The sequence below is a fragment of the Halorubrum sp. Atlit-28R genome (assembly GCF_003665955.1).
In the GTDB taxonomy this organism is placed as follows: domain Archaea; phylum Halobacteriota; class Halobacteria; order Halobacteriales; family Haloferacaceae; genus Halorubrum; species Halorubrum tropicale.
This window is the reverse complement of record NZ_QPLS01000012.1, coordinates 57,672-103,118: the sequence shown is the minus strand read 5'-3', so window position 1 is coordinate 103,118 and position 45,447 is coordinate 57,672. Positions and strand designations below refer to the sequence as shown.

The following is a 45,447-nucleotide window of genomic DNA, read 5'->3' as shown; positions in this document are numbered from 1 at the left end:
CTCGAATCGCCGTCGAACAGCCGCACTACGGCGTCTGCCGCGTGGCGAACGTTCCTTCGGATGCTCGAGTACAAGTGCAAGCGAGAGGGGACGCACTTCGTGGCGGTCAACCCGAGAGGGACGACGAGAGAGTGCGCGGCGTGCGGCGTCTCGACGGAGAAGCCGTTGTGGGTCCGTGAACATTCCTGTCCTGCCTGCGGTTTCGAGACGGATAGAGATGCGAACGCGGCGTGGAACATTCTTTCTCGCGGTATCGAGCAAGTAGGAGCGGGACGCTCCGAATTAACGCCTGTAGAGACTGCGCTCCCTACGGGAACCACCACGGTTTCTGCAAAGCGCGTCGTGGAAGCAGGAAGCCCTACCCTCAAGGAACGAGCCGCGTCAGCGGCGAGTGAGTAGGGTAGGGTAGTTCACCGATGACGGGATCGCACCGAGTGCCGATCGAGTCTCTCGACGTGTTTATTAAGCTGACCGAGCAGACACAGACGTGCCTCGATACCCGCCGGTCCGACTGCTGAAGGCGGTGATCGCCGTGGCCAACGAGCGCAACGTCAAAACCACCGCTGCGAGCGTCGCGTTCTATATGTTCAACACGGCGATACCGTTTGCGCTGCTCGGGTTCGTCCTGCTCTCGTACTTCGGCCATATCGATCTGCTCCGGCAGGCGATCGAACTCGTCGTCGGCGACAATCTCCGGCAGTTCCAGGCGATCGTCGATCGGGTCAGCGACGACCCCGCCGGTCGCCGCCGCGCCGTCGTTATCGCGGCGGGTATCCTCGTGTGGAGCGCGTTTCAACTGTTCCAGACCGTCGATAGCGCCTTCGCCGAGGTGTACGACGAGCGCGCCGAGGCGTCGCTGTTGACGACGGTGTTCAATACGACGCTCGTGCTCGCAGTTGTGATCAGCGGCGTCGGCGGGGTCGGCGTCGTCGGCGCACTCCTCTCGTTCCGGGCGGAGAGTGCGGCCTGGGTCCCCTACACCACGGTCTTCATGTTTGTTCTCCTGCTCGCGGTGTTTCTGCCGATGTACTCGCTGTTCCCGCGGGTTGCCACCCCACTGGGGGAAGCGCTCCCCGGAACGGTGCTCGCGGCCGCTGGCTGGACGGTCTCGGCCGGGTTCTTCCGCGTATACCTGAACTTCTCCGCGACCCCCTACGGGCTGGCCGGCGCCGTGCTGCTACTGCTCACGTGGTTGTACGTCGGCGGGCTCTTGCTCCTGTTAGGCGGCGTACTGAACGCGGTCTTGGGCGGCCACGTCGAGGTCGATCTTGACTGGCTCCCCGGTCCGAGCGAGAAGTAGCGGGGGTCATCGCACCGACCCGACGGCAGTCCCGGGTGAGGGATGTCGCTCGGACGTCGGGTGACTCTCGCTCCGCCCTCGAACCGCTCGCAGTCGCCTCGGACCGCTGGCGGTCACCTCGAACCGGGTCACCCCGAGGGCGACGATTCGCTCGGGATTCAGATCATTATCGACGAGCGTGGTACACTTGCGGCGTACTTGGAGACGAGGCGGAAACGGGGTCGTTCTGGGAGAAGTGTGGGCCGGCCGGGAGTCGACGGGAAGCTCGCTCGCCGACTACTGCATGCGGCGATTCATCCCCTCCCTACTCGCTCCCGATAGTCGCTCCTTAAGGAAGGGGCATTCTCGCCTCAATTCTGGTAAAACGACGTTATAGCGCCCGTGAGTCGGGTTCGACGATGCTGGCAAACGCGACATTCTCTTTGACTTGCTCGATCTCGACCGACAACTCATCACCTGGTTGTCCGCCGGGAACGATCACGACGTAGCCGCGTTCAACCTTCACAATGCCGTCACCTTGATCACCAGTCGTCTCAATCGTCACGTCGCGGACTTCACCTTCATCTACGGGAGGACCGTCCAACGTCGAAGTTGGTTCTTGCCTAGCCGATTGAGGTTGCTCTGCCTGAGTCCTCTGGCTTGTCGAGGATTCTGATTTCAAGATCGCGACGCGATACGTTTCGTCGGCGGCAAGCGCGTCGTGTTCAACCTCACTCGCGGGGACATCCATAATATATGACCCGTCACGTTCTTCAATTTGAGCACTAAACACAGAGCGAAGCGAATCAGAAATTTTGACCATCAGCTATCACGGATCGTAGCTAGCCAACGTATCTAACTCTCACGTTTTGCGCTACGCGGAGGTGGTAATCTAGTGTATGCTGAAGAGAACAAGCAGATCCCGAACAGAAACTCCTCGAAAAGCTAGCAGGCCAGATTGGTCAGAACAGAGCGTGGGTCTGTCAGTTGGTTCTCGTCGCATCCTCAGCCCTCACATAGATATACATTCACAGTTGTATGAGTAACGGATATGTTCACACTTCGGTCTGTCCTTCTCAACTGGGACCTGAACCGAGTGACGAGAGCTGCCGTGAGCGGTGCTGCGGTTTTCCTCGCAATTCGAGTTACTGACGGGTTCCTGATGGGACTTGGAGTAGCAGTCGTACTGGCAGTGGTGCTTGATGTTCCGTGGTGGCTGTACGACCGCTCCGCGCAGTCCGACGAGTGATATACACGCAGCTCTCATCAACCGGCTGTTTCAGGTGAGAATATATCTGAAGAAGATGGCTGGCTCTGTTGAAATCCTTAGGAACTGATAGGACCGGCTTGACCGATACAGAGCGCGTGTGCAGCAAGAGATGTCGTCCAGATACGACGACAGAAGAGGCACATTGTTGCACAGCCGAGAACGAGGTGGAGTATGGTCTCTCAGGAGGTGAGACTAATCGCTGCTGCCCTTCTAGCCGCTATACCACTCAGAGCGGCTGGCTCGCAAGAGCCCCTTTCAGGATTCTGGTTCGTTCTTCTCTCTGGTAGTCTACTGGGGGTGATACTTCTGATCAGGGAGTACCGGCAGTACCAAGCTGGATGAAACCCGCACGCCCGATATTCGCCCTCGACTGAACGAGCTACCCAGTCACAACGCCGGTGGACTCGAAGCCCTTCGGTCTATCACGCGGTGATGAGGTCGGGTGCGAACAAGCCGATCACGAGGAGACTCACCAGTACGGTGAGCGCCGTGAGTCGCAGGACACCAGCTGCCCGTCGGCGGGGTTCGGGCAGGGACTCGGCAACTCCGGAGAGAGCCATCCCGACAATCACAAACAGTACAGCAAAGAACGGTGTCGCCCCCTCTACCATGACGTAGTACCCCTGCTGCCCGGCCAGCAGGAGTGCGCCACAGAGGAAGACCAGTCCAAGAGGACGACCAGAGGGTTCGCTGAACAGCGTCTGGTCGACGAGGGAGGGCATCGAATGCGTATCCACGCACGTGGGGTACATATGGACTGTGTTCGCCGGTCTGCTGCGGGGAGGTTCATAGCTGTGCCGAGCGAACGGTGCTGATGGCGCTGACCCCCTCGTGCCCTCCATGCAGCATGCCCTGGACGGGCTAGCCGGTTACGGTCAGTGGCTTCGTGACCGATACAGAGCGTGTATGCAGCATCATGAACCCGTGTAGGTAGACACGACGTTCAGATCCATCCGGTAAGAGCCTCCTGTGAATCCGAGAGCACTCGCCGAAAGCATATACACCGACACACGAAACTGAATGTATGCCCTCCCGCCGCAGCTATCTCACTGGACTCGCCACCGCTGGTGTAGTGGGTTTTGCCGGCTGTTCCGACGGATCCGACCGGGTGACGGGGACCGTATTCAGGAAAAGCGTTCACGCCGCCCATTCCACCCAACAGGAGGACACTGATTGGACGCTGATTGCGTTCATGGCCGGTGGTGTCCACGACCAAACGGTACTGATCAAGTACGACCCGACGTATCTGACCGTCGACACAGACGACGTCGAGATGACGCTCACGGACGAACAGCAGAAGCTATTGGAACGCGATTTCGGTGACGTCGAGCTTTCGTTCGCTGTCGTTCCGGAAGGTGCCGATGGGGGACCGGTTCGCCAGGCACGTCGACCCGGTTTCAACGAAGTGCGTGTCGGTGGTGAGGCCACGGTGAGCGCGTTCACCGGTGATGACGGAGCGCGGTATCACCGACTCCACGAAACCGGTCCACGGCCGGCGGAGCTTTCGATTTCGCAGCTCACTCGGATCCGGACCGACGAGGCTCCACAGTAGACCACGCTCTCCTGCGTTCACGTCGCTCGGGCGCCACGTGACGAACGACAATCGACCGACTCGCGCACTGTATTCAGCAGAGACGCCGGGATCTGTCACCTGTAGTGGATTTCAATAAAGCCGGAACCGAATATCCTCATCATTAACCAACACGAGGTGTTGGCTGACTTCGATTGTTGGTTAAGAACGATCGAGACTTCTCATCCTCACGTAGCTCTTCGGCCTTCCACTTGAGCCGGCGCAGGATTTGCGTTCGATTCTGGTAGGCGTTCTCGTAGGCAACACACTCTTGGAGGGTTTCCATATCCGAGATCGTCGCGATACCGGCCTTGATCAATCGGTAATTCGGTGCTTCAAGACGCTTCTCAGGTGGGAATTCGTCGTCACTCCCGTCACTAATCGTGGACTGTTCCATCTCTGTAGCCCTCCACCCCTCGAGGGCGAGAAAGACAGAACAGACGACTACATCACCGCCGCGGCGTCAGGCCATCGCCTATTTGAACCGCTCACGCAACGCGTCCTCACGTTCTTCGAACTGGTCGACTTTCTCCTGCAGGCCGTCGCTGACGCGCTCTGCCACCATTACGAGTCGGTGGATACCGACCGAGTCTGTCGTCCCACGATAGTTCGAGGCACGGTGACGTAGCCACGGTCGGTGAACACGGCGGGATGCCGTCGACGGTTCGGGGCCGCCTCACGTGTGTCTCGACGAGGAATGTCGAACTTCTACATCCACTTATGAACCGTCGGTTGTGTACAGTCGAGCTTATACAAAATCGAGGAGAATACCTGACCCTTTAGGGTCAGGATGAATCCGACAATACTCTACACCAACCACACTTCGATGGCAAGCCCAGATATTCCACGCTAATCGACACTATTAACAAAACAACGTTCATAACCAGTTATAAAGCCAGAAAATGAGTCGAACCGTCCGAACCTTCGAGGCTACGATTACGAACCAGCAACAGGTTCGTGACGACCTCGACCAACTCGGATGGGCCGCCTCAAAGCTCTGGAACGTCGGTCGCTACTACGCACAAGAGCAGTGGGACGAAACGGGTGAGATTCCCGATGACGGGGAACTCAAAGCCGAGCTCAAAAACCACGAACGCTACACGGACTTACATTCTCAATCCAGTCAGCGCGTTCTCGAAGAACTCGTTGAAGCGTTCAACGGCTGGTTCGGCAAGCGTCGGAACGGAGACGACCGTGCCCGACCGCCCGGCTACCGCAAACACGGCGACTCCCATCCACGTTCAACTGTGTCGTTCAAAACGGCTGGCTTCAAGCACGACGCACAGTTCACACGTGTCCGCCTCTCAAAAGGCCAGAACCTCAAAGAACACCGTTCGGACTTCATATTGTGCGAGTACCAGACTCGCCCAGACGTTGACCTGACCGAGTGGGACATTCAACAGGTTCGCGCTGTTTACAAGCGCGACGAGTGGCGGCTTCAATTCGTATGTCGAACCACCATCGACCCGGAACCGCCGGGTGACGAAGTGGCTGGTGTTGACCTCGGGATTTGCAACTTCGCCGCCATCTCGTTCGGCGGTGAATCAGTGTTGTATCCCGGCGGCGCACTCAAAGAGGACGAATACTACTTCACGAAGAAGAAAGCAAAGTGCGACGATTCCTCGTCCCGTGAGGCGACTCGTCTTGACTGGACGCGAACGGGTCGTCGGACGCACTTCTTGCACGCCCTCTCGAAAGCAATCGTAGCGGAGTGCGTGGAACGAGGTGTCGGGACGCTTGTCGTTGGCGACCTTGGTGGTATCCGAGAAGACGATGAGAACGGCGAACCTCGGAATTGGGGCGACCACGGCAATCTCGACTTACACGGGTGGGCGTTCGACCGCTTCACGACGCTACTCGACTACAAGGCGGAAGCCGAAGGCATCGACGTTGAGTTGGTGTCAGAACGCGATACGTCGAAGTCGTGTTCGGCGTGCGGCCACACAGATGACAACCAGCGAGTTGAACGTGGCCTGTACGTGTGTGAGAAGTGCGATACGGTTGCGAACGCGGACGTGAACGGTGCGGAGAACATTCGGCAAAAGGTACTCCCGAGTCTCGCCACGGATGGCGGTGATAGGGATAACGGCTGGTTGGCACAGCCAGCGGTTCACCTGTTCGACCGTAGTGAGGGTGTTTTCGCCCCACGAGAACAGGTTGCGAACCGCGAATCTTAATATCCCAACTCAGCGGTGCGGTGCCGTGGGATTCCCGCGTCTTCAGGCGCGGGAGGATGTCAATTGCGATCTCGTTCGTACTCAGCTCCTGTTCCCAGTAGAGTTCGTAGAGGAGCGATTCGTCTCGCCAGGGGTACTCTGAATCAGTCATGGCTCGGTAACGGGGAGGGGCTTCCCCCGCGCCCCTCTCGGGGGCAATAAACACTACCGAGCGGAATCGTACTTGAATCTCAGATCCAGTTCGTCACCGACCCGAGCAGGTCTGCAGACAGCGTGAGTTACGGTGGGAGGTGACGGTCGTAGATATTCCGCCGATGCCCGACCGCCTCGACGACCAGGACATCCTCGTCTCGGTCCCACGTGATGATCGCCCGGTAGTCGCCAGCACGAAGCTTGTAGTACGGGTAGCCGGTGAGCTTTTCGAGTCGGTGGGAGGTCCAGTCTTTTGCCTCATCGAGTTTCTTTATCAACCGCCCTTGCGCTTCCGATTCGAGTCCCTCCAGCAAATCGAGTGCTTTCGGTGTCCACTCGACCTCAGTCATCGATGCCCAGCCGGTCCTTCACGTCGTCCTGCGACACCGTCTCGCCCTGCTCCCGCTGCTCGCGGCTCTCGGCCAGATGCTCCAGCGCTTCCTCAGAGAGTTGCGTTGGCGGGTTGACAGCGTCCCGAAGCGCATCGCGGATGAACTCGGATTTGTTCGCGTAGCCACGCTCTTCCCAGACGTCGTCGACCTGTGCCAGCAGCGACTGTGGCACCCGGACGTTGATCTTCTCCATTTCACCGTCGCCGCCGGCGTCGCTATCAGTGCTCATATGCTGTGATACGTTTGTATCACGTAAGTAGCTTCGGTTGGATACGCGGACTGTGGTTGACGAGGTCGAGACTCTGCTCGAGTGAGAGTCGCTGATGCTCCGAGAGGTTCAGGACGACGGCTTGGCCGTCGACGCGGAAGCCGATGCCTCGCTCTAACGTCCCGATCGGAGCCCTCGTGACGAAAACCCGGCCACGAGCCCACCGATGAACACCATGTTGAGCGAAAACTCATCACCCATGCCGGACTGCCAGCGTGACTAGTGTGACCAGATCGTGAGTAGCAGTGAGACGGGTCCTCCGATGAGGGTGTACTTCCACGCGTCCGACACCGTGGGGAGGGGACCAGATCGGGCCATCGTGCTGACGTACTGTTGCCGATGTTGTCAAGGTATTGTTGACGCCGGCACTGTGTGCCACATGGTGTGTCAACTGTTCTGGGTTTACCCCGTGTCTGAGTGATCTGTGGGCAGACAGATGTCGGGGTCTGTGGGTGAGTGGTCCTCACAGTTGTCTAACAGAACGAACCCGACCTCGGTTTCATAGTAGGCCCTGACAGATGCACACGAGACGTCGTCCCACCAGTTCTCTTTCACCTCCGAAAGTGATTCTGAGACCCACTCGCCGCTGTCCACTCGGACGGAAACATCGTACGCACCTGGCGTCGTGTCCCACGTACAGTCAGCACTTGCGCCCGTTATGCGATCCGGTGTGCGACCGTCGACGTCGTGTGTCGACTCGTGGACCGTCTCGCCGTTCCGCTTGACACGGAGGTCGAACTGATGGGGGGCAGTGTCCATATTCGACACACTGAACCGAGCGAGTTGTATCTGTTCGGTTTCAACACCGGGTATCTGCCCGAGACAGCCAGCAGTCAAGGCTGTCGCCGAGAGCCCAGCCGCCATGAGGAATACACGACGTTCCATGAGGAGTGGTCCCTTGGCTGTTGTAAGTGCCTTCTGGCTTCACACTCGCTTGCTCTTCATTGACTAACAACTCTCGTCCCATCGTCGACGTCTCGGGTCCGCCTGACACAGAGATGCGTGTGTGAGTGGCTCTATTGAAATCCTTAAGAACTGATAGGATAGGCGTGCGAGATACAGAGGATACAGTCAGCAATGGAACTGCGTTATTTTCTCCATCTAAATTCTGAACTAACCGACAGAATGTGCCTGCGCATCTTGCTTCTCAACGGTCAAATTCGTTAGTCCCAACGAGATATGAGCCGTATAATAGGAGAGCAACTGGCAGTAAAAACCCAAATAATGTCGAGCCTGCGTAGAAGTTAGCTACCGCCAAGCCTAGTATTGATACTTGAAGACCGATGATGCTCTTGTTTGCGCTCACGTCAACTGTATTTTGTTCAATATAGATAATCTCCCGGCATCCTAGCTGACCTCATACGATATTGAGGTCGGGAGATCTGATCGGATAATGAGTTCCCTGTATTGACCGATTCGTGAGTTCCCTGTACTGACCACAACCAGGGAAGAATCTATCACTTTCTAAGGATTTCAACAGAGCCAGATGGCTCCAACAGAGCCTTCAGCTTACGGGTCTATCAGTGGCGATAATTTCACCAAAAATCAAATCACCCCTTCCAAGTGTCTCCCGATATGGCCACGGCCACAGACAACGACCAGCTTCAACAGAGTGGTTCCGGATCTGGCGGAGATTTCTGGCGGCACTCGTTCGAGCAGTTCATCGCAGACCTCCCTGAACCAGCATTCGTCGTCGACGCCGAAGGTGACATTACGCAGTGGAACACCGCTACAGCCGATCTGCTTGGCCTCCCAGCGCGCAAAGCTGTCGGGATGAACGCATACGACGTGTTTGGTACCGAGGGCAAAAACGAGACCCTCGCCGAAGAAGTCGTTCGCACTGGAACACCCATACGTGAAAACGAGTTCCGATCCGCCGAACGACCAGATGGAACGGAAGCGCATGCGCGCGCGATTGGAACCCCAATTCAGACACCAACCGGCGAGGTCGTTGGTGCTGTCGAGTTGCTCTTCGATGTCACCACCGTCGTCGAACAGCGGGAGACGCTCGCCGACCTCCAAGAAGAGCTCTCGGACAATGTCGAGACATCGATGGAGCAGCTGAGCGAGTCGACAACCGAAGTCGCGAACCGATCGAATGAGATCAGCACGCTCGTCGACGAGCAAGCAGCCGAGCTCAAGAGTACCCAAGGTGAGATCTCCGGATTCAGCGCCACTATCGAAGAGATTGCGTCCAGTGCTGAGGAAGTCAGCAACCAAAGTGCGGAATCGAGGGAACTCGCTGAAGAGTCCGTTGAGACCGCAGCCGACGTTATCGATCAAGTAGACGATACGGCCGAGAAGTCGGACACCGTCGCAGACGATGTCGCTGAGTTGAAAGACGAGATCGAGCAAGTTGAGGAGCTTGTTGGCGTGATCAACGATATTGCCGAACAGACAAACATGCTCGCGTTGAACGCCAACATCGAAGCGGCACGCAGCGACAGTGATGGGTTCGCGGTCGTCGCCGACGAGGTGAAGAACCTCGCTAATCGTTCACAAGATCAAGCTGACGAGATCGAAGAAATCGTCGCAAGGATCAAAGAGAAGGCTGCTACGGCAACTACCGAAGTAAGAGCAGGAAACGCCGAGATCCAGTCCGCAAGAGACGACATCCAAGGCCTCCTTGAAAACCAGAAACAAATCCTTACTGCGGTTGAGCAGACCGAAAGCGGGATCACAGAGATCGCGGACGCAACAGATGAGCAGGCGAGCGTGGCTGAAGGGATATCGAGTGCTGTTGACGACGTCTCTGAACGGGCTACCCTCGTGAGTGAAGAAATCACACAGATTGCGGACGAAAACGACAATCAGACAGAGATGGTCGCGGGGCTAACCCGGCAGGTTGAACAAATTGACCGCGAACTCGCTGAGGTCATGAACACGTCTGTTTAAATTCGCCTGTGTCTGTCCGTCCGTTTCTGGACGATACAGACACAACGGTGAAGCCTCGGGGCTTGTCCCCGTGGTACTTCACCTGCACAGATTGTGCCAAGCGACTCAAAAAAAGGTTCCAAGACTACTTCCGATTGCAACACCGGCAGCGATCTTCGCACAGGTTTGCCAAGACTGCGAACTGAAGCTATAGAGGAGGAATACAACAGGAACCGCTCCGATAGCCGCAGCAGTCCAGTCTGGGATATACTGAAATGGATTTATCCAAAGATAGAAAACAGTAATACTTACTCCAATTATAAAAGCAAAAATACGAATCCACTGAAACTCTGACCGGTCTGGCCCATTAGATGGATTTTCTTCTTCGAGAAGATCACGCTTGGAGGGCATACTTAGAGGTCTGCGCTCCCGCTAATATGTTTTTTTGTAGCGCATCAGTCGGTGCCGAATAGCAGACTCTCAATCCCTGAGGTGAACTACCCTACCCTACTCACTCGCCGCTGACGCGGCTCGTTCCTTGAGGGTAGGGCTTCCTGCTTCCACGGCGCGCTCTGCAGAAACCGTGGTGGTTCCCGTAGGGAGCGCAGTCTCCACGGGCGTTGATTCAGAGTGAACCACTCCTACGTATCCCATACCGCGAGAAAGAATTTCTCAGTGCGGTCGAGAATCCTCGCTTTCAGGGCGGTGAGGGTGTCAATTGCTCGTGCGGCTGTACAAATAAACCGACACGATCGCGAGGAAAGCCTCCGCAATTTTCGTAATGGTGACAATTGGGTTAATCGCCCCGTCCATGTAGAACGCTTCAATCCCCCACCCTCGGAACGGGAATAACGCAAGAATCGTCACCAACGAGTATACTGCAGCCACAAGGAAAAACGAGCGTCGCCAGAACCGGGTGAAATATACTGCTGCTCCGCCGAGGAAACCCAGTCCGTTGAGCACGAAGAGCACTGCCAGCACAACGCTCATTTCAATCGCTCGTGTCGTCGCCACGAGATGGATGAGTCCCGTAATGAGGGCCAAAAGAACCGCCACATACCCGATCGGTTCCGACGGCCACTGAAACATACTGTCTGACCTTGTTGTATGGTTTGTACCCATACACACAATACTGACTGAACGTATAAAAAGGAACATTGCTATATAGAATCGTGGGAATCGGCTGTTTAACCAATTTCAAGTACCGGAGATCGACTCATCCGACCCAACGAGAGTGCGAACACGGCGCGCAAGGACCGTGGGCGGGAACTGTCCATACACTGACCTTCGGACACACCCGAACGTTTCGACACTGGCGTGAATTGTCGCTGCCGGCTCGAGTTCCTGCTGGAGGATGTACTCGTAGGCGGCGATCTGGAGTTCATACCGCGGTTGCGTTGCGTCGAGTGACTCATTCAACGCAATTTTGAGATCGGCCAGCTGCCACTCGCCTCCACCCAGATCTATGAGGATATCGGCCTCACCATGAACTTCTACCTCAACCGCTTCAGCAGTCACGAGTCCACTCAAATCGTGGTCGACATAGACAGCTTCTGCTGCTTGGATCTGGGCCCACAGGTCGGACTTGAGGAAGTCCGACACGACTGACACGTGGAAGAAGCTGACGAGGCCACCACGTTCAGTATCTGGCAGCATCTCGGTCGACTGCGGCGTTATCTGTTCCATCGCGTGCTGAAGCGCGCTTCGGACGGGCTTGCTCCACGCATCGATCTCGGTGGCCGGCACATCCATCTCGATGAGGGTGAGTAAGGCCTCGTGGAGACAGGTTCCGACGGCCTCTGGCCCAAGCGTCTCGAACGTGATTGGGAGGTCGTCGGCCACCGCCTCAGTGTCGGTGTGAATCGGCTCGTCGAGGAGGTGGGCACCCACGGTAGCGTCGACATCGTCAGTCAACGGATAAGCCGTACTCGGGTCGAGAAAACGTGGGACCCACGACTCCAACTGGTCGCGTCGAGGCGGGACGGCACCCGTCACCGATAGCGGCGTGTCGTACGTCTCGCGTGTCTCACTGCCGTCGACGTCATTCACACCGATCGTCAAATCACCGGCACTGGACGGCTCGTCGATCGCATACGTGGGTGTCCGTCCAGGCGAAAACTCGAGTGTCTCAAACAGGGTATCGAGCCAGCGATCACGCGGCTGTGCCGTGCCGGGTAACGTCTTCGGAAGCGGGATGACGAGATGGTCACGTGCCCGAGAGAGTGCCACATACAGGAGTCGCCACGCGTCCGCACGCTCGTTGGCTGCGACTGACTGGAGCTGGTCGGGACCAAGCAGGTGCGGGCCCCCACCGTCGGCGCCGTCGAGCCAGTGCTCGGTCGCCCACCGCAACCCGATATCGCGTGATGCAGCACCCTGTTTATCGCGACTGTCACTGCTTGGCGTGTAGAGTCCCCCATCGAATGGTGGTAGTTCGATATCGGGTGCTGTCTCGACGTTCGTCGGCGGGGCCAACGCTGCAACGCCACCCTGCGTCATGAACCGCTGAGAGAACGGGCCAGTGTCCCAGAGCTTGAACCCCGGCGTTGCGAGCACAATCACGTCGTCTTGATCGCCTTTGAGCCGATGAACTGTGCTGAAGACGACGTCAGCATCAGTGGTCACACTCGGGATATCGGGCCCCTCGCTCGGAGCCGCCCGAAACGGCGCAAGTAGGTCACCGAGGGCGGCTGGTGGGTACTGCGTGTCAGCTTCCCAGTCGGCGACGGTGCTCGTGAGCGCGTCGAGCGCGGCTACTCGTTGTGCTGCCGGCAGGTCGGTGAACTGGTCGCCCGGGTCGGCTCGAAGCGCGAGTTGCTCGATGATGTCTTCGAGATACACCGACGCTGGAACGCGATGGAACCGGCCCAGCTGACCGCGAAGATCGCGCAGGCCACAGAGGATGTCTCGGGTTTCGGCGTCGAGGTCGTCGGCCGCACAGATAATGTCAAGGTCGTACCCAGCCCGCTCGAAGCAGTTGTGGGCGCCTGTGAAATCGAACGGCGAGTCAGTCAACAACGCGCGTGTCTGGGCCCGATCGGTCGGCGCAGTGAGCCAGTCACACACGGCGAGGACCGCCTTGACCACGGAACACGCAAAGAGTCTCGAACTCGCGTTTTGAACGGTCAGTCCTTCGGCCTCGAACGCGTCTTTGTACGCGTCCATCCGCGTTCGCTTTCTGAAGACGACGGTTATCGACTGTGGCGACCCGGTCTCATCAGTCAATGTCCCATCAGCGAGGCCTTGTGCGATGTACGTCGCAAGGATGTTCGCCTCGCCAGCGCGGCCGTCGGGGTTGGCCCACCGTGTCTTGTCGGGCGCTGCCCCACCGGTGAACGCGGCGACGTGGATGCTCGGGTCGGCGGTTGGATCCCGAGATGCGTCGAGGCCGGGGTAAGTCGCCGCAAAATCACTGAGCCCCCCGCGAGCTGGATCGTCGAAGACGGGCCGCATGATGGTGTTGATGCCAGCGGCGATATCGGGGGTTCCACGATAAGTTGTTGCGGCTGTCACCGTCGCATGGGTGTCCCAATCGATACCGAGATACTGGCCCTCGCGACAGGCGGTCGTGAACAGCGACGGATCGGCGTGCCGCCAGCGGTAGATGCTTTGGAGTGTATCGCCACACGCGAGGACGCGCATCGAGGGAGTGACAAGCTCTGACAGCGCCGCGTGCTGGATAATAGAGACATCCTGTGCTTCATCGATGATCACGCTATCAAGCCGCGCGTGGTACCGCTGACGAAGGGCTGTGTGCTGGTCAGTCGTTGGCCCATCGCCATCGACTGGCCAGTCACCCTTGAACACACTGGTGACAAAGAAGGCGACATCGGTGTGAGTGACCACGCCATACTCGCGGATCAGGGCTCGGTACTGCTCGCGGTAGGCCTCAAGCACGTCACCAAACGCTGTCAGCGTCTCCTCCCACGCGTCGTAGAGTCGCTGGTCAGCTGCCACAAGATCGTCCCACTCCGCTGGTGAGAGAGCCGCGTCGGTGTCGGCTGCGGCGTCGGCGTCGACGATATCCGCGATCGTCGCCACGATATCCGCACGGCTGCTGGTCCGTCCGTCAGGATACACTGCCTCCTGCGTGGTACGGAGTTTGCGTTCGAAGGCGGCCGTGGTGAGTCGCTGATTGCGACAGTACTTGACGGCATCAGCAAGCATCTCCGCAGGAGTGGCTGCCCAGCGGCCATCCGGGTATGCTGCTTCCAGTTCGGCTATCGCGTCTTCGTGGGCCGGATCGGCAGCGACGGCGTCATAACACGCGTTGTGAACCGTTTTCAGCAACGCCTTATTCCCGACCGTTGGCGTCTCTTCGAACCCCAGGTCGGTAGCCAGCTCTTCGAATACGTCACGCAACACGCTGTCGACAGTACCGATGAACGGTGCGTGCCGGACCCGTGTCACGAGATACGCGGTATCTGACTCGGTGAGTGACGCTGCCTCGGAGATCAACGCATGATCCACGATCTCCCGAATGTGTTCACAGACACCGGGTCCGATCGCGGCCGCCTCATCGGTGGTAAACGACATGACGGCCACGCTCTGGGCGGGAGTCTGGTCGCCACGAGCGTACCGCCGAATGATGGTTTCGGCCGCGATTCGCTGCATCGTCAGTGATTTGCCAGCACCGGCGACACAGTTCATGGTAAACAGTCCCGACTCGGCGTCGACGAATCGGTCTCTGATCGTTGCTTGTGCGTTCCGGAGTCTCCGTGGGTCGTCGTCGTTACTCATGAGGTGTCTTGGTGGGTGCTGGAACGGTATCTGTACTCGCAGAGAGGAGCGCGGCAATCGACTCAGGAAGCTGCGGTGTCGTGCTCACCAGTTGGGTGCGGGCCTGCTCGGAGACAGTCTCCATCTCGAGTGACGCAAGAAACGGCGAGGGGTACACAACACCACCGTCGGCGGTCTGTGTGTACCGCGTAACGATCACGCCGCGCTCGGCGGCACGCATCGCATCGGCGAAGTGATCGCGATCACGGCCGTTTCCCCACGCGGTTCGCGGCGCAACGATATCTGTCTCACCAGCTCCCGCGAGAACGGCTTCCTGGAGCTCTGTGGGAACAACGCTGTCAATCTGGGCCGGCCACTCGGCTGCTGTCGCGCCGACCGCGATAACGAATGGAGCAGACAGCGCCCACACGTCGTTTGCCTCCATAATGTCGATGGCCCAGGCGTTCGAGTGTTCACGGCGGCCCGGGCGTTGTGTCGCCAGCAGCTCACACAGCTCCTGTACAGCGTCCCACGATCGGGAGACCGTCCCGTCTGCGAGCCATTCGTCGTATTTGTGCGAGACCTGCTCGACGAGCCGAGTGACCCTGACGGTTGCTCGCGCGGCTGTCTCCTGTGCCATGAGCGCCGGTGAGTCAGCCTGCTTGCGGGCGGGCACGCTTGTCTCGCGATACGCGTCGATCGACGCCCCCAGGACCGTTCCAACTGTCTCCGGCGTTGGCTCGCGCTCGGCATGCGACAGTAGCCAGTCACAGTAGGTTGTGAGTCGCTCGTCCGTGGTGTGTGTCTGTATCGTTTCGACCCACTCGGCGATCGATCGATGCCCGGGAGGAAGGGCCTCAAGAGCGGCCTGGATCGTCGACTGTTCGAGTGGCCAGCTGGCTGTATCCGTGAGCGGCGCCCACCGCTGCGCCACTGGTTCCAACAGCGTTGCAGCAGCCACGTCGCCGTCGGCAAAGAGCGTACAAAGCGCCGCTATCAGCGCGTATGGTTCGGTGCGGGTCACGCGCAACTGTGTCCAAAACACTGGCGTCACCCCATACTGGATGGCTGCCCGGGTCAGCGGCTGTTCATACGGATCGAGATCGCGAGCCACAACGACGATGTCGCGGACGTCCACGCCACGATCGCGAAGTTCGCTGATCGTCGCCATCACAGCACGCGCTTCCTCGCGACGCGTCGGTGCGGGCAATTCGACAACAGGACATGACGGTGCTGGCAGCTCGCCAGTGAGTGCCGTGCGGTGGGCGTGGGTCACAGATTCACCTCTCGCCCGGGATAATCAATGGACAAGAGGTCCGGGAGTCGCATGGTGAGGTACTCGCTGGTTCCGGGGCGGAGGTGGAGTTCGATATCTGCCGTTGTTGCGGTACAGAGGCCATACAGGAAGTCAACCTCTGGTGCCGGGATGCTGCTCACACCGACGAGCGAGATCCGCTCGATATCGGGATAGCAATCGGTCCACACCTCGTCGCCGCCGACGAGGCGACGCGTCGCCCGTCTGAGAAGCGCCGTCTTCGAGACCGCTTTGTCAGTCTGGTTGCGCAGCCACGTCTCGACGGCGAGGCCACCATCAACCAGTGTGGTCGCCTCGTCCGCAATGGGAGTCGCAAACTCGTCGGTGACATCGCGCAGCGCCGCAATCCGATCCGGATGGAAGTTCGTCATTGATTCGACCTCTGAACGGATCTGCTCAAGTTGTTGGGGACCGACGTCTCGACGGGCAGCAAGCAACGGACGGAGTCCAGATAGCTGATCCGGTGTCGTCGTCGGAAGCGACTGGAGGAGCGCTAAGCGATCGACGCGATCGAGGCTTGTTGGGGCCGGGTCTGCGGCTCCAAGCAGTACTTCCGCAACGGTTTTCGGGTCGACAAATTCAAACGCGTTCTGTGGCTGTGTACGCTCTCGCAGCCGCCGTTGGAGGTTTCGTTGGTGGAGTTCGGTCGGCGCCAACACGAGTTCTGTCGGCGTCGCTTTGCGGTCAGCACGATTGAGAAGCCGTTCTTCCTCGCCACAGTAAATCGAGATCTGCGAGGCAATATCGTCGTCAGTCGTGTGGAGGTCCGTTGTCGACATCAGCGAGATCAGGATATGGGGTACAGTAGGGTGGGTATAAGTCTCTCGCCCCGGAGCGGAAGTGGACCGATCTGTTGGGGCATTTTGGTCGTGGTGTTCGACTGTGGGTACCTCATGACAGGGGCACCATTTGGAAGGCCTCGGTGAAACGTGGACCCCGCACCACGGAGAAAGCCTCGCGCTTCAGTGCAGAGTGCTCTGTTGACTCGATGGAAACGCTGCTATCCCTAGAGAACGTGAACCAAGATATGGGGCGCAAGAGACCGATAAGGATTCCGTGCCATCGAGCACGTTCTGTTGACTGGTCCATGTGCGAAAGAAGTCGAGTCATGGGCGCTAAAGCCCGGATGCCGCGCGCCGCGGCATCCGGGAAAGCCCGAATACGTGAATCTCTGCTTCACGTGCTGGCGTCCCGAGTCACACGATCGCCTCTCCGAACGATGATGACCACTAGCCGGGCAGACAGACGAGGGAGCTGAGGGCCGCCAAACCGGCGGCCCTCAGCGGTCGGTCGGGGCTTTCTTTAGCACCTGCTATCGCTAGACAGCGACCGCGCCGCACACACGTTTCGACCGCCTACCGGCTGTGGAAGAAGCAGATCCCCAGACGGCGTAATCATTTTGTTGTTAGCCGTGGCTTGTCTACCTAGCAGCGTTTCCATACGTGAATCCGATGACTGCACGGGGATCACGATCTCTGAAGAGGCGATTATCTCACGCTTCGTCATCGAGGAGTTGGATCGCTCCGCCCAGTGACCTTGGTCCTCACTCTCTCTGTCAAGATTCCATCTCTGAATTCACTCGACAGCGCTCCAGAACCGAGTACAGAGTGACCCGATCCCACCGCCTTCTGCGGATTCAACAGAGCACTGTCTTCTAATGAATATCTGGAAACAAATATATTGCCAGATGAAGCTGAATACTGAACTCAATCAACAGCCGCAGTGTTGCTTCTCTCCGCAAAGTCTGAACTGATCTCGTCTAACGAGCAGCCAAATTGGTCTATTTCAGCGACGAATCACTTCCTGTCTGAACGCTTTCCTCCAAGGAGCGGAGGATGTAATGCGAACCGACTTCTAATAAAATATATAATGATGTTTAATTCAGTATCGTTAGGCGATCTGACACTGAACAATCGGATCGGGTTAGCTCCGATGACACGGGTAAGTGCAATGGACGATGGGCAGGCGACTTCTAGGATGGCCCGGTATTACACGAAGTTTGCTAAAGGGGGATTCTCTTTTCTTATCACTGAGGGTGTCTACACTGATAACGCCTATAGTAAGGGGTATAACAACCAGCCTGGGTTGGTCACTGACGATCACGTGGAGGCGTGGACCCATGTGACTAATGCTGTACACGACGCTGGGGGGGTAATTTTTGCGCAATTAATGCACTGTGGTGCCCAGAATCAGGGGATCCCGCGAGAAAGCGATCAAGAAACTATCGCCCCGTCAGCAGTCAAGCCGGACGGTGAAAAGAACGAAGCCTACGGTGGCAACGGGCCATACCCTAAGCCGAAAGAGGCCGACAAGGAGGACCTCAAGACTGCTCGAAGGGGGTTCGTTGCGGCGGCGGTAAACGCTCACGAGGCCGGCTTTGACGGCGTGGAGATTCACGCCGCGAATGGATACTTGCTTAACGAATTCCTTTCAGACAAGATGAATCAGCGCGAGGATGAGTACGGTGGTTCACCAGAAGCGCGGGTACAGTATCCCGCAGAAGTCGTCGATTCGATCGTTTCGGCTGTGCCCGAGGAGTTTATCGTAGGCGTCCGGGTGTCACAGTCGATGGTGACTGACTACAGCTACGTATGGCCCGAAGGCGAAGAGGCAGCAGCGGTGTTCTTCGGGATGCTCTCGAACACTGGGGCAGACTACATCCACACAACCGAACGCTACGCCACAGAGCCAACGTTTGGAGACGATGGGCCATCGCTTATGGAAGCCGCGGTCAAGTACGTCACCGACGATACGGTCGTTATCGCCAATGGTGGCCTCGGGACACCCGAAGCAGCACGCCAGGCGATCGACGACGGGGCCGACCTCGTAACCCTAGGGACGAGTGCTCTTGCGAATCCGGACTGGCCATCGCGGGTTGTGGCGGGCAAAGAGCTCGCACAGTTCGACCGGACGCAGTTGCTGGAACCGAAAGCCGTCATCAGCGACGAGGAACTTTCTCTTGACAGCTCATCAGTTGACGAGTAACAGTAGTTGAGGCTAGCTATCTCAATGCATACGCTCTTCGATTCCTAGTGTCGAGAAGCAGGTGCGGAACTATGATCTCCCCCTGTCATTGCAGGTGGTGTTAACTTAAGCATCGGTTCCAGCAGACGGGAAAGGCTCGGAGGCATGATTCTACCGCCGTCGGCTCCGTATTTCCAAACATATTTGAAAACAAAAAATTTTGTCGTTTTACTCCTCAAACGACACATTTGACAGCAGTCCAATTTCCATGACGAGTGATTTGAAATCGGAGCGGGGTTCGTGAGAGCGCAGCTGTGAGATGTCCGCCAGCATCAACCAGAAAGAGCGCGTCGTCAATATGGTGTTTCTCTCTGAGATCGCGGAGAAACACCAGAGTAAATTGTTGGTTTTGAACGGTAGATACGTCAACATAGAGGAATTCAGTTGTATGAGGATCGACGGCGGCGTACAGCCAGAATCGATCTAAATCGATCTGAATCGCAGTCTCATCGACCGCAACGCGATCTGGACTCGCACCGTCAACTGGCTGTAGATCGGCTTTTTGAATCCAGTTGTGGATTGCTGTTCGACTCCGATTGACACCCAATTTCTCAATATACTGTTTTGTATTCAAAACTGATAGTTCAGCAAGGTGGAGCTGAATACCGGTTTCAATGATCTCGTTGGGTGTCCGCTCTCGCTCCACAAACTCCAAGTCGATCCATTCAGTAGAGCCGGTGAGGCGGTTGGTTTCGAACATAGACCATTCGAAACACTGACCGCCTCGTTCTTAACTTAACATCGCCCTTCAACGCCACCCGCTAAACTAGGGACCTGCACACCGTAGGCGTCCATTTCTTCTGGAGATCGCATCACCGGACGGGTAGACTTTTTTGGTGCTGCCCGCATCTTTACGGTATGAGCGGAGCGCTACCGGGTACGGACGAGAACCGGTTGTTCGATACGCACGCCCACCAGCCCACCAGCGAGTTTCTTCATGACGCCGGCGGCGAAATGATGCAAGATGCGGCCGATCGCTTCGGAACGGACCTGGAAACGTGGGATTACGAGGAGATGATCGACGAGTACCACGAGGCGGGCGTCGGTCGCGCCGTCTTGCTGGGTTGGGACGCCGAAACGAACACCGGAAATCCGCCCGTGCCGAACGACTACGTCGCCGAAGTCCGTGACGAACACCCCGATTTCTTCGTCGGGTTCGGGAGCGTCGACCCCCTAAAAGACGACTGCGTTCGGGAGGCCATCCGGTGCGTGGAGGACCTCGATCTGTCGGGGTTCAAATTCCAGCAGATAGCACAGGGATTCGATCCGTCCGACGACCGCCACGACCACCTCTGGAGCACGATCGAGGATCTCGGTGTCCCCGTCGTGTTCCACGGGGGGAACTCCACGTTGGGCGCCTGCAGCGCCGGCGGGCGCGGTCTCAAGGTAAAGTACGGAAATCCCATGCTCATCGACGATGTCGCAGCGGAGCATCCGGACCTTCAGATTCTCATTGCCCATCCCGCCTATCCCTGGGAAAAAGAACAACTGGCAATTTGTCAGCAGAAGGGTAACGTCTACATGGATCTCTCAGGGTGGATTCCGAAATACATCGACGAGCAAGTCCTCCAATACGCCGGGTCACTACTCAAAGATAAAGTGATGTTCGGTACCGACTACCCGATGATTTCCCCCGAGACGTGGCTTGAGTCGTTCGAACATGACACCGACTTCAGTGAAGAGATTCAGCGCAAAATCCTCTTTGAGAACGCCGAGGAGTTTTTTGACCCATGATCAGCTGAAATCTGGTTTTTGCCCATTTAGGAACGCTTCGACCCCTCTGTCGTGGGCCGGCGTGTCGTAGGCCATCGCTTGAAGTCGCCCCTCCTGCGCCAGCCCGTCGCGCCACGACTGCCCGAGGTTGTCGTGGATGGCCTCCTTCGCCATTCCGATGCTCGCTGTCGGGCGATCCCGGAGTGTGTCAACGAGATTGTCGACGCGCTCGTCGAGTTTATCGTCCGGTACTGCTTCGTTTATCAGGTCCATTGCTGCGGCCTCGGTCGCGTCGATGAGGCTCCCGGTGAAGGCGAGTTCCTTCGTCTTTCTGAGGCCAATGATCCGCGGGAGCATCGCCGTTGCGCCCATGTCCGGAATAAGACCAACGTTGATAAACGTCGCACCGAAGCGAGCAGAGTCGGCGGCGTAGGCGAAATCTGAAACCGCCGTCAGAGACATTCCGGCACCAACTGCGTCTCCGTTGACTTTGCTGATAACCGGCACTGGCGCAGTGAGGGCGTTCTCGGCGACCGCTCCAAGGGTCTTGCGCACACGATTGTACGCCTCCAACGTCGTCTCGTCCCGTGCTGCCATATCCTCAATGTCGCCGCCAGCACTGAATGCTTCGCCTCGACCTGTGATAACGACCGCATCGTGCGTCTCAGGGTCTAGGCCGGTGAGCGCGTCGGCGATCTCAAGCGCAACGTCCGCCGTCATCGCGTTTCGAACGTTTGGGCGGTCGAAAGTAATCCGTCGAACGGGACCGTCGTCGATTTGCATGGGTGTATTTCCAGGTGAGTGTACTTTGTTCTGGCTCTCCGTGCCGTCGTTCAGTTGTCATCCGTGATTCCATCGTCGGTACCGCTTGAGCGTATCCGGTCCGGCCGGTCCGCAATATCAGGAAACAGTTGCATGAGCAGACTATGCTGAGCACGATGGAGTCGCTCGATGAACGCGGACTTGCTGATGCCCATCTCGGCGGCTACCTCGCTGGCGGTCGCCTCGCGCGGAATTGTAAAGTACCCCATAGCAACCGCGTATCGCAGGCTTTCTTCCTGTGCCGGCGTGAGGTCCCACTGTTTCGCTATGGATCTCTCTTCTTCGCCTCGGAGGGCATACACCCGTTCGAGTTTCACACCGACGGTCTCACTGGTAGTTTCCATCACCGCCCGCATGATCTCGTGACCGACGACAGCCCCGGTCACGATGGCGCTTCCGTCTTGATAGATGATAGATTCGACCATGAACCCGCCGCTGATGAGTTCATGGACGACACACGGATGTAAAGAGAGACAGCGGTAATTGTAGCGGTCGCCGTTGTCCGATTTGTAAAGATACCGAATCCGGTCGTCTTCATCGAGCCAAGCCGTTAGATCGTCGCTAAGGGCGGAACTGAACCGAAGAAGCACGTTACCGTCGCTACGCATCAGTGGCGGAGCCACATCGACAGTTGTGCCTGTCGACCGAGTTGCATCAGCCAGTGGGCAGTCATCGCCCTCAATCCGGAACTCGGTCATCAGACACTCATCGATCATACTCCACAATGTCGGGGAGAAGTTAAAAAACCCGTCTATGGACTGGACAATGACTAATAGGTAACAAGCAATATCTTATGATGAATCATGAACATTGACGAAGTCAAAGAACGTGCGGGTCCACGGGCGTTCAACCCACGAGACGACATGCCCGAGGAGTACCGGAAAGCTGCGACGCGGATGCTCGAATTCCACGCAAACAGCGAAATCATGGGTGCGTACTTGGAGCGCCCGTTCATTCGTAAAGCGCCGAGCCTAGAGCGGAAGATGGCCTTCAGCGCAAAAACGCAGGACGAAATTGGTCACGGGCAGATGCTCTACCGGGCTGCCGAAGCGCTCGGCATCAAAACTCGCGACGAAATGCTCGACGACCTCGCTGAGGGTCGCGGGAAGTTCCTCAACTGCTTCCACTACCCGATGGAGAGCTACGTCGAAACGCCAATGATCGCCTTCTTTGTCGACGGCGCCGCAATGCGTCGCCAGGCAACGCTCAAAAAGTCTAGCTGGGAGCCGTACGCCCACGCAATGGACAAGATCTGCTTCGAAGAGGGGATGCACGTCAAGCACGGCGAGTCCATTCTTCGTGAGTTGATGAATGGTTCCATCAGAGAACAAGAGATGACCCAAGAAGCCTTCGAGAAGTGGTGGCCACGCATCTTGCAATTTTTCGGTCCGACCGATGATAAGAGCACCCACCATGGCTTCGCGTCGGAAGTTGGTCTGAAGACGGCCTCGAACGACGAACTTCGGAACTCGTTCCTCAACACCTACATGCCCAAGGCGGAGCGGTACGGGCTCGAAATTCCTGATGAGCCGCGAATCCGTGACAATGGTGATGGAACCTACGAAGTCGTTGAGGATGACCTCGACTGGGACGAGTTCTTCACCGTCTCGAAAAACGAATACGAGGGTAGCAAACAGCAGATCAACGGCCGCGCACAGTCGCAGAAAGCCGTGCAGTGGGTCCGTGACATGATGGATAGCCAGACGACCACCGGCAGTGGCCCGATCCCACAGGCGGCCGACTAGACCATGATCTGGGAGGTTTTTCGCCAGTCAAACGAAGGTGGTGAGTTCAAATACTGTCGTGACGTGCACGCACCCGACCGGGAGATGGCAAAGCAATTTGCCGTCATCCAGCACGGTCGACGCAAACCGACGAACGCGCTGTGGGTTGCACCGCAAGAGAAGATACTGAGCATCTCTCCCGGTGAAGACCCGGGCGAGTCGACCGCCGACGGTGAGACCGTCGAGTGGGTCGTCTTTGCCCCGAACTTCCAAGGCTATCAAACCGAGGCAGGTTCGGTTGAGGCGACTGACGAGGCCGGTGCGAAGGCATTAGCGCTTGAGGAGTTCTCCGACCCTGACGACAAGGAACTCTGGGTCGTCGAGGAACAATTCCTCAGCGAAGTAAACGCGACCCAAGTTGCGTTCGGCGGGACGACCGACAAAGCGTACCGATTCGCACAGACCTACAACGTCGACCCTGCCGCCGAAGAGGTAGCAGCCTCCGAAGGTGAGCAGGTTGAGGCCGAGCGCCGGCGAGGTGAACTATAATGTCGGCAACCGAACCCGACCTCGGCAGCGCCGATGATCTTACCGAGCGTGAGCGAAACGCTGTTGAGGCACAGTTGTTCCGACTGGCTGACGACGAGTACGTCCAAGCCGAGCGTTACACGTTTTGGCAGGTTCGCGCGCCAACGCTTGAGTCTGACCTTGCCTTTGCAAACAACGCACAGGACGAACTTGGACACGCCCGACTGTGGTACGATGCCATTCAACAGTTCGGTTACTCCGAAGAGTCGCTGCTCTGGGAGAGCGAGCCGTCGGACTTCCAGCACAGTACCTTCGTCGAGCTTCCCTTCGAAGAGGGTGACTGGGCAGACGCGGTCCTCCGAGCGTACCTCTACGACGTGGCCGAGGACATCAGGCTGTCAGCGTTAGAAAATTCAAGTTACAAAGTCATCCGTGAGCGCACCAGCCGGATTCAGGGCGAAGAAGGCTACCACGTCGAACATGCCGAGAGCTGGCTGCAACGAATGGCTCAAGACAGCGACGCCAGTCGCCGCGTGGAAAAGGCGCTCGATCATCTCTACCCGTACGCGCTGACCTTGTTCGAGCCGGTTGGTGATGTGGAAGATAATATCGTGGAACTCGGTGTCCGGACCATGACCCTCGACGAGATGCGCGAGGAGTGGACCGACCGAATCACCGACTTCCTCACCAACCTCGGCTTCGACGTCCCGACGGACGAGGAACCGGCCACGCCCATTGGCCGGGACAACAATCACACCGAGTACTGGGACGAACTGTACGAGGAGATGGTCTCCTCGTACCGGAACCTCGGTCGACACGAAGCGACCAAGCTCATGGGCCCTGAAGACGATGAGTAGCGATTACGACCGGCCACGGGCCGACGCCGACGCAAAAGCATGCTCGTACACGGAGTACGATACGAAAGAGCGTGCGACGGGCGATGTGCCTGCCACCGGTGACGGAGCCGAGGGACTCGAACGCGAGATCTGGTCCGCACTCTACCAAGTCGAAGACCCTGAGATGCCTATCAGTGTCGTCGACCTCGGACTGATCTACGGACTGGAGCTTGACGACGGTGAAGTGACAATCGACATGACGCTGACTTACAGCGGGTGTCCCGCTCGTGAGCTCATACTTGAGGACGTTGAACAGGCTGCTGAGAGCGTCAACGGCGTTGACAAGGCCGACGTGCGTCTGGTCTGGTCGCCCGACTGGTCCATGGACCTCGTCACCGAACAGGGCAAAGATGCGCTCCGCGACTTCGGGATAAGTTTTGACCAATGAGCGAACCCGATCCAAGCGTTACGACTAGTGGCGAACTGACGGGTGCTAGGTGCCCGTACTGCGAGTCAACCGACACCAAGCGAGAACATCCCTGTGGTCCATCGCGGTGTCAATCCATCCACTACTGCAACGAGTGTCTTCAGCAATTCAAAAAGTTCGAGTGATTCACCCAAACGACAGCTCATTTCTACGCTCTTCACGCCTGTAGTACTCATCTCAATTCCGTTATACTTTACAGAACTCAGCCTCGAACGTTGAGTATCTAGCACTTAATCGACCGAAAATGGCGTCTGAGACGGTGTAAGCATGGAAAAGAGAGTTCAGCCGCAGACGCTCCGCTCTCCACTAGAGGTTCAAACGCCGTGAACGCTGCCTTCACTACCCCCTGTGAATCACTCTCCTGTTCGATCGATACCGTAAATTCCTCGTAGAACGTCTTTTCCTCCGATTTCGGGCCCAATAGTGCCAACACGACAACATTCAAAGCTGAGTAGACTGTTTAGAACAAAACGAGGAATTGGATACACCCAGAAATATACGAACTCTGGTGTGTAACCGAAATAGATACTTTGCAGACATTTCACCGTCCCGGCGGTCGTCGTCGAAGCGGGCGATTTCGGATCGATTGGCCACCGTAGGAGGTGACTGTTCGTCCGCAGTCCCACCGGAGAGCGGGTCAGTGCCGTCTCGCCGCGTTCCGGGTCGGCGGTCACGTTACACTCCGGGGTAGACCCCCCGACAGCATTCGCCTCAGCCGAGGTTGACGTTGATTGCTTTCGTCTGAGTGAACTCGTCGATAGCCTCCATCGCGTTCTCACGGCCGGTACCGGACTGTTTGTAGCCGCCGAAGGGCTGACCCGCCGAGACATCGTTGTAGTGGTTTACCCAGACCACACCGGCTTCGAGCCGTCGGGCGGTCCCGAGGGCTTTGGTCACGTCACCGGCGATGACACCGGCGGCGAGGCCGTAGTCGACGTCGTTTGCCAGCGCGACCACGTCGTCTTCATCACTCCAGGCGAACGTCTCCATGACGGGACCGAATATCTCCTGTTGAACCGACGGGTGGTCGTGGTCGATGTCGTCGATGACCGTCGGTTCATAGAAGGCACCGCCCGCCAGCGAGTCGTCGTCGGGCGCGTTACCGCCGGTTCGGATAGTCGCCCCGCTCTCGCGGGCGGCCTCGACGTAGTTGTGCGTGCGTTCGACCTGCTCGGCGGAGACTTTCGGCCCCATATCCGTCTCTTCGAGGAGCGGGTCGCCGACCGACATCCCTGCGGCCGCGTCGGTAAAGGCGTCCATGAACTGTTCTTCGATGTCCTCGTGGACGAAGAGCCGAGAGCCCGCGGCACAGCACTCTCCCTTGTTGAAAAAGATTGCCATCATCGCCGCCTCGACTGCTTCCTCGAGGTCGGCGTCCGGGTAGACGATGACCGGACTCTTTCCGCCGAGTTCGAGTGTCGTCTTCGTGATGTCCTCCGCGGAGTTGCGGATGATCTCTTTCCCGACTTCCGTCGACCCTGTAAAAGAGATTTTGGGAACGTCCTCGTGAGTCGAGAGGGGTTCGCCCGCGTCCTCGCCATAGCCCGTGACGACGTTGATGACCCCGTCCGGGACGATATCGTCGGCCAGTTCCATCAGTTTCAGAATCGACAGCGGGGTTTCCTCGGACGGTTTGAGCACGACGGTGTTGCCGGCGGCGAGGGCGGGGCCGAGTTTCCAGATGGCGATCATAAGCGGGAAGTTCCACGGAACGATGGCCCCCACGACGCCGTAGGGTTCTTTGAGCGTGAAGACCTGCTTTTCACGGTCGAAAAGGTCGTTCGTCTGGCGGGTTTCCCCGGTGACGTTCCGGGCCGCGGCGGCATAGTAGGTGAGATGGTCGACGATCAGCCCCATGTCACCCATCGCTTCGGTGATCGTCTTGCCAGTATCGAGCACTTCGAGGGTTGCGAGCGTCTCCTGATTTTCCTTGATGACGGCAGCCATCTCCGAAAGGACGCGCTGGCGCTCGCCTGGTGAAGCGTCTTTCCACCCGCCCTCGAACGCCTCGTGTGCTGCTTGGACGGCAGCGTCGATGTCGGCGGCGTTGCCGGCCGGTACCTCGTCGATCACGTCTCCCGTGGTCGGGTCCCGCGTCTCTATTGTCTCGTCGCTGTCACCGGCGACGAACTCCCCGCCGATGTAGTGGGCGAGAGTGTCGGGAACGGCGTCTGCGGCAGCGTCGCGATGTCTCTGTTTGATTGCACTGTCGGTCTCTGCTGAATCATCACTAGCTGTACTCATAGGTAGGGCAATGACAACATTTGCCACGAGACTGTAAATAGTTAACTGAAGCCTCAGATTTGAACGTTGAGTATCTAGCACTTAATCGACCGAAAATGGCGGCTGAGACGGTGTGAGCATGGAAAAGAGAGTCCAACCGCAGACGCTCCGCTCTTCGGTGGTTTGCACTCGACACAACAGTTATTATTCGACATCTTATCGTGTGGAGTATGCGGGTGCGAGTCAGTGTCGGGCACGCAGTGTTCGGTGTCGCGTTCGCAGCGACAGTACTGAGCGGCACTGCAGCGGCACACGGGGGCGCGGGGTCGACAGGCGCCGCGGGCGTTCTGATCGTCGTCGGCGTGACGGTGATGGGCGGCTTGGTGGCTGGACTCTCCGGTCTATGGTACGACCGGTGGCTGCCGACGATACCCGTTTGGGCGCCGTTTGCCGTCGGGGGATTGCTTGTCGTTCTCGGCGGGTCGTTGTTCCTGTCGACAGCCACAACCGTCGGTACCGATCCGGCCGGACTCCTAGTCGCCACCCTCGCTGGTGGCGCCGGTGTGGGGTTTGCTGTCACCGGCGACGACTGGGGGTGCTCGTGTGATGCAGACGCCCTCTCGACAGCGGTTTTCGGCCATCGGTTCGTCGAGGGACTGGTTCTGGGAATCGTCCTCGACGCTGCAAACGGGCTCGCTGTTGTTGCTGGCGCGGTCGTCGTCGGGCATGCGGCGGTCGAGCTGGCCGTCGTCGGCCGCTACTACCGACGTGTGGACCGACTCCGTCGCGGATTCGCTGCTATCGCGGTGATTACGCTGGGATTCGCCGTCGGCGCCGCGGCCGGGACGACGCTCCTCTCGGCCGTTCCAGATGTGTTGGAGGGGGCAGTCCTCGCGGCCGCAGGCGGCGTGCTGTTGGCACTCGGTGTTTCCGAGTGGCAAAAAACAGGCCTCAACGCAGGCTAAACGTTGTGCAGAGCGAATCGTTTTATTACTGGGTGATGACTTATTGCTAACGATGACCGTGCCAACCCGTCGCGCTCTATACCCCGTCTGGCTCGTCCGCGTTGTTTGTCAAAAGTAGTCGTAATTTACAAACCAGTTCGATTGGAGTCGGCAGTCGCCGACACCAGTGCCTGCTCAGTCGTCGTCTGCCGTACCCTGCATACTCTCGTCCGTTTCGTCCTGGAACTCGTCCCGCGAGGGGATGTTGTGGCCCTCGTTGATCGCGTGTTCCGGCGGCACGTCGATGGCCTCGGACTGGTCGAAGAAGTTGTCCGGCGTCAGTTTCAGGTTTGCCATCTGGACGGGCAACACCGGCCAGTCCTCGGGTCGGGTGACGTGGTTTTTCCCGAGCGTGTACCAGACTACTAGGTCCTCGTTGTCGAGGTCGCGGTTCTGTTCGGTCCAGACTGGGAGCCCTTGTGGACCCTCGGCCTGGTTCGGATAGTCACCGGCCGGGAAGCGCTCGTTCTCGTCGTGTGGAGTGACCCAGAGGTGATTGTCGATAAATCCCGCGCGCCGCAGCACGCTACTGTCGTCGGTCTGTGCTGCTTTGACGTTCTCGTGCGGCTCGATACGGTAGCCGACCTCCTTGTCCAGCTTGTTCGTCTTGTTCGGGTTAGTCACCTTCCAGTACCGCCCCTCGAGCGGGTTGATCAGGCGCTGGGCCTCCTGCTCGGTCTCAAGCTGGCGCTGGTCGGCGTAGAAGGCATTGCCGCCGGGGTTGGGCGAGTCGACTGAGGGATCCGCGTGTGGACTGAATCCCTGGGGCCCCGTCGGCACGGTCTGGTTTTCGACCTCGTAGATGTTGTTGTCGGTGCCGTCGATGTCGAAGTCCAGGCGGAAATTGAAGAAGTGCTGGTGGATGGCCGACTTGAGCTGTGGCGCGAGCAGTTCGTCGTAGCCCGTCACGTCCTTGCCCTTCGCTGCCGTGGCGGTGGCGTCAATGCCGGTGAGTCGGACCTGAACTTGGATGCTACCGTCTTGGTAGAAGTACCAATAAAAGGCATAATCGTAGTTCCCGACCGCGCCGATGAACGAGACCACAAGACGGCGGTTTCGGCGGGATTCAGCCGACTCGGTCCGCCAGTCCGACCGCTCCCACAGGAGACCGTAGTCCTCCTCGTGCATGCAGATGGCGTTCGGGACGACGTTGACATCCCCGTCCATGGTGTTCATCACCGCGTCGAAGTAGTGCATGTAGCCCAGGCAGTCACACCGCTTTTCCAGGGACTTGGCCATCCGGCCGATGTTGTACTCGCCGGCGTCCATCGCGTTCTTGAACCGGTCGTGACGGTCGGGCGAGCCGTATGGGACGGACATCTCGGCCAGCGACGCACGGTTCAGAATCTTCCGAAACTCCCCGTTGTCGTCGTAGCCGACGTTGTGGAGCACGAGGCCCTCACGCTGTGTCCAGCCGACGCGGAACTCCCAGTTTTGCCACTCGACTTTGTGGCCGTCGACATCGAAGGAGGGGCCGTTGGGCTGGACGACGTCGTACGGTTCCACGTCGTCGCGGAGCTCGACCTCGCCCTCGCGATAATGCATCTCCTCGGGCGGGAATATGTTGTCCTCGTCCGGGGGTCCGTCGTCGACCACTTTGACGACTTCCATCGCGTCCAAGTCGACGAACGCGTGCAGGCCGTGGACCGGCTTTGCGTACCCCTCGTCGCCGTCTTCCTCGCTGGGTCGGAGGTAGCTCAGGCCGTGTGCCATCCGTCGGTCGCGATCGATATCCTCCGGGATGAAATCGTACCCGACGGAGAACGGATCAACCATGGCGCGGTCGGTGTCCTCGACGCCACGGTCTCTGAGAGCCGCCTGCCACTCTTCGTTTTCCTTGACCGTCTGTTCGCACTCGATGAACTCCTGGATGGCAATCGATGGCTGGGCACCGTCGATGTGCTCTACGTCTGTGAGTTCCTCGTCTTCCAGCGAGACGACTGCTTCGTACGTTTTGCGTTCCGGGCTGTCCCGGATTACCGCAAACGCCTCACGCTCGATTTTGGTCCCGTTCTCTCTGTATTCGTTCAGGGCTTCCTTTGATGGTTCGTTCAGTTCGATTTTTACCATCCGTGCGTTGTCAGTGAAGTCGGATGCTTCACGGAGCACTTTACCTGCGATTTCTATCTCGCCCGGCAGGAGGGGGTCCAAAGGGTGTTCAACTGTTTCTTTGGCTTCGGTTGCCATACACACATGACATGTGCACACACACTAATAGCTTTCTGGATCTAAGACCGACGTTCGGTATGCCTCGATCGCGCCACAGACCGGTTCGCGGTGCTTTTCGGCCGTCTTCACCGAGGAAGCGTGGCGACGGAAACCGTCCCACTGGCCCGGGGCTACAGTTTCTGGTACTCGCCGTTCGCGTGCTGCTCGGGGTAAACAGTGACCTGCTCACCGTCACGCCATTGTGACCACGTCGGCTGGAAGAAGCCCGGCCCATACTTGAGGTCGTGGGGGTACGCGTTGCCGTCCGGACTCTCTTCGTCGGGGCCGTACACCGAGTACGTCTGGTTGAGGTCGTAGGTGGTGTTCTCCATGGTCTCGACTGTATCGTCCAGGCTCGAACCGTCCTCTGTGCGGGCTCGGGCGTACATCTGCGTCGCTGCGTACGCTCCGAAGGCCGCCCAGGTCGGTTTGCTCGGCCGGCTGTCGTAGTTCGACTCGTAGATGTCGACGAACTCCTGTGCCTTCGAGGAGAGGTCAGCGCCCCATGTGGTGAACGTCCGGCCGATGATGAGCGAGGAGTCGGAGTTGATATCCGAGAGATACGCAGGCGACTGTGAGGCCACGAGGTCACCGAGTAGCGGTTTCTGTGTACCCGACTGTTCGTGCGCCAGCAGCGGTGCCTTTCCTGCCTCGGCGACGAGCCCGAACACGAAATCTACGTCCATCTCTTCGATCTGGTTCATCTACGGGCTAAAGTTGTTTTCGCTGAGCGAGAACACGATGTCGTCGTCGATTTCGATTCCCAAGTTCGGAACGTTCTGCTTCAGGGCCGGAGCGACCTGGCCGGTCTAGGCAGCGTCCTCGCGCAGAATGGCTGCACTGGACCAGTCCTGTTCGCCCACTGCAAACTGTTCGGCGAAGTTTATCATGTCCAGCACGAAAAAACGCCGCGTTGATCGATGCAACCCTGAACCACGGCTTGAACCGCTCGTAGTCTTCCGCGACTTGGGCCGGCAGCGCAGGTGAGACAGCACCGACGTTGAGATGAATCATTTCGGTGTCGGCCACCTCGGACATGATACCGGACGCCGTCTGTTCGGCGAAGGTCCCGAGTGTGGCATCAGCTCCCTGTCTGTTGACCAGCGTGTTGTGTGCTTGTGCAGCGGCGGTCGATTGGCCCTCGGTGTTTGCACTCTCGACTGTCATCTCGGCGTCAAGGATCCCCTCGTCGTTGTTCTGTTGTGTGGCAAGTTCAACGCCGCGTTCGGTTGCCTTTCCAACGTCGAGACCGAGCGCTGTCAGTACCCCAATAGTTTCTTCACCCGAACCAGAATGGTCACCACCTCCTCACGCGGGGTGGCTACCGGTAGAAGATCGAACATCAAAAATCCGATGTTGCCGCCGTCTTACGTTCAACACGGCATTACAAAATAATACTACGAAGCGGGCGAACAAGTAGCTCACCGGCGGCGGACGGGGTCAGTCGAGGTTGACGTGGACGTTCTTGACTTCGGTGTACGTCTCGATGGCTTCTTGACCCTGAGCACGGCCGTGGCCGCTCATCTTCGTGCCGCCGAATGGCGTCTGTGGCCACGTGTTCGGCGTTTCGTTGACCATGACCATTCCGTAGTCGAGCCTGTCGGCCACTCTGTGGGCACGCGATAGGTCGTTGGTCCAGACACACGAGGTCAACCCGAAAGGCGAATCGTTTGCGACCTCGATCGCCTCTGCTTCGTCCTCTACTTCGATTACCGACAGTACCGGGCCGAAGATTTCCTCGCGGGCAACAGTCATGTCGTTAGTCACGTCGGCAAGCACTGTTGGCTCAACGAAGTAGCCCACGTCCTTTTCGTTGGGAACACCGCCACCTGCTGCCACGGTTGCGCCCTCGTCGCGACCGATTTCAATGTATTCGAGGACTTCTTCCAACTGCTCTTTGTTCACGACCGGCCCCATCTGGCCGTCGTCGTCGATGCCACCGCCGATAGGAATGCCCTCCGCGATGGTGGCCATTTTCTCGACCATCTCGTCGTAGACGTCCTCGTGAACGACTAAGCGGGAGTTGGCCCAACACATCTGGCCCGCGTTCATGAAGATGCCATACTGCACACCGCGCGAAGCCGTATCGAGGTCAGCATCCGGGAAGACGATGGCCGGTCCCTTTCCGCCGAGTTCAAGCGTTGCGTCGGCGACAGCCTCGGCCGCGTCCCGCTGGATGGACTTGCCGACGCCAGTGCTCCCGGTGAAAGTGACGTGATCGACACCATCGTGGCTGGCGAGTGCACTCCCGGCACCGGATCCAGACCCGGGGACGACGTTGACGACGCCGTCAGGGAGACCGGCTTTCTCTGCGGCTTTCGCGTAGTACAACGCCGATAGCGGCGTGACGCTGGAGGGCTTGAGAACGACTGTGTTGCCCGTCGCTAGCGCTGGCGCGATACCGCGGCCGGCTAGCTGGAAGGGGTAGTTCCAGGGAGCGATGTGGGCGGTGACGCCGACCGGGTCACGCGTCGTATAGTTTAGACGGGAGTCCGAAACAGGAATTTCGCTGCCTTTGATCTTATCTGACCAGCCGGCGTAATACCGGAACGTGTCGATGACCATGTCTATTTCCAACCCGGCCTCGAACGGCGTTTTGCCGTTGTCGTGCGACTCGACGAGCGTGAGTTCGTCTTTCATCGCCTCGATGGCATCGGCCATTCCCCGGACGTGTTCACGACGTACATCGGGATCCATCGTGCTCCACTCGGAGCTGCGCTCGGCAGCGGCCGCTGCCGCCTGAACAGCCTCGTCAACATCAGACTCATCGGCCTTCTGGACCGTCGCGTATTCCTCTTCGCTGGCTGGGTCTACCGAACTGATGGTCTCACCGCTGTTTGCGTTGCGCCATTCGCCGCCGATATACAGCTCTGTGGGACCGGAGTACTTAGTCACAAAGAAACGATTAGTGTACGGCGTATTAGTTTTTGTTGTTAGACTCCCTACAACACTCGCAATAGCCCATAGAGACGGTTCTAGACCAACCTTCGACCGTCGATCACAGGCAGGTGGCGGCCCAATGGTTCGTCCGTCGGAATGTGTGTGCCTACTCCTCTTTTCTCTTAATGAGGAACTTCATATCGCCCTCGAAGACAGTGGTTCCATCTTGGTTTTCCATCTCCGTGTCGAGGACGACTAGTCCCACGTCCTCACGGCCGACTTCCTTCTTGTTGGAGACTTCCATTTCTAACTGGAGTGTGTCACCGATGTTGACAGGGTTCGGGAGGTCCATGTAGTTCATCCCGAGGAAGGCGTAGGCTGTGCGCTCAACGATGCCGGTCCGGTAGACGAATCCGGTCGCTTGGACGAATGTCATCGGACCGTGGGCGATACGCTCACCAAAATCCTGCTCTTCGGCGTACTCCTTGTTAGTGTGGAGTTCGGTCCAGTCACCTGACAGCGCTGAGTGCATCACGAAGTCTGATTCCGTGACGGTGCGGCCGACGCTGATGAATTCTTCTCCCTCTTCGAAGTCCTCGAAGTGATGTGGCTCGTAACTGTACGGCATACCTCAAAGACTGCTCAGGCCAGCTAAATAACTTTACTCCCGTTTCCCGCTCCGACACGTATTTATCGGGGCTCGCGATATATGAGATCGTATGTCAAGAGTCTCTGATGAGGCCCGCGAGCGCATCCAGTCGGATGCGTTCTGCGAGACGCTTGGTATCGATCTCATCGAACTTGATTCAGGCTTCGCCCAGACCGAACTGACCGTCACCGAGGACTTGCTGAACTTCCATGGGACACCTCATGGTGGCGCTATCTACTCACTTGCTGATTCTGCGTTTGCCGCGGCGTCAAACTCTCATGATAAGACGGCAGTCGCGCTGGAGACAAACATCTCTTATCTTGAGGCTGTTGATGTCGGTGAGACACTGATAGCAACTGCTCACGAGACACATTTAGCGGGAAAAACCGCGGAGTATGAAATCGAAGTTACCGATGAGAGTGACGATCGAATTGCCACGTTCAGAGGTCGCGTCTACAGGATGGAATAGCGTACAGAATTGGGTTGGGGTGGTGTCTACCCTAGGCTTCCACAGAAAGCCTCTGAGAGCGGTCCTAGGGCGGTATTACTCGCGGTGATCGTAGACACGCTGGACCTTTCCGACTTTCGACCGGGCGATGCCGCCTGGTTCGACCAGATCGAGTTCATCAGGCGAGAACTGCAGAACGTTTTCTAAGCGTTCGGTAATCTCGGCCTCGAGCGACTGGCGGCTCTGTGTGGTTCCCTCTTCCATCTCGACGGTTAGTTCCATAACGTCGAGACTTTCCTCACGGTAGAGATCAATACGGTAGTGCGGGGCGACACCGTCTAGATCTAGAATGACGTGTTCGATTTCGCTGGGGTAGAGGTTCACCCCGCGGACGATGAGCAAGTCGTCGGCCCGGCCAGTGACGTTGTCCATCCGAACCATTGTCCGGCCACATTCACACTCCTCGTAGTTCAGCGTCGTCAGGTCGCCGGTCCGGTACCGAAGCACCGGGAGCGCCTCCTTACTGAGCGTGGTGAGGATGAGTTCACCCTCTTCACCTTCCTCGACTGGTTCGCCGGTGTGGGGGTCCACGACTTCAGGAAGGAAGCGGTCCTCCCAGATGTGTAATCCTTCCTGTGCTTCGTGGCACTCACAAGAGACGCCGGGGCCGACGATCTCTGAGAGGCCATAAATGTCGATCCCGTTGACGCCGAGGCGCTCTTCGATTTCCTCACGCATTGGATCTGTACAGGGCTCTGCTCCGAAGATGATGGTCGAAATCGGCAGATCGACGGGGTCGTGGCCCATCTCTTCAGCTGTCTCGGCGAGATATAGTGCGTAGGAAGGGGTGCAGGTGAATACGTCGCTTTCGAGGTCGATCATCAGTTCGACCTGACGCTGGGTCTGGCCACCGCCGATGGGGATAACGGTCGCTCCCAACTCTTCGATACCGTAGTGGAGTCCCAACCCACCCGTGAAGAGCCCGTAGCCGTAGGCGTTCTGGATTGTATCGCCCGCCTCAGCCCCGCTGGCGGCGAGTGAGCGAGCGACGACTTCGCTCCAGACCTTGATATCATCGTCAGTGTAAGCGACTATCTTGGGCTTGCCGGTGGTCCCGGAGGATGCATGGAGGCGCGTAACGTCCTCGCTGTCAACTGCGAATAATCCGTCGGGGTACTCGTCGCGGAAGTCCTCTTTTGTCGTTGTCGGGAGCTTTCGGACGTCCTCAACGCTCTGGATGTCCTCAGGCGTGACACCCATCTCGTCCAACTGATCTCTGTAGAACTCGACGTTCTCATATGCGTTCTCTACCGTATCGCGGAGCCGTTCGACCTGTAGTTCGCGCAGTTCTTCGCGGTCTGAGGTCTCTACTTTTTTATACGACATCTGTAAGTGTATGACTGTACACAATCATAAAAATTGTTTGGGTATAATTCTCTGAGATCTGGGAGGAGTTGTATCATCACGATTTGGACTCTCTCCCAGTGGAGATCAATTCAAAATCCGGCAGTAAGAGGTGCTCTTGGAGGAAAAGCTATTTTCCGACACCTCCGAAAGAGGTAGCTATGCGAGATGCGTATATTATCGGCGCAGGGCAGACTCCCTTCGGTGCGATGCCCGAGAAGAGCTACCGATCGTTGTTTACATCCGCCGTGGAGGCAGCCGTCAATAGCGTTCCCAACGGAATCGATGACAACGAGATAGACGAGGCCGTCGTCGGCTCTCTCGGTGTCGGCGGCCGCCAGCTCGGTCTCTCAGGTCCGGCTGCCACCGAGCATGCCGGACTCCACGGGATTCCGAGTTCTCGTATTGAAAATGCTTGTGCCGCGTCCGGGTACGCCGTACGACAGGCCGTCCAGGCGGTTAAGAGCGGGATGGCTGACGTTGCTATCGGCGGCGGTGTCGAATCAATGACCGATATGAGCAGCGACGTGACCAAGTACTGGCTGGGCGTCTCCGGTGAGACAGAGTGGGAACGCCTGACCGGAACCACCTTCTCGGGCGTTTACGCACAAATGGCCTCCGCCTATATGGACAAGTACGACGCGACAGCCGAACACCTCTCGATGGTGGCAGTGAAAAACCACGCCAACGGCGCAAAAAACCCTAAGGCACACCTCGGCTTCGAGTGCTCGCTTGAGGATGCGGTCAACGCGCCCGTCGTCGCAGATCCGCTTAATCTCTATCACTGCTGCCCGACCTCTGACGGTGGCGCCGCCGTCCTCGTCGCCAGCGAGGACGTAGTCGACCAGTACACTGACGACCCCATCCGCGTCGCTGGTGTCGGTGCGGCCAGCGAGCGAGTCGGTCTTTTCCAACGGGACACGTACACTGCTATCTCTTCATCGAAGTCGGCCGCAAAGCGCGCGTACAATCAGGCCGGTATCGACCCCGAGGATCTGGACTTCGCGGAGGTTCATGATTGCTTTGCCATCGCAGAGCTCCTAGCATACGAAGATCTCGGGTTCTGTGAGCGGGGTAGGGCTCCCAGTATGTTGGAGGACGGAAAGACGGAACTTGACGGAGAGATTCCGGTCAACGCCTCCGGTGGCCTCAAGTCGAAGGGGCATCCCATCGGCGCGACGGGTGCCGGACAGGTCACCGAGGCGTTCAAACAACTTAGCGGGAAAGCCGGTGACCGCCAAGTCGAAGACGCCACACTCGGGCTAACACACAACGTCGGCGGGAGTGGTGGCGGCGCGGTCGTTCACGTTCTTGAACGGGAGGTGGCACAATGACCGATGCACAGATTGCGGCCATCGGCGCCTACACGCCGAGACTCCGCATCGTAGCTGAGGAGTTCGAAGACGCATGGGGCAGTTTTAACGCGGCCGGCGTCAAGCAAAAAGCCGTCCCCGAGGCCGACGAGGACGCGCTTACGATGGGCGTTGAGGCAGCCGAACGAGCACTCGATGTCGCCGGTTACAGCGGCGCGGACGTGTGCCATCTCGCCTTTGCCACGACATCGCCGCCGATGGCAGAAGAGGACCTCTCCGCGCGACTGGCGAACGTCCTCGGTGTCCCCGATAGCGTGACCACACGGACGATGACAGGCAGCACCCGCGTCGGCGCACAAGCACTCAGCGGGGCGCTCGATGCTGGCCCTTGGGGCGAAAAAATCGCCCTCGTCATCATCAGCGACTGTCCAAAAGGTGCTCCCGACAGCGACGTTGAACACGCTGCGGGTGCCGGTAGCGCAGCGTTGGTCGTCGACGGCAACGGTCCCGGAAAGGTCCTCGATCGCACATCTCACGTTGATACCTACCCAGGCACGCGGTTCCGAACCGGCGGCGACGACAAAACTACGGGATTAGGCGTGACTCAGTATGACCGCGAGGCGTTTACCACGACGCTGGGCGGTGCCGTGGACAAACTGGACGACTCACTCGAAGATGTAGATGCCGCTGCAGTCCAGTCACCGGACGGAAAGCTCCCCTATCGAGCGACCGCAGCGCTCGGTATCGACGCCGAGACCATCGCCGCCGCGGAGACGGTGAGTTCGCTCGGGGACACCGGCGCGGCGAGTGTGTTCATCGGTGCTGCGACGGCCTTCACGCAAGACACAGAGCGCCTCCTCGTTGCGGCTTATGGCAGCGGAGCCGGCGCAAACGCCATCCTCCTTGAGGGGCCGGTCCCGGTCGAGAGCGCACTTGACGGCGAGACCGAACTATCCTACGCCGAGTACCTCCGGCGTCGAGGCGAGATCACAAGCGACGAGCCGGAAGGTGGCGGTGCGTACGTAAGCGTCCCCTCGTGGCGGCGGACCATCGACCAACGCCACCGGATGGTCGCCGGTCGCTGTTCGGCTTGTGGTGCACTGAACTTCCCGGCGGACGGTGCCTGCCAGCAGTGTAACGAGCGGTCGGTGAGTTTCGAGGCCATCGAGCTGCCCGGGACCGGCACCGTTGAGGCAGTAACTACTATTGCACAAGGCGGTGCGCCGCCGGAGTTTGTCGAACAGCAGTCAAAGAGTGGGCCGTTCGTTAGCGCCGTCGTCGCGCTCGACGGCCCCAGGGACAAGGAGACGGTTAGCGTCGCTTCGCAGGTGCTTAACGGTGACACGAAAGTCGACATCGGGACGGCTGTCGACGCCACAGTTCGACGCATCTACTCACAGGAGGATGTCATCCGATACGGCTTCAAAATGCAGGTCAGCGAGACGCGACGCTAGGTTAGAGTCGCTTGAAAATCGTCGCTACGCCCTGCCCAAAACCGACGCACATCGTCGCGAGACCGTAGTCGGCTCTTCGTCTTTGCATCTCGTGCAGTAGCGTCGTCGAGATGCGCGCCCCCGAACACCCAAGCGGGTGTCCAAGTGCGATTGCGCCACCGTTGACATTCACCTTCTCGTCGGGAATGTCGAGTTCCTCGATGCAGTGAAGACTCTGTGCGGCGAAAGCCTCGTTGAGTTCCACGAGATCGATGTTGGCCATCGTGATGTCAGCGTTCTTGAGTGCGGTCCGTGAGGCCGGGATTGGTCCCCTACCCATCACCAACGGGTCGACGCCGGCGACAGCGCGCGTTTCGACACGTGCGAGAGGATCCAGTCCGTGCTCTTCGGCGTACGCCTCAGAAGTGACGAGCATCCCTGCGGCACCATCTGTTAGCGGCGACGCGTTGCCCGGCGTCACCGACGCGCGCTCGTCGTCGCGGAACACCGTCGGCAGTTCACTCAGCGACTCGATTGAGGTGTCTGGTCGGGGCGTCGTATCTTTCTCGACTGTCTCGTCGCCGGTACCGACGGGGACGATTTCGTCGTCGAACCGGCCACTCTCAGCGGCCGCAACGGCCCGTTTGTGTGAGCGCAGCGCGAAGCGGTCCTGCTCGTCACGGGTGATGCCGTGTCGGCGGGCGAGGGTCTCGGCAGTCTGGCCCATCGAGAGTCGGTCGGCGTCGTAGCGCTCCTGGATGGCGGGGTGGAGCCAGTCGGAGAAGGGAATTCGGCTCATCTGTTCGACGCCAGCGATGGGGTAGACTGCGCCGTCTCCCGCCTCGACTGCACGGGCGGCGTCGGTGAGGGTAGTCATCGATGAGCCACAGAGTCGGGTGGTTGTCGCTCCGGGGACTGTCTCGGGGAATCCACCTGCGAGCAGCGCTTGCCGGGCGAGGTTTCGGCCCTGTTCTTCCTCTTGATTCGCACAGCCCAGTCGGAAGTCATCCCAATCGCTGGCAGGAACGCCGGTTCGATCGACGAGTGCGTCTAGTACTGTGGTGATGAGGTCCTCGGGGTACGGTCTGGCGAGAGAGCCATCTTTCCGCGCCTGCGGCGTCCGGACGGCATCAACGATAACGGCCCGGTATTTTGGATCGACCATCAGTGACTAGATTCTATTGTGGGTGTGATATTAAATCACTGGCCAGCGCGTGGCGGGCAAGCAATGTTTTTATTCTTCGGTACTGTCGCTGTAAATGATGCAAGTAGCCGTACTCGGAGCCGGTACTATGGGCCACGGCATCGCCCAGGTGTCGGCCATGGCCGGCCACGACGTCCAGGTCCGCGACATCGACGAGGAACTTGTCGCAGACGGTCTGACCGCCATCGAATCGAATCTTGAGGAAGGTATCGAACGGGACAAAGTAACACAAAACGAAGCCGATGCGACGCTTGACCGCCTCTCAGGCACCACATCGCTCGAGTCGGCCGTAACCGACGCAGACATCGTCATCGAAGCAGTGCCCGAGGAGATGGGGATTAAACACGATACGGTGACAGATGTCGAGTCACACGTCGCCCCCGACACGATCATCGCATCAAACACGTCGTCGCTGTCATTGACTGAAATTGCCAGCGCTCTTGACCATCCCAGCCGGGCAGTCGGGTTACACTTTTTTAATCCGGTCCACATTATGAAACTGGTCGAAATCGTCACTGCAGAGCAGTCGAGCGACGAGACGGTTAAGCGCGCTCGCCAGTTCGTGGAAGGGATCGAGAAGACGCCCATCGAAGTGATGGATTCTCCGGGCTTTGCTTCTTCTCGCCTCGGCGTTGCGCTCGGTGTGGAGTCGATGCGGATGGTTGAACAGGGCGTCGCCTCACCGGAGGATATCGATACGGCGATGGAACTTGGTTATAATCACCCGCTGGGTCCGATTGAACTCGGCGACGTGGTCGGTCTAGACGTGCGACTCGATATTCTGGAGTACCTCCGTAAGGAGTTGGGTGAACGATTTAAACCACCACAGATTCTCAAACGAAAGGTTCGTGCAGGGAAGCTCGGCAAGAAGTCCGGCGAAGGGTTTTATATCTGGGAAGACGGCGAAGTCGTCGGCACGAGTGGTGACTGGGGTGACTCGTAATGTCTATCAAGGAGACCGCCGCCGACTGCGAGACAGTCAACGTCAGCATGGGTGACCGTGTCGAGAAGGTCGCGACCATCGAATTGTATCGGCCTGACGCACGAAACGCGCTTAACGCACAACTCCGGCAGGAGCTCAAGCAGGTGCTCGAGGAGGTTCCGGACAGCGATCTTCGCGCGCTTGTCTTGACAGGGGCTAAAGATTCTGGCGCGTTCGTTGCCGGCGCCGACGTGAATGAACTCCGCGAACGAAACGCACTTGAACAGCGTGAAGCCAGCAAGCGACCGCGGGTCTACGAGTGCGTCGACGATTGCCCGATGCCGGTCATCGCTCGTATCAACGGGCACGCGCTCGGCGGTGGCTGTGAACTGATTCAGGCGTGTGATCTCCGCATCGCACACGAGGACGCGAAAATCGGTCAGCCCGAAATCAACCTCGGCATCATGCCAGGCGGCGGCGGAACCCAACGGCTTCCACGACTGGTCGGTGAGGGCCACGCGATGCGACTCATCCTCACGGGTAAACTCATTGACGCCGAGGAAGCCGCTGACATCGGCCTCGTAGACGAAGTCTACGGCGACGACGACTTCGACGACCGGGTGTACGACCTCGCCGCCGCTATAGCAGAAAAAAGCCCTGTCGCACTCGAATTCGCTAAGAAATCTGTCAAGGCTGCGTCCCGGGTGGATCTTGAGACAGGCATCGAGTACGAAGCAGAACTCTTCGCACAACTGTTCGCCACCGGCGACAAGAACGAGGGCATCGACGCGTTCTTCGAGGACCGCGACCCCGAGTGGCCCAGCGGTTGACTATCTCGCGGTGTTAGGTGGCACAGTTGTTCTACAGTGTCGAACAGCAAATTTTGTGCTTGTTGACGTAGCGAAGCCGACTGTACAACGGTTTTCGGGCTTTTCGTCCCTATATCCTTGTTCTAGCTATCCGAACGTATTGATCTTTATTTAATGTGAACAACAGACGGTTAGCGTACTAGCTGGACTCTGATCAGCCTTGGGGCGAGTCCTAGGCAGCATCTTCTTCAAGATACGGAGTTCACAGCCACGATTCCCTGAAACTGTTGTTCACTCTCATCAAATCCACTGTTAGAGACGCTCTAAATATCATATTCATCGGCCTCAGTGTTGATCTGTCGGAATGAATCTCCTGAAATCACGCCACACGGCGTGGCGACTCTTGCTGCGACGGCCGGTATCGTATTAACATCCCGCACCCATTACAACCGTACAAATGTAATGAATTTCGTTACGGTCCGCTCTTTTCGTATTGGTTGGTCGATCGATCCCGGATAGTGATACAAGTTCTATTTATTCGAACGAATGTTTTTGAGGTACTCGTCACGGTGCCACTACTTTTGATTCAACATACTAGATATCGGTCCCTTTGCTGATAAGACGCATGATTTTGTCCAGGCACCGTTAAGGCGTACGGCTCAATGTCTGTCAAGCTGTTCGACCAGAATGAACACGCCGTGTAACGAAATAGCACAGCACACAGGCGGAAAGACTCGAAATAATGACCTCGTGATTTGAACTATTCTGCTTGTACTTTCGGAGTAGTAACAGGAACTGGCATACAGAGGAGCAGTTTCTACCGAGTAACCGGATCAGACGTGTGCCAGATTGATTGTGATCTCGTTGACTGTACCGAGTAAGAGTCCTGGGAGTTGGTCCCTGAGCAATGAACCTTCGAGACGAGTCGCTGGACCTGAAATACTGATTGCGCCGATTGCAGCGTCGTTCTCGTCGGTGATGGGTGCTCCGAGTGCGTGCAGTCCCTCAACAGACTCCTCCAGATTAAACGCGTAGCCCCGCTCCCGTATTGACTCGATTTCCTCCCATAGCTCGTCCCTGTCAGTGATTGTGTTTGGCGTCCGGGCGGGAAGTCCGTAGCGGTCGATAACATGTTCGATGTTTTCGTCCGGTAGGTTGGCTAGGATCGCTTTACCCGCCGCGTGTTGATGGAGGTAGTTCCGGTGACCGACATGGGCGTACGTCTGGACTGAGCGTTTTCCCTGCGCCCCGTAAATATGGATGCTTCGACCGTGCTCTTCGACGGCACACCAAATTTTTTCTTCCGTCTCGGCAGCCAAGTTGTCGACCTTCGGCTTTGCCTCTTGGTAAAGTGTGTACCTATCGCGTGCGACGGTTCCGTAGTCAAGGAACCGGAGACCTAACCGATACTCGTCTTCTTCCTCGATAACGAAACTGTTTGCTTCGAGGGTTTTGAGGTGCCTGTGTGCCGTGCTCTTTGCACAGCCGAGGTGGTCGGTGATTTCGGAGGCAGGCGCTGACTCGTTCTGCTTCAGATACTCAATTATCTCTATCGCGCGCTCAACGGTCTCGACCGGCCTGTTAGTATTGTTTGGCATTGTCATACACCTGGCTACGGACGAGCTCTTTACAAAGGTTTGGTTCGAAAGAGCCGAACGCTTCACGAGACAAACTTGGACGGATTGGCAGCAAAACCACTGATCAATTGAAGAACGAATAACCGATAGACAGAAGTCACACGAATAAGATAACAACAACGTATGCCAAAAATAGTCGACCTACTCGTCCGCAAGGACGGAGTCACACACGAGGAGTTCGCTGAACGCTGGCAGGGTGAACATGCAGAGATCGCGAAGGACCTACCAGGACTCACACGGTATGTCACGTCGGTCCCCACCCGACCCGAGAACGCCGAGTTCGATGGAGTACTCGAACTGCACTTTGAAGACATGGCCACGTTGGGGGAGGCCTTCGACTCGGACATCGGGAAAACGGTTCAAAGCGACGCCGCGGAGTTCATCGATCTCGAAGCTGGGCCTCGTCTCATCGTCGAAGAAACAGTGCAGTTGGGCGAACAGTATGACTGAAGTGGGCGAGCGCCTCGTCGCAGAGCTGGAAGAACAGGGCGTTGAGTACATCTTCGGCTACCCCGGTGGCCGCGTTATCGAGATTCTCGATCACGTCCCGGATTACGAGATCACAATGGTCCGCCCCCGAGACGAACGCGAGGCCAGCGTTATGGCCGAGATGCGTGGTCGTTTGACCGGCCAACCAGGCGTGCTCACCGGGCAAGGGCCCTGGATCGGTAGCCTCGGAGCCGTCGGGCAGATGGAGGGGTATCTCGCTTCCTCACCGATGGTTACCATTACCGAAGCGAGCGAGCGTGGAGAGTACTCGACGCTTGCACCCTACCAGCAATCTCGCGGGGATTACGGCGGAATCGACCTGCCCGCCGCGCTCAATGCATACACCAAAGAGAACTGGTTCCCACGCTCGCCGACCGAAACCGTCCGCAGTCTCCAGCTCGCGTTCAAACACGCCACTGCGGGACGCCCGGGACCGACTGCCGTCATCCTTGACGGCGATGCGGTTACCGAGGAGATGCCAGAAGACCCCACGCCGCCCGTCTGGGACGGGCACGACCAAGCCCGAAACTGGGAATCCCGGCCCGACAGAGCGGACGTAGCGACCGCCGTCGACGCACTCGCTGCGGCCGAACGGCCGGTCATCGTTTCAGGAAACGGAGTCCATGCCGCCGCCGCCTACGACGAACTCCAGACCCTCGCAGAAGCTGCTGACGCTGCCGTCGTCACTTCCTATCTCGGTAAGTCGACGTTCCCCGAAACTCACGAACTAGCGGCGGGTGTTATCGGATCGTTCGGCCATGAGGGCGCTAATCAGGTTGTCAGCGAGGCTGACGTGCTCTTCATCGCGGGCTGTCGGATGAACCCTATGGACACCAACTGGCAGGCACCGGATTTCATCCGTCCCGACGAGCAGACCATCATTCATGCCGACATCGACACGCGCAACGCTGGCTGGGTCTACCCTGCCGACGTAGCGCTTATCGGCGACGCCGCACAGAGCCTTGCTGACGTAGCTGAAACGCTCCCCCGCGGCATTGGTAACGAGTGGACACACGGCCGCGCTGCGAGCGCCAAAGAGTCCTTCTACGACCCCTGCTGTGAATCCGACGCGTCACCGATCAAGCCTCAGCGCGCAGTCAAAGAGATAGAGGCCGTCGTTGACGAGGACACCATTGTGACTGCAGACTCTGGAAACAACCGCTTCTGGCTACTGAACTATCTCCAAACACCAGCCACGCGGACCTACTTCGGCAGTGGCGGCGTCGGCGCGATGGGGTGGGCAACCCCTGCTGCGGTCTCCGCTGCGATTACGACGGATAAGGACGTCATTGCTGTCGCGGGTGACGGCGGCTTCGCGATGACGATGACCAGCGTTGAGACTGCCGTCGACCACGGCGTCTCCCCCACGCTTGTCGTGCTCAACGACACCAGTCTCGGGATGGTCCGTCAAATGCAACACGAGAATGATGACATTGCTGGCGTTGAGTTCCACGATACCGACTTTACGAAGATTGCCGAAGCCTTTGGCGCACGGGCGACTCAGGTCGTTACACCTGACGGACTAGCTGACGCACTCGCGCAGGGAACTAGCGCCGACGTGCCCTTCATAATTGACGTGCGGATTGACCGCGACGAGGAGATGGTCAGGTCGCTACAATCTTCCTTCTACGAGT

Annotated in this window: 42 protein-coding genes and 3 pseudogenes (1 of these 45 cut by a window edge); 21 read left to right on the top strand and 24 right to left on the bottom strand. The window is 58.2% G+C overall.

The window, feature by feature from the left end; genetic code table 11:
* The coding region (locus DVK06_RS15195; protein ID WP_147438122.1) for a zinc ribbon domain-containing protein at window positions 1-399 on the top strand (399 nt) is incomplete at its 5' end.
* Window positions 400-487: 88 nt separating this feature from the next.
* On the top strand, window positions 488-1,300 hold the full coding sequence (locus tag DVK06_RS15190) for a YihY/virulence factor BrkB family protein (protein WP_121600905.1): 813 nt from the start codon (window positions 488-490) through the stop codon (window positions 1,298-1,300).
* Window positions 1,301-1,670: 370 nt separating this feature from the next.
* Here the strand turns inward: DVK06_RS15190 and DVK06_RS15185 are convergent, their stop codons facing one another.
* Window positions 1,671-2,102, bottom strand: coding sequence for a TRAM domain-containing protein (locus tag DVK06_RS15185; RefSeq protein ID WP_121600904.1), 432 nt, complete (start codon window positions 2,100-2,102; stop codon window positions 1,671-1,673).
* Window positions 2,103-2,330: 228 nt separating this feature from the next.
* Here DVK06_RS15185 and DVK06_RS15180 point away from each other — a divergent pair, with 228 nt between their 5' ends.
* On the top strand, window positions 2,331-2,528 hold the full coding sequence (locus tag DVK06_RS15180) for a hypothetical protein (protein WP_121600903.1): 198 nt from the start codon (window positions 2,331-2,333) through the stop codon (window positions 2,526-2,528).
* Window positions 2,529-2,720: 192 nt separating this feature from the next.
* Complete coding sequence (locus DVK06_RS18730) at window positions 2,721-2,891, top strand: hypothetical protein (RefSeq protein WP_158600096.1); 171 nt, start codon at window positions 2,721-2,723, stop codon at window positions 2,889-2,891.
* An 80-nt stretch (window positions 2,892-2,971) separates the two neighbouring features.
* Here DVK06_RS18730 and DVK06_RS15175 read toward each other — a convergent pair whose 3' ends face one another.
* Complete coding sequence (locus DVK06_RS15175) at window positions 2,972-3,271, bottom strand: hypothetical protein (protein ID WP_121600902.1); 300 nt, start codon at window positions 3,269-3,271, stop codon at window positions 2,972-2,974.
* Window positions 3,272-3,573: 302 nt separating this feature from the next.
* Here DVK06_RS15175 and DVK06_RS15170 point away from each other — a divergent pair, with 302 nt between their 5' ends.
* Complete coding sequence (locus tag DVK06_RS15170) at window positions 3,574-4,101, top strand: hypothetical protein (protein WP_147438121.1); 528 nt, start codon at window positions 3,574-3,576, stop codon at window positions 4,099-4,101.
* A gap of 142 nt (window positions 4,102-4,243) precedes the next feature.
* On the opposite strand, the gene DVK06_RS15165 is transcribed toward DVK06_RS15170, so the two are convergent.
* Window positions 4,244-4,516, bottom strand: coding sequence for a hypothetical protein (locus DVK06_RS15165; protein ID WP_121600900.1), 273 nt, complete (start codon window positions 4,514-4,516; stop codon window positions 4,244-4,246).
* Between the two features lie 505 nt (window positions 4,517-5,021).
* Between DVK06_RS15165 and DVK06_RS15160 the strand changes: the two genes are divergently transcribed.
* Entirely contained in the window at window positions 5,022-6,296 is a 1,275-nt protein-coding gene (locus DVK06_RS15160) for an RNA-guided endonuclease TnpB family protein (protein WP_121600899.1), read from the top strand.
* 278 nt (window positions 6,297-6,574) lie between these two features.
* Here DVK06_RS15160 and DVK06_RS15150 read toward each other — a convergent pair whose 3' ends face one another.
* The 3 genes from DVK06_RS15150 to DVK06_RS15140 all read right to left on the bottom strand — a co-directional run bounded on the left by DVK06_RS15150 (window position 6,575) and on the right by DVK06_RS15140 (window position 8,033).
* Window positions 6,575-6,838, bottom strand: a complete 264-nt coding sequence (locus DVK06_RS15150; protein ID WP_121600898.1) for a type II toxin-antitoxin system RelE/ParE family toxin — start codon at window positions 6,836-6,838, stop codon at window positions 6,575-6,577.
* Window positions 6,831-7,109, bottom strand: a complete 279-nt coding sequence (locus DVK06_RS15145) for a ribbon-helix-helix domain-containing protein (RefSeq protein ID WP_121538244.1) — start codon at window positions 7,107-7,109, stop codon at window positions 6,831-6,833. Before DVK06_RS15145 ends, DVK06_RS15150 begins: the two co-directional genes overlap by 8 nt.
* A gap of 441 nt (window positions 7,110-7,550) precedes the next feature.
* Window positions 7,551-8,033, bottom strand: coding sequence for a hypothetical protein (locus DVK06_RS15140; protein ID WP_147438120.1), 483 nt, complete (start codon window positions 8,031-8,033; stop codon window positions 7,551-7,553).
* Window positions 8,034-8,723: 690 nt separating this feature from the next.
* Between DVK06_RS15140 and DVK06_RS15135 the strand changes: the two genes are divergently transcribed.
* Window positions 8,724-10,043: a methyl-accepting chemotaxis protein gene (locus tag DVK06_RS15135; RefSeq protein WP_121600896.1), complete on the top strand. Its 1,320-nt coding sequence runs from the start codon at window positions 8,724-8,726 to the stop codon at window positions 10,041-10,043.
* Window positions 10,044-10,148: 105 nt separating this feature from the next.
* Here DVK06_RS15135 and DVK06_RS18490 read toward each other — a convergent pair whose 3' ends face one another.
* The 6 genes and pseudogenes from DVK06_RS18490 to DVK06_RS19375 all read right to left on the bottom strand — a co-directional run bounded on the left by DVK06_RS18490 (window position 10,149) and on the right by DVK06_RS19375 (window position 16,835).
* Entirely contained in the window at window positions 10,149-10,433 is a 285-nt protein-coding gene (locus tag DVK06_RS18490) for a hypothetical protein (protein WP_147438119.1), read from the bottom strand.
* 96 nt (window positions 10,434-10,529) lie between these two features.
* A pseudogene (locus DVK06_RS15130) lies at window positions 10,530-10,691 on the bottom strand (RNA-guided endonuclease TnpB family protein); the annotation flags it as partial.
* A gap of 45 nt (window positions 10,692-10,736) precedes the next feature.
* Window positions 10,737-11,144: a hypothetical protein gene (locus DVK06_RS15125; protein ID WP_233561759.1), complete on the bottom strand. Its 408-nt coding sequence runs from the start codon at window positions 11,142-11,144 to the stop codon at window positions 10,737-10,739.
* Between the two features lie 75 nt (window positions 11,145-11,219).
* Window positions 11,220-14,762: a UvrD-helicase domain-containing protein gene (locus DVK06_RS15120; protein WP_121600895.1), complete on the bottom strand. Its 3,543-nt coding sequence runs from the start codon at window positions 14,760-14,762 to the stop codon at window positions 11,220-11,222.
* Entirely contained in the window at window positions 14,755-15,912 is a 1,158-nt protein-coding gene (locus tag DVK06_RS15115) for a hypothetical protein (protein ID WP_121600894.1), read from the bottom strand. The genes DVK06_RS15120 and DVK06_RS15115 overlap by 8 nt, the downstream gene beginning before the upstream one ends.
* Window positions 15,913-16,013: 101 nt before the next feature.
* On the bottom strand, window positions 16,014-16,835 hold the full coding sequence (locus DVK06_RS19375) for a hypothetical protein (RefSeq protein ID WP_233561758.1): 822 nt from the start codon (window positions 16,833-16,835) through the stop codon (window positions 16,014-16,016).
* A gap of 1,093 nt (window positions 16,836-17,928) precedes the next feature.
* Between DVK06_RS19375 and DVK06_RS15105 the strand changes: the two genes are divergently transcribed.
* Complete coding sequence (locus DVK06_RS15105; protein WP_369333406.1) at window positions 17,929-19,041, top strand: NADH:flavin oxidoreductase; 1,113 nt, start codon at window positions 17,929-17,931, stop codon at window positions 19,039-19,041.
* A 100-nt stretch (window positions 19,042-19,141) separates the two neighbouring features.
* Here DVK06_RS15105 and DVK06_RS15100 read toward each other — a convergent pair.
* A pseudogene (locus DVK06_RS15100) lies at window positions 19,142-19,780 on the bottom strand (IS6 family transposase).
* Between the two features lie 158 nt (window positions 19,781-19,938).
* Here DVK06_RS15100 and DVK06_RS15095 point away from each other — a divergent pair.
* Window positions 19,939-20,814, top strand: coding sequence for an amidohydrolase family protein (locus DVK06_RS15095; protein WP_094519879.1), 876 nt, complete (start codon window positions 19,939-19,941; stop codon window positions 20,812-20,814).
* Here the strand turns inward: DVK06_RS15095 and DVK06_RS15090 are convergent, their stop codons facing one another.
* Window positions 20,815-21,576 (bottom strand): enoyl-CoA hydratase/isomerase family protein, encoded by a 762-nt coding sequence (locus DVK06_RS15090; protein ID WP_121600892.1) that lies wholly within the window; start codon window positions 21,574-21,576, stop codon window positions 20,815-20,817. It lies immediately after the preceding gene.
* Between the two features lie 50 nt (window positions 21,577-21,626).
* Window positions 21,627-22,313 carry a helix-turn-helix domain-containing protein gene (locus tag DVK06_RS15085; RefSeq protein WP_121600911.1) on the bottom strand — a complete coding sequence of 229 codons (687 nt, stop codon included), beginning with the start codon at window positions 22,311-22,313 and terminating at the stop codon, window positions 21,627-21,629.
* A 105-nt stretch (window positions 22,314-22,418) separates the two neighbouring features.
* Here DVK06_RS15085 and DVK06_RS15080 point away from each other — a divergent pair, with 105 nt between their 5' ends.
* The 4 genes and pseudogenes from DVK06_RS15080 to paaD all read left to right on the top strand — a co-directional run bounded on the left by DVK06_RS15080 (window position 22,419) and on the right by paaD (window position 25,151).
* The gene (locus DVK06_RS15080; protein ID WP_094519877.1) at window positions 22,419-23,360 is read left to right on the top strand and encodes a Phenylacetic acid catabolic protein; all 942 of its coding nucleotides are present in this window, start codon (window positions 22,419-22,421) and stop codon (window positions 23,358-23,360) included.
* A gap of 3 nt (window positions 23,361-23,363) precedes the next feature.
* Window positions 23,364-23,564 (top strand): annotated as a pseudogene (locus DVK06_RS19985) (PacF protein); the annotation flags it as partial.
* Between the two features lie 323 nt (window positions 23,565-23,887).
* Complete coding sequence (gene paaC / locus DVK06_RS15070; protein ID WP_094519875.1) at window positions 23,888-24,724, top strand: 1,2-phenylacetyl-CoA epoxidase subunit PaaC; 837 nt, start codon at window positions 23,888-23,890, stop codon at window positions 24,722-24,724.
* Window positions 24,717-25,151 (top strand): 1,2-phenylacetyl-CoA epoxidase subunit PaaD, encoded by a 435-nt coding sequence (gene paaD / locus DVK06_RS15065; RefSeq protein WP_094519874.1) that lies wholly within the window; start codon window positions 24,717-24,719, stop codon window positions 25,149-25,151. The genes paaC and paaD overlap by 8 nt, the downstream gene beginning before the upstream one ends.
* 750 nt (window positions 25,152-25,901) lie before the next feature.
* Here the strand turns inward: paaD and DVK06_RS15060 are convergent.
* Entirely contained in the window at window positions 25,902-27,434 is a 1,533-nt protein-coding gene (locus DVK06_RS15060; RefSeq protein WP_094519873.1) for an aldehyde dehydrogenase, read from the bottom strand.
* 209 nt (window positions 27,435-27,643) lie between these two features.
* Between DVK06_RS15060 and DVK06_RS15055 the strand changes: the two genes are divergently transcribed.
* On the top strand, window positions 27,644-28,378 hold the full coding sequence (locus DVK06_RS15055) for a hypothetical protein (RefSeq protein WP_121600890.1): 735 nt from the start codon (window positions 27,644-27,646) through the stop codon (window positions 28,376-28,378).
* A 174-nt stretch (window positions 28,379-28,552) separates the two neighbouring features.
* Here DVK06_RS15055 and DVK06_RS15050 read toward each other — a convergent pair whose 3' ends face one another.
* From DVK06_RS15050 to DVK06_RS15035, 5 genes are all read right to left on the bottom strand, one after another.
* Window positions 28,553-30,604: a primary-amine oxidase gene (locus DVK06_RS15050; protein ID WP_121600889.1), complete on the bottom strand. Its 2,052-nt coding sequence runs from the start codon at window positions 30,602-30,604 to the stop codon at window positions 28,553-28,555.
* 152 nt (window positions 30,605-30,756) lie between these two features.
* A complete protein-coding gene (locus DVK06_RS15045) occupies window positions 30,757-31,329 on the bottom strand; it encodes a hypothetical protein (protein ID WP_121600888.1) in 573 nt (190 codons plus the stop codon).
* Between the two features lie 7 nt (window positions 31,330-31,336).
* A complete protein-coding gene (locus tag DVK06_RS19815; protein WP_369333405.1) occupies window positions 31,337-31,888 on the bottom strand; it encodes an ABC transporter substrate-binding protein in 552 nt (183 codons plus the stop codon).
* Window positions 31,889-32,065: 177 nt separating this feature from the next.
* Window positions 32,066-33,520, bottom strand: coding sequence for an aldehyde dehydrogenase (locus DVK06_RS15040; RefSeq protein WP_121600887.1), 1,455 nt, complete (start codon window positions 33,518-33,520; stop codon window positions 32,066-32,068).
* A 151-nt stretch (window positions 33,521-33,671) separates the two neighbouring features.
* The gene (locus DVK06_RS15035; protein WP_094520162.1) at window positions 33,672-34,133 is read right to left on the bottom strand and encodes a MaoC/PaaZ C-terminal domain-containing protein; all 462 of its coding nucleotides are present in this window, start codon (window positions 34,131-34,133) and stop codon (window positions 33,672-33,674) included.
* A gap of 91 nt (window positions 34,134-34,224) precedes the next feature.
* Between DVK06_RS15035 and paaI the strand changes: the two genes are divergently transcribed.
* Window positions 34,225-34,623 (top strand): hydroxyphenylacetyl-CoA thioesterase PaaI, encoded by a 399-nt coding sequence (gene paaI / locus DVK06_RS15030; protein WP_121600886.1) that lies wholly within the window; start codon window positions 34,225-34,227, stop codon window positions 34,621-34,623.
* Window positions 34,624-34,698: 75 nt separating this feature from the next.
* Here paaI and paaK read toward each other — a convergent pair whose 3' ends face one another.
* Entirely contained in the window at window positions 34,699-35,988 is a 1,290-nt protein-coding gene (gene paaK / locus DVK06_RS15025; protein WP_094520160.1) for a phenylacetate--CoA ligase PaaK, read from the bottom strand.
* A 179-nt stretch (window positions 35,989-36,167) separates the two neighbouring features.
* Between paaK and DVK06_RS15020 the strand changes: the two genes are divergently transcribed.
* Both DVK06_RS15020 and DVK06_RS15015 read left to right on the top strand, forming a co-directional pair.
* On the top strand, window positions 36,168-37,340 hold the full coding sequence (locus tag DVK06_RS15020) for a thiolase domain-containing protein (RefSeq protein ID WP_094520159.1): 1,173 nt from the start codon (window positions 36,168-36,170) through the stop codon (window positions 37,338-37,340).
* The gene (locus DVK06_RS15015; RefSeq protein ID WP_121600885.1) at window positions 37,337-38,773 is read left to right on the top strand and encodes a zinc ribbon domain-containing protein; all 1,437 of its coding nucleotides are present in this window, start codon (window positions 37,337-37,339) and stop codon (window positions 38,771-38,773) included. The genes DVK06_RS15020 and DVK06_RS15015 overlap by 4 nt, the downstream gene beginning before the upstream one ends.
* Before the next feature lies 1 nt (window position 38,774).
* Here DVK06_RS15015 and DVK06_RS15010 read toward each other — a convergent pair whose 3' ends face one another.
* A complete protein-coding gene (locus tag DVK06_RS15010; protein ID WP_121600884.1) occupies window positions 38,775-39,917 on the bottom strand; it encodes a thiolase family protein in 1,143 nt (380 codons plus the stop codon).
* A 97-nt stretch (window positions 39,918-40,014) separates the two neighbouring features.
* On the opposite strand from DVK06_RS15010, the gene DVK06_RS15005 reads away from it, so the two are divergent.
* Both DVK06_RS15005 and DVK06_RS15000 read left to right on the top strand, forming a co-directional pair.
* Window positions 40,015-40,899: a 3-hydroxyacyl-CoA dehydrogenase family protein gene (locus DVK06_RS15005; RefSeq protein WP_121600910.1), complete on the top strand. Its 885-nt coding sequence runs from the start codon at window positions 40,015-40,017 to the stop codon at window positions 40,897-40,899.
* Window positions 40,899-41,708, top strand: coding sequence for an enoyl-CoA hydratase/isomerase family protein (locus tag DVK06_RS15000; RefSeq protein WP_121600883.1), 810 nt, complete (start codon window positions 40,899-40,901; stop codon window positions 41,706-41,708). Before DVK06_RS15005 ends, DVK06_RS15000 begins: the two co-directional genes overlap by 1 nt.
* An 812-nt stretch (window positions 41,709-42,520) precedes the next feature.
* Here DVK06_RS15000 and DVK06_RS14995 read toward each other — a convergent pair.
* Window positions 42,521-43,285, bottom strand: a complete 765-nt coding sequence (locus DVK06_RS14995; RefSeq protein WP_094520170.1) for an IclR family transcriptional regulator — start codon at window positions 43,283-43,285, stop codon at window positions 42,521-42,523.
* 162 nt (window positions 43,286-43,447) lie between these two features.
* Between DVK06_RS14995 and DVK06_RS14990 the strand changes: the two genes are divergently transcribed.
* On the top strand, window positions 43,448-43,774 hold the full coding sequence (locus DVK06_RS14990) for an EthD family reductase (protein ID WP_121600882.1): 327 nt from the start codon (window positions 43,448-43,450) through the stop codon (window positions 43,772-43,774).
* Window positions 43,767-45,447 carry the 5' portion of a thiamine pyrophosphate-binding protein gene (locus DVK06_RS14985; protein ID WP_121600881.1) on the top strand. 23 nt of this gene lie beyond the right edge of the window, so only the first 1,681 of its 1,704 coding nucleotides appear in the window; the start codon lies at window positions 43,767-43,769; its stop codon lies off the right edge, out of view. The genes DVK06_RS14990 and DVK06_RS14985 overlap by 8 nt, the downstream gene beginning before the upstream one ends.

What these genes read in the sequence shown, in the direction of transcription:
- DVK06_RS15185 (WP_121600904.1), bottom strand. Translation starts at nt 2,102, where the DNA reads ATGGTCAAAATTTCTGATTCGCTTCGCTCTGTGTTTAGTGCTCAAATT.
- DVK06_RS15180 (WP_121600903.1), top strand. Translation starts at nt 2,331, where the DNA reads ATGTTCACACTTCGGTCTGTCCTTCTCAACTGGGACCTGAACCGAGTG.
- DVK06_RS18730 (WP_158600096.1), top strand. Translation starts at nt 2,721, where the DNA reads ATGGTCTCTCAGGAGGTGAGACTAATCGCTGCTGCCCTTCTAGCCGCT.
- DVK06_RS15175 (WP_121600902.1), bottom strand. Translation starts at nt 3,271, where the DNA reads ATGCCCTCCCTCGTCGACCAGACGCTGTTCAGCGAACCCTCTGGTCGT.
- DVK06_RS15170 (WP_147438121.1), top strand. Translation starts at nt 3,574, where the DNA reads ATGCCCTCCCGCCGCAGCTATCTCACTGGACTCGCCACCGCTGGTGTA.
- DVK06_RS15165 (WP_121600900.1), bottom strand. Translation starts at nt 4,516, where the DNA reads ATGGAACAGTCCACGATTAGTGACGGGAGTGACGACGAATTCCCACCT.
- DVK06_RS15160 (WP_121600899.1), top strand. Translation starts at nt 5,022, where the DNA reads ATGAGTCGAACCGTCCGAACCTTCGAGGCTACGATTACGAACCAGCAA.
- DVK06_RS15150 (WP_121600898.1), bottom strand. Translation starts at nt 6,838, where the DNA reads ATGACTGAGGTCGAGTGGACACCGAAAGCACTCGATTTGCTGGAGGGA.
- DVK06_RS15145 (WP_121538244.1), bottom strand. Translation starts at nt 7,109, where the DNA reads ATGAGCACTGATAGCGACGCCGGCGGCGACGGTGAAATGGAGAAGATC.
- DVK06_RS15140 (WP_147438120.1), bottom strand. Translation starts at nt 8,033, where the DNA reads ATGGAACGTCGTGTATTCCTCATGGCGGCTGGGCTCTCGGCGACAGCC.
- DVK06_RS15135 (WP_121600896.1), top strand. Translation starts at nt 8,724, where the DNA reads ATGGCCACGGCCACAGACAACGACCAGCTTCAACAGAGTGGTTCCGGA.
- DVK06_RS18490 (WP_147438119.1), bottom strand. Translation starts at nt 10,433, where the DNA reads ATGCCCTCCAAGCGTGATCTTCTCGAAGAAGAAAATCCATCTAATGGG.
- DVK06_RS15125 (WP_233561759.1), bottom strand. Translation starts at nt 11,144, where the DNA reads ATGGGTACAAACCATACAACAAGGTCAGACAGTATGTTTCAGTGGCCG.
- DVK06_RS15120 (WP_121600895.1), bottom strand. Translation starts at nt 14,762, where the DNA reads ATGAGTAACGACGACGACCCACGGAGACTCCGGAACGCACAAGCAACG.
- DVK06_RS15115 (WP_121600894.1), bottom strand. Translation starts at nt 15,912, where the DNA reads ATGGCGACGATCAGCGAACTTCGCGATCGTGGCGTGGACGTCCGCGAC.
- DVK06_RS19375 (WP_233561758.1), bottom strand. Translation starts at nt 16,835, where the DNA reads ATGTCGACAACGGACCTCCACACGACTGACGACGATATTGCCTCGCAG.
- DVK06_RS15105 (WP_369333406.1), top strand. Translation starts at nt 17,929, where the DNA reads ATGTTTAATTCAGTATCGTTAGGCGATCTGACACTGAACAATCGGATC.
- DVK06_RS15095 (WP_094519879.1), top strand. Translation starts at nt 19,939, where the DNA reads ATGAGCGGAGCGCTACCGGGTACGGACGAGAACCGGTTGTTCGATACG.
- DVK06_RS15090 (WP_121600892.1), bottom strand. Translation starts at nt 21,576, where the DNA reads ATGCAAATCGACGACGGTCCCGTTCGACGGATTACTTTCGACCGCCCA.
- DVK06_RS15085 (WP_121600911.1), bottom strand. Translation starts at nt 22,313, where the DNA reads ATGACCGAGTTCCGGATTGAGGGCGATGACTGCCCACTGGCTGATGCA.
- DVK06_RS15080 (WP_094519877.1), top strand. Translation starts at nt 22,419, where the DNA reads ATGAACATTGACGAAGTCAAAGAACGTGCGGGTCCACGGGCGTTCAAC.
- paaC (WP_094519875.1), top strand. Translation starts at nt 23,888, where the DNA reads ATGTCGGCAACCGAACCCGACCTCGGCAGCGCCGATGATCTTACCGAG.
- paaD (WP_094519874.1), top strand. Translation starts at nt 24,717, where the DNA reads ATGAGTAGCGATTACGACCGGCCACGGGCCGACGCCGACGCAAAAGCA.
- DVK06_RS15060 (WP_094519873.1), bottom strand. Translation starts at nt 27,434, where the DNA reads ATGAGTACAGCTAGTGATGATTCAGCAGAGACCGACAGTGCAATCAAA.
- DVK06_RS15055 (WP_121600890.1), top strand. Translation starts at nt 27,644, where the DNA reads ATGCGGGTGCGAGTCAGTGTCGGGCACGCAGTGTTCGGTGTCGCGTTC.
- DVK06_RS15050 (WP_121600889.1), bottom strand. Translation starts at nt 30,604, where the DNA reads ATGGCAACCGAAGCCAAAGAAACAGTTGAACACCCTTTGGACCCCCTC.
- DVK06_RS15045 (WP_121600888.1), bottom strand. Translation starts at nt 31,329, where the DNA reads ATGAACCAGATCGAAGAGATGGACGTAGATTTCGTGTTCGGGCTCGTC.
- DVK06_RS15035 (WP_094520162.1), bottom strand. Translation starts at nt 34,133, where the DNA reads ATGCCGTACAGTTACGAGCCACATCACTTCGAGGACTTCGAAGAGGGA.
- paaI (WP_121600886.1), top strand. Translation starts at nt 34,225, where the DNA reads ATGTCAAGAGTCTCTGATGAGGCCCGCGAGCGCATCCAGTCGGATGCG.
- paaK (WP_094520160.1), bottom strand. Translation starts at nt 35,988, where the DNA reads ATGTCGTATAAAAAAGTAGAGACCTCAGACCGCGAAGAACTGCGCGAA.
- DVK06_RS15020 (WP_094520159.1), top strand. Translation starts at nt 36,168, where the DNA reads ATGCGAGATGCGTATATTATCGGCGCAGGGCAGACTCCCTTCGGTGCG.
- DVK06_RS15015 (WP_121600885.1), top strand. Translation starts at nt 37,337, where the DNA reads ATGACCGATGCACAGATTGCGGCCATCGGCGCCTACACGCCGAGACTC.
- DVK06_RS15010 (WP_121600884.1), bottom strand. Translation starts at nt 39,917, where the DNA reads ATGGTCGATCCAAAATACCGGGCCGTTATCGTTGATGCCGTCCGGACG.
- DVK06_RS15005 (WP_121600910.1), top strand. Translation starts at nt 40,015, where the DNA reads ATGCAAGTAGCCGTACTCGGAGCCGGTACTATGGGCCACGGCATCGCC.
- DVK06_RS15000 (WP_121600883.1), top strand. Translation starts at nt 40,899, where the DNA reads ATGTCTATCAAGGAGACCGCCGCCGACTGCGAGACAGTCAACGTCAGC.
- DVK06_RS14995 (WP_094520170.1), bottom strand. Translation starts at nt 43,285, where the DNA reads ATGCCAAACAATACTAACAGGCCGGTCGAGACCGTTGAGCGCGCGATA.
- DVK06_RS14990 (WP_121600882.1), top strand. Translation starts at nt 43,448, where the DNA reads ATGCCAAAAATAGTCGACCTACTCGTCCGCAAGGACGGAGTCACACAC.